49 protein-coding genes are annotated in these 45,082 nt (G+C 52.1%); 31 read left to right on the forward strand and 18 right to left on the reverse strand.

Features of this window, described 5'->3' with window-relative positions; genetic code table 11:
- Positions 1 to 148: 148 nt before the first annotated feature.
- The 4 genes from BIS10_RS02830 to flgA form a co-directional block, all read right to left on the reverse strand.
- Complete coding sequence (locus BIS10_RS02830; RefSeq protein WP_253502241.1) at positions 149 to 889, reverse strand: SDR family NAD(P)-dependent oxidoreductase; 741 nt, start codon at positions 887 to 889, stop codon at positions 149 to 151.
- A 71-nt stretch (positions 890 to 960) separates the two neighbouring features.
- Entirely contained in the window at positions 961 to 1,410 is a 450-nt protein-coding gene (locus BIS10_RS02835) for a flagella synthesis protein FlgN (RefSeq protein ID WP_044629597.1), read from the reverse strand.
- Between the two features lie 8 nt (positions 1,411 to 1,418).
- A complete protein-coding gene (gene flgM / locus BIS10_RS02840; protein WP_044629596.1) occupies positions 1,419 to 1,685 on the reverse strand; it encodes a flagellar biosynthesis anti-sigma factor FlgM in 267 nt (88 codons plus the stop codon).
- 85 nt (positions 1,686 to 1,770) lie between these two features.
- A complete protein-coding gene (gene flgA / locus BIS10_RS02845) occupies positions 1,771 to 2,484 on the reverse strand; it encodes a flagellar basal body P-ring formation chaperone FlgA (RefSeq protein ID WP_253502244.1) in 714 nt (237 codons plus the stop codon).
- Between the two features lie 195 nt (positions 2,485 to 2,679).
- Between flgA and flgB the strand changes: the two genes are divergently transcribed.
- From flgB to flgL, 11 genes are all read left to right on the forward strand, one after another.
- On the forward strand, positions 2,680 to 3,111 hold the full coding sequence (flgB, locus tag BIS10_RS02850; protein ID WP_253502247.1) for a flagellar basal body rod protein FlgB: 432 nt from the start codon (positions 2,680 to 2,682) through the stop codon (positions 3,109 to 3,111).
- A gap of 25 nt (positions 3,112 to 3,136) precedes the next feature.
- Positions 3,137 to 3,547, forward strand: a complete 411-nt coding sequence (gene flgC / locus BIS10_RS02855) for a flagellar basal body rod protein FlgC (protein ID WP_058576990.1) — start codon at positions 3,137 to 3,139, stop codon at positions 3,545 to 3,547.
- A gap of 2 nt (positions 3,548 to 3,549) precedes the next feature.
- Entirely contained in the window at positions 3,550 to 4,239 is a 690-nt protein-coding gene (locus tag BIS10_RS02860; RefSeq protein WP_253502250.1) for a flagellar hook assembly protein FlgD, read from the forward strand.
- 32 nt (positions 4,240 to 4,271) lie between these two features.
- On the forward strand, positions 4,272 to 5,699 hold the full coding sequence (gene flgE / locus BIS10_RS02865) for a flagellar hook protein FlgE (RefSeq protein WP_253502253.1): 1,428 nt from the start codon (positions 4,272 to 4,274) through the stop codon (positions 5,697 to 5,699).
- 31 nt (positions 5,700 to 5,730) lie between these two features.
- The gene (locus tag BIS10_RS02870) at positions 5,731 to 6,489 is read left to right on the forward strand and encodes a flagellar basal body rod protein FlgF (protein WP_089675593.1); all 759 of its coding nucleotides are present in this window, start codon (positions 5,731 to 5,733) and stop codon (positions 6,487 to 6,489) included.
- Between the two features lie 30 nt (positions 6,490 to 6,519).
- Positions 6,520 to 7,302, forward strand: a complete 783-nt coding sequence (gene flgG, locus BIS10_RS02875; protein WP_253502257.1) for a flagellar basal-body rod protein FlgG — start codon at positions 6,520 to 6,522, stop codon at positions 7,300 to 7,302.
- Between the two features lie 37 nt (positions 7,303 to 7,339).
- On the forward strand, positions 7,340 to 8,029 hold the full coding sequence (locus tag BIS10_RS02880) for a flagellar basal body L-ring protein FlgH (protein ID WP_083026288.1): 690 nt from the start codon (positions 7,340 to 7,342) through the stop codon (positions 8,027 to 8,029).
- Between the two features lie 90 nt (positions 8,030 to 8,119).
- Positions 8,120 to 9,199 carry a flagellar basal body P-ring protein FlgI gene (locus tag BIS10_RS02885; RefSeq protein WP_253502327.1) on the forward strand — a complete coding sequence of 360 codons (1,080 nt, stop codon included), beginning with the start codon at positions 8,120 to 8,122 and terminating at the stop codon, positions 9,197 to 9,199.
- Positions 9,199 to 10,218: a flagellar assembly peptidoglycan hydrolase FlgJ gene (gene flgJ, locus BIS10_RS02890; protein ID WP_253502260.1), complete on the forward strand. Its 1,020-nt coding sequence runs from the start codon at positions 9,199 to 9,201 to the stop codon at positions 10,216 to 10,218. The genes BIS10_RS02885 and flgJ overlap by 1 nt, the downstream gene beginning before the upstream one ends.
- A 63-nt stretch (positions 10,219 to 10,281) precedes the next feature.
- On the forward strand, positions 10,282 to 12,225 hold the full coding sequence (gene flgK / locus BIS10_RS02895; RefSeq protein ID WP_253502263.1) for a flagellar hook-associated protein FlgK: 1,944 nt from the start codon (positions 10,282 to 10,284) through the stop codon (positions 12,223 to 12,225).
- A gap of 18 nt (positions 12,226 to 12,243) precedes the next feature.
- Positions 12,244 to 13,536, forward strand: a complete 1,293-nt coding sequence (gene flgL / locus BIS10_RS02900; protein ID WP_253502266.1) for a flagellar hook-associated protein FlgL — start codon at positions 12,244 to 12,246, stop codon at positions 13,534 to 13,536.
- 52 nt (positions 13,537 to 13,588) lie between these two features.
- Here the strand turns inward: flgL and fliR are convergent, their stop codons facing one another.
- The 13 genes from fliR to fliF all read right to left on the reverse strand — a co-directional run bounded on the left by fliR (position 13,589) and on the right by fliF (position 25,058).
- Positions 13,589 to 14,380 (reverse strand): flagellar biosynthetic protein FliR, encoded by a 792-nt coding sequence (gene fliR / locus BIS10_RS02905; protein WP_253502269.1) that lies wholly within the window; start codon positions 14,378 to 14,380, stop codon positions 13,589 to 13,591.
- A 3-nt stretch (positions 14,381 to 14,383) separates the two neighbouring features.
- Positions 14,384 to 14,653 carry a flagellar biosynthesis protein FliQ gene (fliQ, locus tag BIS10_RS02910; RefSeq protein ID WP_044629584.1) on the reverse strand — a complete coding sequence of 90 codons (270 nt, stop codon included), beginning with the start codon at positions 14,651 to 14,653 and terminating at the stop codon, positions 14,384 to 14,386.
- A 27-nt stretch (positions 14,654 to 14,680) separates the two neighbouring features.
- Positions 14,681 to 15,409: a flagellar type III secretion system pore protein FliP gene (gene fliP, locus BIS10_RS02915; protein WP_137092845.1), complete on the reverse strand. Its 729-nt coding sequence runs from the start codon at positions 15,407 to 15,409 to the stop codon at positions 14,681 to 14,683.
- A 47-nt stretch (positions 15,410 to 15,456) separates the two neighbouring features.
- On the reverse strand, positions 15,457 to 15,891 hold the full coding sequence (gene fliO / locus BIS10_RS02920) for a flagellar biosynthetic protein FliO (protein WP_253502273.1): 435 nt from the start codon (positions 15,889 to 15,891) through the stop codon (positions 15,457 to 15,459).
- On the reverse strand, positions 15,888 to 16,406 hold the full coding sequence (fliN, locus tag BIS10_RS02925) for a flagellar motor switch protein FliN (protein WP_253502276.1): 519 nt from the start codon (positions 16,404 to 16,406) through the stop codon (positions 15,888 to 15,890). Before fliN ends, fliO begins: the two co-directional genes overlap by 4 nt.
- Positions 16,403 to 17,458: a flagellar motor switch protein FliM gene (fliM, locus tag BIS10_RS02930; protein ID WP_253502281.1), complete on the reverse strand. Its 1,056-nt coding sequence runs from the start codon at positions 17,456 to 17,458 to the stop codon at positions 16,403 to 16,405. Before fliM ends, fliN begins: the two co-directional genes overlap by 4 nt.
- A gap of 21 nt (positions 17,459 to 17,479) precedes the next feature.
- Positions 17,480 to 17,956 carry a flagellar basal body-associated protein FliL gene (gene fliL, locus BIS10_RS02935; protein ID WP_089675597.1) on the reverse strand — a complete coding sequence of 159 codons (477 nt, stop codon included), beginning with the start codon at positions 17,954 to 17,956 and terminating at the stop codon, positions 17,480 to 17,482.
- Between the two features lie 159 nt (positions 17,957 to 18,115).
- On the reverse strand, positions 18,116 to 19,666 hold the full coding sequence (locus BIS10_RS02940) for a flagellar hook-length control protein FliK (RefSeq protein WP_253502284.1): 1,551 nt from the start codon (positions 19,664 to 19,666) through the stop codon (positions 18,116 to 18,118).
- Between the two features lie 22 nt (positions 19,667 to 19,688).
- Positions 19,689 to 20,141 (reverse strand): flagellar export protein FliJ, encoded by a 453-nt coding sequence (fliJ, locus tag BIS10_RS02945; protein ID WP_044629578.1) that lies wholly within the window; start codon positions 20,139 to 20,141, stop codon positions 19,689 to 19,691.
- A complete protein-coding gene (gene fliI / locus BIS10_RS02950) occupies positions 20,142 to 21,530 on the reverse strand; it encodes a flagellar protein export ATPase FliI (RefSeq protein WP_253502287.1) in 1,389 nt (462 codons plus the stop codon).
- A gap of 4 nt (positions 21,531 to 21,534) precedes the next feature.
- A complete protein-coding gene (locus BIS10_RS02955; protein WP_253502290.1) occupies positions 21,535 to 22,299 on the reverse strand; it encodes a flagellar assembly protein FliH in 765 nt (254 codons plus the stop codon).
- Positions 22,292 to 23,296 (reverse strand): flagellar motor switch protein FliG, encoded by a 1,005-nt coding sequence (gene fliG / locus BIS10_RS02960; protein WP_083026272.1) that lies wholly within the window; start codon positions 23,294 to 23,296, stop codon positions 22,292 to 22,294. The genes BIS10_RS02955 and fliG overlap by 8 nt, the downstream gene beginning before the upstream one ends.
- Positions 23,289 to 25,058 (reverse strand): flagellar basal-body MS-ring/collar protein FliF, encoded by a 1,770-nt coding sequence (fliF, locus tag BIS10_RS02965; protein ID WP_253502293.1) that lies wholly within the window; start codon positions 25,056 to 25,058, stop codon positions 23,289 to 23,291. The genes fliG and fliF overlap by 8 nt, the downstream gene beginning before the upstream one ends.
- Positions 25,059 to 25,315: 257 nt before the next feature.
- Here fliF and fliE point away from each other — a divergent pair, with 257 nt between their 5' ends.
- On the forward strand, positions 25,316 to 25,642 hold the full coding sequence (gene fliE / locus BIS10_RS02970) for a flagellar hook-basal body complex protein FliE (RefSeq protein WP_253502296.1): 327 nt from the start codon (positions 25,316 to 25,318) through the stop codon (positions 25,640 to 25,642).
- A 105-nt stretch (positions 25,643 to 25,747) separates the two neighbouring features.
- On the opposite strand, the gene BIS10_RS02975 is transcribed toward fliE, so the two are convergent.
- On the reverse strand, positions 25,748 to 26,107 hold the full coding sequence (locus BIS10_RS02975; protein ID WP_052509943.1) for a flagellar protein FlaG: 360 nt from the start codon (positions 26,105 to 26,107) through the stop codon (positions 25,748 to 25,750).
- Between the two features lie 268 nt (positions 26,108 to 26,375).
- Between BIS10_RS02975 and BIS10_RS02980 the strand changes: the two genes are divergently transcribed.
- From BIS10_RS02980 to BIS10_RS03070, 19 genes are all read left to right on the forward strand, one after another.
- Complete coding sequence (locus BIS10_RS02980) at positions 26,376 to 28,067, forward strand: HD domain-containing phosphohydrolase (protein WP_253502299.1); 1,692 nt, start codon at positions 26,376 to 26,378, stop codon at positions 28,065 to 28,067.
- A 172-nt stretch (positions 28,068 to 28,239) separates the two neighbouring features.
- Positions 28,240 to 28,656: a flagellar export chaperone FliS gene (gene fliS, locus BIS10_RS02985; RefSeq protein ID WP_058577008.1), complete on the forward strand. Its 417-nt coding sequence runs from the start codon at positions 28,240 to 28,242 to the stop codon at positions 28,654 to 28,656.
- Between the two features lie 7 nt (positions 28,657 to 28,663).
- Entirely contained in the window at positions 28,664 to 29,071 is a 408-nt protein-coding gene (gene fliT / locus BIS10_RS02990; RefSeq protein WP_083026298.1) for a flagellar protein FliT, read from the forward strand.
- Positions 29,068 to 30,285 (forward strand): flagellar hook-length control protein FliK, encoded by a 1,218-nt coding sequence (locus tag BIS10_RS18980; protein ID WP_253502303.1) that lies wholly within the window; start codon positions 29,068 to 29,070, stop codon positions 30,283 to 30,285. The genes fliT and BIS10_RS18980 overlap by 4 nt, the downstream gene beginning before the upstream one ends.
- Positions 30,269 to 30,562 carry an EscU/YscU/HrcU family type III secretion system export apparatus switch protein gene (locus BIS10_RS03000; RefSeq protein ID WP_044629567.1) on the forward strand — a complete coding sequence of 98 codons (294 nt, stop codon included), beginning with the start codon at positions 30,269 to 30,271 and terminating at the stop codon, positions 30,560 to 30,562. Before BIS10_RS18980 ends, BIS10_RS03000 begins: the two co-directional genes overlap by 17 nt.
- A gap of 107 nt (positions 30,563 to 30,669) precedes the next feature.
- Positions 30,670 to 31,002: a flagellar transcriptional regulator FlhD gene (gene flhD, locus BIS10_RS03005; RefSeq protein ID WP_044629566.1), complete on the forward strand. Its 333-nt coding sequence runs from the start codon at positions 30,670 to 30,672 to the stop codon at positions 31,000 to 31,002.
- Positions 30,999 to 31,523, forward strand: a complete 525-nt coding sequence (flhC, locus tag BIS10_RS03010; RefSeq protein WP_083026267.1) for a flagellar transcriptional regulator FlhC — start codon at positions 30,999 to 31,001, stop codon at positions 31,521 to 31,523. Before flhD ends, flhC begins: the two co-directional genes overlap by 4 nt.
- A 225-nt stretch (positions 31,524 to 31,748) precedes the next feature.
- A complete protein-coding gene (gene motA, locus BIS10_RS03015) occupies positions 31,749 to 32,618 on the forward strand; it encodes a flagellar motor stator protein MotA (protein WP_062360448.1) in 870 nt (289 codons plus the stop codon).
- Positions 32,615 to 33,535, forward strand: a complete 921-nt coding sequence (gene motB / locus BIS10_RS03020) for a flagellar motor protein MotB (protein WP_253502305.1) — start codon at positions 32,615 to 32,617, stop codon at positions 33,533 to 33,535. The genes motA and motB overlap by 4 nt, the downstream gene beginning before the upstream one ends.
- A 45-nt stretch (positions 33,536 to 33,580) precedes the next feature.
- Entirely contained in the window at positions 33,581 to 35,683 is a 2,103-nt protein-coding gene (gene cheA, locus BIS10_RS03025; RefSeq protein WP_253502308.1) for a chemotaxis protein CheA, read from the forward strand.
- Complete coding sequence (gene cheW / locus BIS10_RS03030; protein WP_062360450.1) at positions 35,680 to 36,180, forward strand: chemotaxis protein CheW; 501 nt, start codon at positions 35,680 to 35,682, stop codon at positions 36,178 to 36,180. The genes cheA and cheW overlap by 4 nt, the downstream gene beginning before the upstream one ends.
- Positions 36,181 to 36,282: 102 nt before the next feature.
- On the forward strand, positions 36,283 to 37,590 hold the full coding sequence (locus BIS10_RS03035) for a methyl-accepting chemotaxis protein (protein ID WP_253502311.1): 1,308 nt from the start codon (positions 36,283 to 36,285) through the stop codon (positions 37,588 to 37,590).
- 75 nt (positions 37,591 to 37,665) lie between these two features.
- On the forward strand, positions 37,666 to 39,843 hold the full coding sequence (locus BIS10_RS03040; RefSeq protein ID WP_253502314.1) for a methyl-accepting chemotaxis protein: 2,178 nt from the start codon (positions 37,666 to 37,668) through the stop codon (positions 39,841 to 39,843).
- The gene (locus BIS10_RS03045) at positions 39,840 to 40,712 is read left to right on the forward strand and encodes a CheR family methyltransferase (RefSeq protein ID WP_253502317.1); all 873 of its coding nucleotides are present in this window, start codon (positions 39,840 to 39,842) and stop codon (positions 40,710 to 40,712) included. Before BIS10_RS03040 ends, BIS10_RS03045 begins: the two co-directional genes overlap by 4 nt.
- 84 nt (positions 40,713 to 40,796) lie before the next feature.
- Positions 40,797 to 41,858, forward strand: a complete 1,062-nt coding sequence (locus BIS10_RS03050; protein ID WP_253502320.1) for a chemotaxis response regulator protein-glutamate methylesterase — start codon at positions 40,797 to 40,799, stop codon at positions 41,856 to 41,858.
- 57 nt (positions 41,859 to 41,915) lie between these two features.
- The gene (locus tag BIS10_RS03055) at positions 41,916 to 43,619 is read left to right on the forward strand and encodes a methyl-accepting chemotaxis protein (protein WP_253502324.1); all 1,704 of its coding nucleotides are present in this window, start codon (positions 41,916 to 41,918) and stop codon (positions 43,617 to 43,619) included.
- Between the two features lie 53 nt (positions 43,620 to 43,672).
- Positions 43,673 to 44,062 (forward strand): chemotaxis response regulator CheY, encoded by a 390-nt coding sequence (cheY, locus tag BIS10_RS03060; protein WP_044629557.1) that lies wholly within the window; start codon positions 43,673 to 43,675, stop codon positions 44,060 to 44,062.
- A 42-nt stretch (positions 44,063 to 44,104) separates the two neighbouring features.
- Complete coding sequence (cheZ, locus tag BIS10_RS03065; RefSeq protein ID WP_054641155.1) at positions 44,105 to 44,800, forward strand: protein phosphatase CheZ; 696 nt, start codon at positions 44,105 to 44,107, stop codon at positions 44,798 to 44,800.
- Between the two features lie 133 nt (positions 44,801 to 44,933).
- Positions 44,934 to 45,082, forward strand: a 149-nt coding sequence (locus BIS10_RS03070) for an EscU/YscU/HrcU family type III secretion system export apparatus switch protein (RefSeq protein ID WP_253502330.1), incomplete at its 3' end; no start/stop codon positions are given.

Raw genomic sequence — 45,082 nt, forward strand, 5'->3', positions numbered from 1 at the left:
CGCCGATGGTAGTGTGGGGTCTCCCCATGCGAGAGTAGGTCATCGTCAGGCACTTATACCGCAAAGAACCCAGCCAGTAGGCTGGGTTTTTTGTTGCGCCGAAGAAAAGCCCCGAACACAGCATGTTCGGGGCTTTTTTGCTCTGCTTTTACCAGTCAATAGGTTCACCTGCCCAGTCCCAGAAGCTGCCGGTCTCTTCGGGCGAGCGCTTGGCCATGACGTCAATTAACTGTTTCGCCACGAACTCTGCGCTAAATAGCTTTTCGGTAGGGACACGGGCTTGAAAAGGCTTTGAGAGAGGAGTGTCCGTAGTGCCGGGATGGAGGCAGAGAACAATCGACTGTTTATTAAGCCTCTTAAGCTCAATAGCGGCGGTTCTCAACAGCATATTATGCGCGGCTTTACTAGCACGATAGCTATACCAGCCACCATACCCATTGTCAGTGATAGATCCTACACGAGCAGAAAGGCTGGCAATAATGGTAGCGTGCTTGCCCTGTAGAGAAGGCTTTAGAGCAGCGAGTAGCAGGGCTGGGATTGCCGCATTAATATACATCACCTGGGCAAATGATACTTCATCCAGCTGCTCCAGGCGCTTCTCTGGCTGTATGCTGTGGGAGGCATCGTGAAGCAGCCCGATCGCGTTGAAGAGTAGGTGGACAGGTCGGCCGTTTACCCTTTCACAGAGTGCTTGTCGGCCTGTGGTGGTGGTGATATCCGCAGTGATTGAGTCAAGCTTGGGATGTTCAAAAACGAGGGGGAAGCGGCTAACCGCAATCACATGCCCTGTTTGCGGAGATGAAAGCAGGCTTTGCAGTATGGCGCTTCCTATACCGCCATTTGCACCTGCCACAACGGCGGTGAAACCTTCTGGAAGATGAGGCAGCATAACAAACTCCGATGGTGAACGATATTGTTCCCATTGAAGCGCTTTGTATAGTATTTGTCTATGGTTGCTTGTTAAGCAGAGGCATTAATGCGGCCCGGCTGAGCACTATTGCGCCCGTTGGGCTTGTAGAGCGTTTTTTCTGCAATTTGGCGAATGTAGTCCAGCATCTCCTGGTTATGCTTCATACGCAATGAGAGCATTTGCCCGGTTAATGCATTCATTCGTGAAACCCGCTCGCTTTTTTCTAGCAAGCTTTCCCAGGTTGCTAGGCAGTCAGCATCTGTGGCCGCCAGCTTCGCGCCAGGAGCACCTTCTGGATAGCCAAGCTTTGCCTGTACACCGCGACGTAATACCTCCATGCGTTCTAGTTCTTCTAGAAGCGCCTGTTTCTTACCCGCGATATCAGTCAATATATCGCCATCAATACTGCCTTTGGTCAACTGCTCTTGTTCGCTGGAGAGTAAGGCAATCAAATCCTCGAGGCGTTGCAACTGACTGGAGAGTAGGCGTGAAAGGCTCATAGGTAGATTTACTGATCTTTCAAGTTGGCAATTAGACCATCCGCAATACGGTCGGCACGCACTTCGAGCCGTCCCTCACGAATAGCATCACGAATTTCCTGTACCTTAGCCATATCGATATCCTGGCTGCTATCGATGCTAGATTGGCTGAGCTGAGTCGCTTCACGGGTAGTATTACCCGTTTCAGGCTGCTTTGCTTCACTTACCTTCTGTGCGTCATCACGCTGCTGCGCTGGAGTATTGCGAAGCAGCGGATTAAGGTTATCAATTTTCACGTTGTTGGCCTCATCGTCAACGTTGGGGCGCCGCGCGCTGTATTACTATCTATCGGCCTAGATGCTAAACACTTTAGGTCTTAGGCTAAAAATCCACCATTAATGTGCCTTGGCCGATCACCCGCGCCGTCATTATTTCACGAGAACCAAAACGCACACGAATGGTTTCTCCTTGTGCCCCATCAGCAAGCGCCTCCCCCTCTCGAGAGACACGAAAGCCAGCTCCTTCTGCTATGACTGTTACGCGCTGCCCGCGTTCCACGAGGCTAGGTGCATGCAGGAAATGCGCCTGAAACGTGCTGCCACTACGGATAGGCCGCTGAGCTACTTTGCCGACAATATCGGCCTGGTCGGTCAGCGTTTGGCTAGATAAATCGCTAAGGTTGCCTTCTCGCTGGTCGAGCATAGCGGCGGTAATCAACGTGCCTCTATCAATATCTTGGCTTGCCACAACGTAGCTGCCAATGACATCTACTTCTGCCTGCAGGTAGCGTACTTGACGCCCATCAGCTCCACACCTAACGCCTACAGAAACACGCCCAATAGGAGCTTGGTTAGGGTTAGTCAGAAAGGGCGTTGGCTGTATGCAGGTGGGTAAATGGGGGGATGGCGGTGCGATATTGATGACTGCCTCTTGTCCCAGGGCCTGTGCTTCTTGATAGAGAAATTGCTGGACGCTTTCAACAAGTGACTGATCGCTTGTTTCTGCCCAGGAGGGTTGGGATAGGCCAACACATAGCAGTAACAACAATGACTTAACTGCTGAGTAGCGTGCAACAACGTGCAGCAAATAGCGCATGGGTAAAGTCGCCCAGTATAGAAAATCAGATGGTAAACATCAGCATGGGAGTGTAATGCAAAAGTATCCTACGCATCATGGGAAATGCTGGTGTAAACGGTAGCTGTTCCATGCTTTAAGGTGAAAGAGAGGAGCATATTATTCATCATCAACAATTTCCGGTTTATTTCTGCCTCTCAGCGAGCGAGGGTCGGCATGATTGATCAGCTTGAATCTGCCTTTAACTTCCACCAGCAGGCGCTGGGCCTGCGCCAAGCACGTCACCAAGTGCTAGCCGCTAACATTGCCAATGCGGATACGCCCAACTATAAGGCGCGCGACATTGACTTTGCTAGTGAACTGAAAAAAGCCGTTGAAGGCGGACAGTCTCAACAGCAGCCAAATGGCGGCTTGGCGTTAGCGCGCACCTCCGAACAGCACTTGGCAGGAGAAGGCCCCGCATGGCGTGGTGCTGGAAGCACCGAGCTGCTCTATCGTGTTCCGGATCAGCCGAGTCTGGATGGTAACACCGTTGACATGGACCGTGAGCGAACCCAGTTCGCGGATAACGCTGTGCGCTACCAGGCGGCGCTCACCATTATGAACCGTCGTATTCAGGGCCTGAAAAATGCGATGCAACCTGAATAACCTAGTAATAGGAGAAAAATAAGCGATGTCGATGTTTTCAGCGTTTGATATTGCCGGTTCTGCGATGAGCGCCCAAGCGCAGCGTATGAATGTAACGGCAAGCAACATGGCCAATGCCGATAGCGTGGCAGGGCCAGATGGTGAAACCTACCGCGCAAAGCAGGTGATGTTTGAAACCCAGGCACAGTCTAACCGCTACGGTGTTGGCGGCGTCCGGGTTACTGAGGTTGTGGAAAACGATTCACCGCTGCGTATGGAGTATATGCCGAATCACCCAGCGGCTGATGAAGATGGCTACGTTGCTAAGCCGAATGTTGAGCCGGTCCATGAAATGGTCAATATGATTTCGGCATCGCGCTCCTATCAGGCCAATGTAGAGGTTTTCAACACAACCAAGCAGATGATGGTTCAGACTCTATCGCTCGGTGAGGGCTAACGATGAGCACAATTAACCCAGCAACGTTGTCCAATATTAATGGTGGTGGCGTTCAACTACAGCAGAGCCAGTCAGAAGAGCTACGTAATAGTTTTATGACGCTGCTTATTACCCAGCTTCAGAACCAAGACCCCCTGAAGCCGATGGAAAACGCGGAGATGACGTCACAAATCGCTCAAATCAACACCGTCAGTGGCATTGAGCAGCTCAACTCGACGTTGGAAAGCATTACCAGCCAAATGAACGCCAATCAGGCATTGCAAGCGAGCGGGCTAATTGGTCAGGGTGTAATGGTACCTGGACGACAAATCATGTTGGAGCAGGATAGTGAAGGCCAGCCTTACTCGACACCCTTTGGCATTGAGCTAGCACAACCAGCAGCAAATGTGCAGGCAACGATTTTGGGTCAAGGCGGCCAGGTAATCCGTCGCTACGACTTGGGGTCTGTTGAAGAGGGCGTGCAGTCTTTCCAGTGGGATGGAAAAAATGATCAGGGTGACGTTGTCGCCAGTAATCGCTATACAGTGCAGCTAGAAGCAACGGATGCCGAAGGCGAAGTGATTGAGTCTACTGCCCTTAACTACGCCATTGTTAATAGCGTGACACCCAACGATGTCAATGGCGGTGTTCGGCTGGACCTTGGGGCCATTTACGGGCAAATCAGCCTGAATGACGTGAAACAAATTCTTTGATCTCTAACATAACCTGTTTCTAGGAGAAAAAAATGAGCTTTTCTCAAGCATTAAGTGGTCTGAATGCCCAGTCTGAAAACCTGAAAATTCTCGGTAATAATATTGCTAACTCGCAAACCGTAGGCTTTAAGAGCTCCGGCGCTATTTTTGCCGATGTGTTCGCAGGTGCGAATAGCCAAGTCGGCCTAGGTGTCAAAATCTCAGATGTGCGTCAGGACTTTACCGCCGGTGACTTGGAGACCAGTGGACGGACCTTGGATCTGGCGGTGGCGGGCGACGGTTTTTACCGCGTTGAGCAAGCCAGTGGAGAAGCCGCGTATACCCGAAATGGCCAATTCAGTCAGGATAATCAGGGGTTTATAGTCAATGCGGCAGGGCAGCGCTTAACAGGCTACGGGCTGTCTGATGAAAATGACCCGTTTTCTGAAGTAGTTGCTGGTGGGGCGCCGCAGGCGCTACGCATTCCATCTAATGATATACCGGCCGAGGCAACAGAAAATGTAGCGGCCATCTATAATTTAGACGCGAGTGTTGTGGTTGGTCAGCCAGAGGGGAATACACCTATTCAGTCGGCGACTATAGTGGGTGGTAATGGCGATGAAATGGACATCAACTACCATTATTCAAATAGTTATACAGTTTTTGATTCTTTAGGTAATAATCACAATGTGTCAACGTACTTTTTAAAAATTGATGACAACCAGTGGGTTTCGCAGGTAGCTGTGAATGGTGCAGTGGCAGGTTTTACACGTGCTGATGGCACTACTGCTGGTGATAATCAAGGCCCTGTGACTGATTACGGCACCAATTCTTTTGGTATTCGCTTTGATGCCAATGGACAACTGCCGCGTAATGCAGATAATGAAATCACAGCGATTGTGGACGTGACCGTTAACGCTACAACAGTTCCTGCAGTTCCTCCAGCTACTGTTCCTACTACTACTACTACTACTACGTTTGCCCCTCTCCCCGGTGCAGCTTTGGCAGGCGTTACGTTTACACCAGATGGTGGAGCTAACGCCGTTAATTTTAATCTAGATTTAAAAGGTACAACGCAATTTAATAATAGCTCGGTGCAAAATACGCTGACGCAAGATGGCTATTCTTCTGGCAGCCTCTCTGGCCTGGAAGTGACCCGTGAAGGTCGTGTTATTCGTATCTATACCAACGAAGAGCGCCGTGACGCAGGACAAATTGTATTGGCCAACTTTGCTAACGAAGAGGGCCTCCAGTCTATAGGCGACAACGCATGGCGTGAAACTAATGCTTCGGGTATTGGCATTATTGGAACAGCAGGTACAGGAGTATTCGGTACCATCGAGTCTGGCGTTTTAGAAAACTCGAACGTCGATTTGGCTAAGCAGCTGGTAGATACCATCGTGGCCCAGCGTGCTTATCAGGCGAACTCAACCTCTATCAGTACTCAAGACGAGCTCTTGCAGACGATTATTAATCTTTAATGATCGATAATTCAATTAAGGAGTAAGCGTCTTGGATCGCATGCTATACACCGCCATGAGTGGCGCTAAACACACGATGGACCAGCAGTCGGTAGTGAACAATAATCTATCGAATGTCTCCACCGCTGGTTTTCGTGCTCAGTTGCAGGCTGCGCGCTCGGTACCCATCGAGGGCGCAGGTATCCTGCCAACAAGGGTATCGGCGGTGACAACCACTCCGGGGACGGATTTCTCACAAGGCCCCATCGAGCGTACTGGGCGTATGTTAGATGTGGCCATGCAGGGAAACGCCTGGATGGCGGTATTAGCAGAAGATGGCACAGAGACCTATACCCGTCGCGGTGATCTGCAGCTCGATAGCGACGGTGTGCTACTTAGCGTGGGCCGCCCTGTGATGGGGGACGCTGGGCCGATTGCTGTTCCACAGGGCGCGCAAATCTCATTTGGGGCAGATGGCACGATTAGTGCCATTCCTCAAGGAGAGGGCCCTGAGGCAATGGTGGACGTTGGCCGCATCAAACTCGTTACACCGGATGAACAGGCCCTGGAGCGTGGTGAGGATGGTTTGTTCAGGGCGCCTCCTGGCGATGATGGTGCGCCAGGCGTACTTCAGGCTGATGAAGAGGCGCGTCTGGTAAGTGGCGCTCTAGAGGGCAGTAACGTCAGCGCCGTGGATGCCATGGTCTCCATGATTGACGTGGCGCGCCGCTACGATATGCAGATGAAGATGCTAAGTACGGCGGATGAAAATGCTCAGCGAGCTAACAGTATTTTATCTATTCAGGGCTAATCGCAGCCACTCAGCCAAAGGAATATACGTATGATTAAGTCTTTGTGGACTGCCAAGACCGGGCTAGAGTCTCAGCAAACCAAACTAGATGTTATTTCGAACAACTTGGCGAACGTCAGCACCAATGGCTTTAAACGTTCGCGCCCGGTATTCGAAGACCTGCTCTACCAAAATATGCGCCAGCCTGGGGCCCAGAACAATATTCAGGACCGCCTACCGTCAGGTATGCAGATTGGTACGGGTGTACGCGCCGTTGCCACCGAGCGTTTGCATACGCAGGGCAGCTTGGAAGAGACAGGTAATTCCCGTGATCTAGCGATTGATGGTGAGGGGTTTTTCCAAGTGTTGATGCCAGACGGGACACTTGGCTATACCCGCGATGGCAGTTTTCAGCTCAATGAAAATGGCCAGATGGTCACGGCGAATGGCTACCCGCTGGAGCCAGCTATCTTTGTGCCTGCCAATGCGCTCTCCGTGACTATTGGTGAAGATGGTACCGTAAGTGTGCGCCAACCCGGCATTGCCCAGGATGCTGAAATTGGCCAAATTAACGTGGCGTCCTTTATTAATCCGGCCGGTTTAGAAAGTGTGGGCGGTAACCTCTATCTTGAAACTGGTGCTTCCGGAGCCCCTAACCAAAATGCGCCTGGTAATAACGGTGCTGGGCGGCTCTTCCAAGGCTATGTAGAGACCTCAAACGTGAATGTTGTGGAAGAGATGGTAAATATGATCCAAACACAGCGCGCTTACGAAATTAATAGCAAGGCTGTATCCACCAGTGACGAAATGCTAGCGCGGCTGAGTCAGCTCTAATGTCATTGATCATCAGGGCATCTTAACGGGTCGCGTTATGTTGGAATTAAACGTTGTGTTACGCCGCTGCATACTCGCTAGCCTAGCGCTGGTCGTTTTGGTTACTGCAGGGTGCGCGCAAATCCCGCGTGCCTCTGTCGTCGGCGAACAAGAGCAAATCACTATCATCGACCGTCCGCCACCTGTTCCTAATGGCTCTATTTATCAGGCGCGTCGCGGCTATCAGCCGCTTTTTGAAGATCGTCGGCCGCGCACGATAGGAGATATTCTGACCATTGTGCTGGATGAAGAAGTCAGCGCTAGTAAGAACTCTCAGTCCAATGCGAACCGTGCTGGTAGTGCAAGTCTGGAGCTAACTCAGTTGCCCGACGTGCTAGATACCCTGGCGGAGTATGGCTTTGATATTGAGGCGGCCAATGACTTTACGGGAGGCGGTGGCTCCCAAGCGAACAATACGTTTACAGGCACGATTACGGTCTCGGTGCTGGAGGTCATGAATAATGGCAACCTCCGTGTGCGGGGTGAAAAGCAGATTGCTATTAATCAGGGAACTGAGTTTATTCGCTTTTCAGGCGTAGTAAACCCTCGCACCATCACGGCTCAAAATACCGTGCCCTCCACCCAGGTGGCTGATGCGCGGATTGAGTATGTTGGCGATGGCTATATTAATGAAGCGCAGCATATGGGTTGGCTGCAGCGCTTCTTCCTAAATGTATCGCCGTTTTAGGCGCGTTAACACGCTAAACAACAGAGACCTGGTGAAATAGCTATGCAGTGGAAAGCGTTCCAACGGATTAAAACGGCAGCACGCTTCGCAATGCTGATCGCTCTCTGTTTTGCCATACTACCTGCACACGCCGAGAGGGTTCGCGAACTGGCAAGTTTTGCCGGTGTGCGCGATAACCAACTTGTTGGGTATGGCTTAGTGGTAGGGCTGGATGGCAGCGGTGACCAAACCACCCAAGCGCCGTTCACCAGCCAAAGTTTAACCAACATGCTGTCGCAGTTAGGCGTGACCGTTCCGCCTGGAACAAACCTTCAGCTGCGCAACGTCGCTGCTGTGATGGTGACTGCAGATCTGCCGCCATTCTCCCGTCCAGGGCAGCGTCTCGACATCGTTGTTTCTTCGATTGCCAACGCCAGTAGCCTGCGTGGTGGCACACTATTGATGACGCCACTGAAAGGTGCCGATGGCGATACCTATGCGATTGCCCAGGGCAATATGTTAGTGGGCGGCGCCGGTGCGCAGGCGGGTGGTAGTAGCGTACAGATTAACCAGCAGGCCTCTGGTCGCATTCCGAACGGGGCTCTTGTTGAGCGTGAAGTGCCGCTCAATCTTGGTGGCAACGGTGGGGTGCTAGAGTTGCAGCTGAACGACGCTGATTTTGGCACCGTTCAGCGCATGGTAACGGCAATTAACAATGAGTTCGGTCAGTCTGTTGCCTATGCACGCAATGGCCGAGTCATTGCCCTCGATGGCCCAATGGACGCCAACGCTCGGGTTAATTTTATGGCTCGGGTTGAGAATGTTCAGCTAACACCAACTGAGGCACCCGCCAAAGTAGTGCTCAATGCACGTACAGGCTCTGTGGTTATGAACAGCGCGGTTACCCTGCGTAGAGCTGCAGTAGCCCACGGTAATCTGTCGATTATGATTGATACTCAATTTGGTGTTAGCCAGCCTAACCCACTCGGGGAGGGTGAAACCGTTGTAGTGCCTGATGCGGATATCAATATTGAGCAGCAGGAAGCCTACCTGCAAATTGTTGAAGGAGCCGACTTGGCAGACGTGGTGAATGCACTGAATGCATTAGGTGCGACACCTCAGGATTTAATGTCGATTCTAGAAGCGTTGAGAGCATCAGGCTCTCTGCGTGCTGAGCTGGAGATCATCTGATGAGCATGGGCGATATGACCAGCCAGTTCGCGCTGGATATGAACGGCTTCCAGCGGCTGCAGCATAATGCGCGCGTTGATCCTGAAGCGGGTGTTCAAGGCGCGGCTCAGCAGTTTGAAGCGCTCTTTATCCAAATGATGGTAAAGAGCATGCGGGATGCTACGCCTACCTCAGGGCTGTTGGAGAGCCGAGATACGACATTTTATCAATCCATGTTGGACCAGCAGTGGTCGCAAGTCATGGCTTCTCGTGGGATTGGTTTAGCCGATGCGCTAGTGGAACAGCTTCAGCGCCAGGGGGTGGTCGGGCAAGTCGCCAACCCTGACCAAGAGCTTCAGACGTTAATTGCGGGTATTCCTCGTGGGACACCACGCGTTCTGGATAGTCCGTTACAGCCTGATAGTGGACAGGTGTCTAATACCACAGGCAGTGGCCAGTTTTATAACGAGCTAGACGCTATTCGCCAACGGGAAGCGAGCAGCGCACCCGCCACGCTGGTAGAAGCCCCGCGTCCGGCGGCTTCTTCACACGACCACGTCGAGCGTTTCATGCAAACGCTGGCCACGCCTGCTCAGGCGGCTAGTGCTGCAACTGGCGTACCTGCTGAGCTCATTTTGGCTCAGGCAGCCCTAGAGACGGGCTGGGGTCAGCATGAGATAGCGACCCAGCAAGGCCACAATAGCTATAACGTGTTTGGTATTAAAGCGGGTAGCCAGTGGCAAGGTAAAACCACCGATATCGTGACCCACGAGTATGTAAATGGCCGTCGTACTCAAATCGTTGATACGTTCCGTGTGTATGACTCCTTTGAGCATGCCTTTACCGATTATGCCAGTCTGATCGGTAACAATCCGCGTTACGCCGGTGTTGTGCAGGCGTCTAACGCAGAGCAAGCAGCGCGTGAGTTACAGCGTGGCGGCTATGCCACCGACCCGCGCTATGCCGATAAGCTGGTATCGGTAATGAATACGATAGGGCCGCTGAGTTCTGCGGGTAGCCTGTTGGCGGATTCTCGCTAGGCAACTATTCAAGTTTTTCTGCGCACTGCCGATAAATAGAAAATCGGCCTAAGGAATTGAACCATGAGCATGTTTTCGATCGGCTTAAGCGGCCTCAATGCGGCGCAGAATGCCCTCAATACAACGAGCAACAACATTAGTAACGTCTATACTCCTGGCTACAATCGGGAGATTACGGTACTCAATGAAAGCCGGAACAATGCCGGTGTCCGCGTTGCAGATATTGAGCGTCAGTTCAATACGTTCGTTGCCGCGCAATTGAACAATGCCAAGTCGCAATCAACAGCCCTAGAGACCTACAATACGCAAATCTCTCAGATCGATAACTTGCTTGCAGATCGTGAAGCAGGGCTCTCTCCTTTGATGCAGAATTTCTTTTCCGCTCTTGAGGATTTAGCAAGTGCTCCTTCGGATCCTGCCGCCCGGCAGGGCGTGCTTGGCGCTGCGGATACGCTAACGGCTCAATTCCGTTCGTTTGATGGATATCTGCAGGATTTACAATCAGGCGTTAACGGCCAAATTAAAGACGAAATTACCCAAATAAATAACACCACAAGCCAGATTGCTAATATTAACCGTGAAATAGCACTTTCGCGTGCACAGCTTGGTGAGGCACCAAATAGCTTGCTGAATCAGCGCGACCAGCTGATCTCCGAGTTGAATGAAAAAATGAACTTGCGTCTTAATATTCAAGATGGCAAGACTTACAATCTTTCTCTTCCCAATGGGCAGCCGCTCGTCACGGGGGATACTGCCTATAAACTCGAAGCTGTTACATCACCGAATGATCCACAACGGATGGTCGTTGGCTACCGTGAAGGGGCTCGTGGTAATGGCAACCTTGTCAGCCTAGATGAAGGTTTAATTACAGGTGGCTCATTAGGTGGCTTAATGAGCTTTCGAGCTGAGACATTAGATAAAACTCAGAATCAGATAGGGCAGTTGGCGGCTTCTATTGCACTCGAATTTAATACGCAACACCAAAAAGGTGTTGACCTGAACGGTGAGCAGGGCCAAGAGTTTTTTAGTATTGGTCAATCTAATGCTTACTATAATACAGATAATAAGGGATCCGCAGAGGTCAGTGCTATGATCGACTCTGCGAATACTAGCGCATTACGAGCAACCGACTATACGGTGCGTGTTATTAATGCATCGACTGAAGAGTTTGAAGTGATTAGAAAAGATACCGGTGAGGCGCTAGAGGCGGATGAATGGTCATTTAGCGACAATGTTCTAAGTTTTGCCGGTGTTGATGTCAATTTCAACGATATTAATCTTGCCCAAAATGGCGATAGCTTTGAAATTCAACCACTACGACGTGCCGCTGGTGGAATGGAAGCCATTGTTTCAGACTTAGATAAAATTGCTGCAGGTAGCTTAGTTGAGCAGAGTGGAGACCTAGAGGTGAGCAATGTTCGCTATGAGAATGCGCTTGCCAATACGTCGGAATCACTGGAAATTGAACTTAATGCCAATCAACACTTATCTATCAGTGGGTATACTGGTCAGGTCTCTGTTAACGGCGAAGCGCGAATCTTAGATGCTAATGGAGTCGTTCAAGATTCGGCAGATGCAGTCGCAGCTGTATTGGCTGCGGACGATGAAATAACTATTGATGGTGTATCTTTTGTTTTAGCTGATGTGTCTACAGAAGGGGCTCTCACATTTCAGCAAGCGAGCTCTGCTGCAGGCGACAATCGCAATGCCTTAGCACTCCAAGACCTCCAGAGTAAGGATATCGTAGGTGGCTCTGCCTCTTTGAGTGGAGCTTATGGGGCGCTGGTCAGCGATGTGGGAAATCGTACCAACATTATTCAGGTCAACCTTGATGCACGCCAAGGTTTAACTGATCAGCTGCGTGCAGTGCAGCAGTCGGAGTCTGGTGTTAACCTGGATGAAGAAGCGGCAAATCTGATTCGCTTTCAGCAGTTTTATCAAGCCAATGCACGCGTCATCGATACTGCTTCTACTATTTTTGACACTATTTTAGGCTTACGTAGCTAACGGTTAGGAGTCTGCCTCATGCGTATTAGCAGCGTTACCATGTATGAACAAAGTACGGCTTCAATTAACCGTCAGCAGAATGACTTTCTAAAAATCAGTCAGCAGATTGCTAGTGGACGCCGTGTGGTTAACCCTTCGGATGACCCACAGTCAGCAGCGCGCGCCGTGCGTGTTGATCAATCTAAGGCGATTACCCAACAGTTTGAAGACTCTCGCGTATCTGCGCGTAACTCTCTAGCACAGACAGAAAGTATACTTAATAGCATCAGTGACTCTGTTATTAGTGCAAAGACAAGACTAGTTCAAGCATCAAGCGATACCTTAAGCGATGTTGACCGAGAATCGATTGCCAGCGAGTTAAAAGGTATTTACGAAACCATGATCGGCCAAGCAAACGCGACTGATGGTAACGGACGTTACTTATTTGGTGGCTATGCTGATAATGCGCCTCCCTTTGTTAAAAATAGTGAAGGCAATATTGAGTATAAAGGGGATGATAACGCTCGCCAGCAGCGTATTGATGCCTCTCGCTTAATGCCGGTTACTGAAAATGGCATTTCAATATTTCAAAGTGTGCCAAGTGGTGCGGGTTACGTAGCAGAGGCAGTAAAAAGCAGCGATGGTGGTCAGCCGATCGCCGGCGTGGAGGGGAGGAATGGCGGTAGCATAACGTTTAGTGGCCCACAGGTGAGTAATGTCAATGACCCTGGGTATGGCGACAGCTACCGTGTTGTGTTTAATGAAGATACGACGGTGGATAGCGGCGTCAGCTACCAAGTGCAGCGTTTTAGTGAAGGCGAGTGGCAGGAAGATCCTGCTGATTTGGTGGTTACAGGAGAATATGTCGGTGAAGGTCAGCAGCTTAGTTTTGGGGGTGTTAATGTCACACTCACTGGCAGCGCTGAGCCTGACGACGAGATTCTTGTTGCCCAGTCAGGTAGTGAGCAGCGCCCTGCGGATCTGTTCCGCACCATGGAAGCAGCAATACGTGTTTTAGAAAGTCCCGCCACTACCGGTGCGGAAAAAGCAGAATTGCGCAATACGCTAAACACATCTATGCGAGATCTAGATAATGCCCTTGATAATGTTCTAACAGTGCGCGCTTCGGCTGGGGCAAAACTAAACGAGCTAGACGTGGTGGATGCAGTAGGTAGTAACCGGATGCTCAATTATGAGCAGACGCTTTCTGACTTGGTGGATCTGGACTACGCTGATGCTATTTCAGAATACAGCTTGCGTCAGGTTGGTCTGCAGGCTTCTCAAAAAGCGTTTGTGGATATTAAGGGGATGTCGCTATTTGACTTTATGTAATGTCTTAGCGAGCAGTCACTCTTTTGCTATGCCCTGGCCATGTGCCGGGGCATTAATTTAAGGGCGCCATGGTCTCAATCAGGCTTTGCGTAAAGCTAATTCCCTGGCTAAACAGCTGCTGAAGAAAGCTGCCGATATCGCTCATTAGCACCATGAGCAACACTATGCCAACGGTGAGCGAGGTAGGAAAGCCAATATTAAACACGGTTAGCTGCGGTGCTGAACGGTTTAGGATGCCTAGCGACAGATTAATAATGAGCAACGAGGCTACCAGAGGCAAAGCGAGCAGCATACCGGAAGCAAAGATAGTACCTGCGTAGCGTGCCAGTAGTTCAAACGCATTAGGATTAAGGCTGCCAATTCCAATTGGAAGTGTTTCAAAGCTCATCACTAGTGTTTCTAACACCATCAGGTGGCCATTAAAGGCGAGAAACATGAGCAGGGTGACCATATAGAGAATGCGTGATAGCACCATAATGTTGGTGCCACTAGACATGTCAAAGAAGCTCGCAAAGGCGAGCCCCATCTGAAGGCCGATAAACTCACCGGCCGCTTGGACAACGGCAAACATAATGTGCATCACCAGCCCAATCGCAATACCGATCAGCATTTGCTCAATGATAATGCCCAGACCTGCCCAAGACATGAGCGGTACACTGGGCATCGGTGGGAGAACGGGAGCAATGACGACGGCGATCACTGCGGCAAGCGCTACTTTAGCTTGATTGGGAATGCTGGAGTGGCCCCATAAAGGCGTCGCTGTCATAAAGGCCGTAATACGCACAAAGGGCCAAAAAAAGGCCACCAGCCACCCCTGAAGCTGGGCAAATGTTACTTCAACCACAGGCTACATCACCATTGCGGGTATGTTGGTAAATAGCCGCGTCGTGAAGTCGGTAATTAAGCCGATGAGCCAGGGGCCCGCTAGTACCAGAACGGCAAACACCGCTAAGATTTTCGGGATAAATGTCAGCGTCATCTCGTTTATTTGGGTAGCGGCCTGGAACAGGCTAATAATCAGACCTGTAAATAGTGCTGCTAACAGCATAGGACCAGCTAGAAAAAGTGTCACGCGCATACCCTGATAAGCGACGCTCATCACCATCTCGGGTGTCATGATTACGCTCCTCGTCGCCCCGCGACGTTAAATCATATAAAAGCTCTCTGCCAACGAACCAATAATGAGCTGCCAGCCGTCAACCAATACAAAAAGCATGAGCTTAAATGGCAGCGAAATAGTGATCGGTGGAACCATCATCATCCCCAACGCCATTAGCGTACTGGCCACTACAAGGTCAATGATCAAAAAAGGGATAAAGATGGTAAAGCCAATTTGAAAGGCCGTCTTGAGCTCGCTGGTGACAAAGGCAGGTAGCAAGACGCGCATTGGTAGCTCTTCTGGCCCTTGCAAGGGGCCCACATCGGCTAAACGAACAAATAGGGCCAGGTCCGGCTCCCGCGTTTGAGCCAGCATAAACTCTCGGAAAGGTAGCTGCGCGCGAAGCAGGAACTCTTCAAAATTGATCACCTCATCCGTCAACGGCACCCAGGCGGTGTCATATACTTGGTTAAGTACTGGCGACATAATAAAAAACGTTAAAAAGAGCGCGATCCCCAACAGTACCTGGTTAGGCGGCGTAGCCTGAGTACCCATCGCTGTCCTTAGCAGGCTGAGTACAATGATGATGCGGGTAAAACTGGTCATCATCAGGAGCATTGCTGGCAAAAACGCCAAGGAACTTAAGAACAGCAGTGTTTGTAGAGAGAGAGACCACTGTTGGCCACCGCCTTCCGTTGGTTGTGAAACTAACCCAGGTAGTTGCTGGGCGTGGCTGGGAAAAGCCACGAGGCATCCGATGATGAGAATACTCATCAGCCACCAGTGACGCGAATAGGGCCAGGCAAAATGCTGAGCGTATTTCATGAGGTATGCTGAGAGTCTGAGGGAGTACTGTCGCCCTTGCCGCGACTATTGGCTATAGCGTTAGCTAAACGCTGTGAGAAGCGGGTCGGCGGACTAGGGGGCGTGGATCCACGATCAGTAGGCGCTGGACGTTCGTGTAGTTTACTAATACGGCCACCACTAACGCCCAGAACGAGCCATGTGTCTTCAATTTCGACAACCACAATTCGCTCGCGATTGCCTACTGCGGTGGTACCTACGATGCGTAAACGTGCACCATGGTCATAGCGATGATGCTGCCAGCGTTTGAGCAGTGATGTGCACAGCAAAATAATGGCAATCACCAACGCTAGTGCGGCGGCTGTTTTGCCTAATGCCGCCATGCCGATTAATGCATCACCGCCACTTAATGCCTCAAGGGGGGCTTGCGCACTAGAGGTCGCAACACTCATCGGTTTAGTTTATGAATGCGCTCGGATGGTGTAATAATCTCAGTAATACGGATACCGTATTTATCTTCGATAACTACTACTTCCCCCTGAGCAATTAGGTAGCCATTGATCAGGATATCCATTGGCTCACCCGCTAATCCCTCCAGCTCAATGACAGATCCTTGAGCGAGCTCTAATAGCTGCTTAATCGTCAGTTTGGTGCGCCCTAACTCAACGGTAAGCTTAACCGGAATATCCATGATCATCTCAAGATCACGGGAGGGAGTCGTACTTTTTTCTGCGCTCAGCGGGCGAAATACATCGTCGCTGGCTGGCTTGGCTTGAGGTGCCTCTGATTCAGGCTCATCTTCCGTATCGGCCTGCTCTGCAGCCTCCTGCTCTGCCATGGCAGCTGCCCAGGGGTCATCATCATCGCTTGCGGCATCAGCACTAGACGACGGCTCTTCTTGCTCAGACATGGCTTCCGCCCAATCGTCATCAGAGACTTTTTGATCGGGTTTATTAGGGTCAGTCATGCTTTGGGTTCCTTGGCTTTCTGTCGCGTTGAACCTTTAATAAAGTCCTTGGACGATACGTTATTCATAGCAGCATGGTCGATCATACGCACAACACGCAGGGCGCGCTGCTGGCGTTGACTGCCGTATTCACACTCCATCACAGGGACGCCGTCAACGCTGGCGGTGATCGTACTGGGAATGTCCATCGGCAAAACATCCCCCTTTTTTAGCCCCATGACGTGAGCAATTCGACTCGGAATCTGCGCAAAGTCAGCGACCAACTCAACTTCAGATTGGCGCAGCTCGCTGGCCATGCGACGTGACCAAGAGCCATCACTGTCATGATTGCTATCGTTGATCGGGTTAACCAATAAATCGCGCAGCGGCTCAATCATTGCGTAGGGCATGCAAATCTGAAAGCTACTGGATAGGTTGCCTACCTCAATATTGAACTTGGTATTGACCACAATCTCATTAGGTGAATTAGTAATATTGGCGAATTTAGACTGGACTTCGGAGCGCAGGAAGTGGACATCTATCGGGTATACTACCTTCCAAGCTTCTTGATAGGCATCAATCGCAAGATTGAGCAGGCGCTGGATAATACGTTGTTCGGTATTGGTAAATTCGCGCCCATCTGATTTCGTAACGAATCGCCCGTCTCCACCGAACAGGTTGTCTACTACCATAAACACGAGATTTGGTGGAAATACCACCAATGCAGAGCCCCGCATCGGCTTCATCGACACGATATTGAGGTTGGTCGGCACCGGAACGTTACGTGAGAAGTCGCTAAAGCTTTGATAGCGCACGGACTCGACAGTGATGTCTGAGCTGCGACGAATTAGATTGAATAATCCGTTGCGGAAATAACGAGCAAAACGCTCGTTAATAAAATCAAGCGCATGCAGACGTTCGCGTATGACCCGATGTTGAGTCGATGGGTCATACGGGCGAATTTTTGTTTCGTCCTGAGACTTGGACGACGCCGTAGAGGGCTCTTCGTCTCCACTGACACCCTTTAGTAAGGCGTCAATTTCTTCCTGGGACAGTAGATCGTCCTGTGACATGAACGGCTCCAGTTCCCGAGGTTATTGCACAATAAATTCGGTAAACAGCACTTCCCTTAGATCTAGGGGGGGCTGATTTTCGGTGAGGGGTACGTTCAAACGACTAATAATTGCCTGTGCCAGCTCCTCTTTCCCCTCTGTCGAGGTGAGTTCGTTGGCTTGTTTTCCCGATAACAGAATTAGTAAGCGGCTGCGCACTTGCGGCATATGCTCTTCGATAATTGTTTTACTCTGTTCGTTACCCACTCGCAGCGTAATACCCGTATAGAGCAGGCGTGAACCATAGCGGTCATCAGCTAAATTAACAGTGAATGGCTCAATGCGTGTAAACACAGGGGGGGTAAGCTCGACCGTTTGCTGTTGAGCTTCGCCACTGTCGCTGCTGTTGCGCTGATCCAGCACTAGATAAATAGCCGCTGCTGCCCCTGCAGAGGAAAGCAGTACGAGAATGATCATTACCCAGAGCAGTTTTTTAGATCCGCCGCTTGATTCTGCCATTGTTGTTCCCATGATGTTCGCACATGACGCTAGCCAAGCATTATGCCTAACGCGGGTGATAATGAAGAAACGAACAGGCTCTCTTGGAGAGCCTATCTTTTGGTTTAGCTATTTAACACGGTACTCACAATTAAACCATACTTATAGCGTGGCTATATTTTAAGCATAAAGGTCCACACGCCCATCGAGTGCGATGGAGGAACCCCCAGATGCAGGCGTCCCGGTTTCACCCTCAACGCTAGTGACTCCGCTTTCACCACCAGCGCTTGAGCCTGTGCTTTGCTGAGCAAACGCTTCCTGTTGATTAGAAAAGCCTTGTTCACCCACTGATGTGTCACTTAGTGAAATTCCTTGTTCCGCCAGTGCTTCACGCAGTTGAGGAATCGCTTGTTCAATCACTTGTCGAACCTGAGCGTGAGCGGATAAAAATTGAGCTTGTGCGCCGTGTTCTGTCATTTTTAACGAGATAGAAAGTGGCCCAAGCTCAGCAGGATGTAGTTTCATTTGAACATGCTGCTCCCCCCCTCGCTGGACAAGCTGAACGAGCTGTTGACCTAGCTGTGACGGCCAGGAGGGGTGAGAGACAGGGGTGCCAATAGAGGATGGCAGTGAGGCTCCCGTTGCGGCAGCAATAGGCTGTGGTGCGGCGTTAGCGTTAGGCAGGTTAAATGCTAGCTCGTTACCGCCGCTAATGCGCGCTGCTGCTTCTCCAGAGGCACCGCTAACCGCCAGAGCGCTAGCCATGGCTTCACTGCTGACGTGCACACTGGTGGCCATTGTTTGCATGGTTGATGCGGCAAGCGTATTTGAGGTTGTCTGCTGAGTGCTCGTATCTGTATTAGCAGCATTACCCAATGAAAGCGCTGCTATTTGCTGGCTGAGCGTTTCAGGGCGCTGAGCAGACCCATTAGACCCTGTGCTACCCGATAGCTGTTGGTAAGCATTGATGAGAGCTATCGCGTCTTTTTTGTCAATCGCTAACTGTTCGGCGATAGCGGCGACAGACGTTGTTTGGGTAGTAGTGGGGGACGGTAGGCCTGCGTCATCAGTAAAGGCAGCGACTAATGACAGCCGACTGGAAATTTCCTGTAGAGCAGGTGATGGCATGTCCAACGTGTTGTCGGTAGCCGCCGCTGCAGCTAATGCTATTAGCGGTTCTGGGGTGCCTTGTTCAGCCGTTTGTAGCTGAGCAAAAAGCTCTGCAATCTCCTCTTGATTGAGCTTAATATCAAGTGACTCAAGTTGCTTGACTAAGTCATTCATCGTTTGAGCAGCTATCTGTAGCTGCGCCAACGCCTCTTGATTGGAATCAATTCCAAGTGATTCTAAGTGTTTGTCTAAGCCATATGGCGTTTGGATCGTTGTCTCAGCAGGTACTTGTTGATTACTAAGTGCTCCAAGACTTTGACTGCTTAATTTTTGCTGCATAGCCTGAGTAGCCAATTGCAACTGTCCAAATAGATCGGCAAGTGCACTTTCATCTAGCTCAATACCCAGCGATTCTAGGAGCGAGGTAAAATCACGCAGCGCCTGTTCTCCATCGGTGGATGGAGCGTTAGAAAGTGCGCCCATTGGGCGTTGGGTGTCTGTAGCCTGCAGCATGGCTTGGCGGAATAGCCCAGTGGGAAAGCCTTGAGCCTCCGTCGCTTGTGAGGCTGATGCGCCACTGCCCTGGCTGGGGTTCGCAGAAAGTAACAGTTGAATATTCATGGATAGGCTTCCTGACCCGGAGCTAAAGTGGTTTATCAGACTGTTGGCGAGCTACACGACTAGTGACAAAGTCATCGGTTGCTTTTTGCTCGTAACGCGCTTGGCGGCGATGCTCTTCTAATAGCCTACGTGAGGCCAGTGTATCGTAAGAAGAGAGCTTGCGCTGCTCTTGTTGCCAATGCTGCTGGCTCTGTTGTACGCGTTTTTGCTGTGCAGTCAGCGCCTGTCTAGCACGCACAAGGGCGGCATCCAACGAGGCTAAGAACTGCTGATAATTATACATGGTAGCGGGGTCAATGCCGTCACGCATGGCGTGCTGCAAACGCTCTGCATACTCTACTCGGTAGCGGTTGAGTGACTGCAGCTGGGCTTCCGTTTGCTGTTGGGTTTGACGCTCTTGGGCCAGCAGTTTTCCTGCTTGGTCACGAGCATCACGGGCCAGGTCCGTCAGCATATCAAGCTGGTTATGACTCATTTAGCCTCCCACTACCGTGTGCAGGGCCTGGTAGGACTCCTCAAGCGTTGCACACTCGTCAATGTTCTGTTGAAGAAACCGCTCTAAGGCTGGAAAGCGATTCACCGCTTCATCCAGCCGCGGATCATGGCCTGGGCTGTAGGCCCCTACGCTGATCAGGTCGCGGTTACGCTGATAGCGTGAAAAAATCTGTTTAAAGGTACGCGCTTTTTGCTGCTGCTCCTGCGTCACGATGGCGGTCATTGCACGGCTGATAGAGGCTTCTATATCGATAGCAGGATAGTGCCCGGCTTCTGCCAGCGTCCGCGACAGGACGATATGACCATCCAAAATGGCCCTGGCGGAGTCAGCGATCGGGTCCTGCTGGTCATCGCCTTCTGTTAACACGGTGTAGAACGCGGTAATGGAGCCGCCGCCCCGCTCAGCATTGCCCGCCCGCTCTACCAAGCCGGGTAGCTTGGCAAAGACGGAGGGTGGATACCCTTTAGTGGCAGGGGGTTCGCCAATGGCTAATGCGATCTCCCGCTGTGCCATGGCATAGCGTGTAAGGGAGTCCATTATTAGCAGCACGTTGCGGCCAGAGTCCCTAAATCCTTCGGCGATACGTGTGGCGTAAGCGGCCCCTTGCAAGCGTTGCAGCGGCGAGGTATCCGCAGGCGCGGCGACAACAACAGCGCGTCGGCGCCCTTCTGGCCCCAAGATATTGTCAATAAAGTCCTGTACTTCACGGCCACGCTCACCAATCAAGCCAACGACGATCACATCGGCCTGGGTATAGCGTGCCATCATGCCTAACAGTACTGACTTACCGACGCCTGAGCCGGCAAATAGGCCCATGCGCTGGCCGCGGCCAACGCTGAGTAGGGCATTAATGGCACGAATGCCGACATCGATTTGAGCATCAATAGGCGCCCGGGACAGCGGATTCAGTGGCCTGGATTGCAAGGTGGTGCGCTGGGCATCCTCAACACCTTCACGATCATCAAGCGGGTTACCATTACCATCCAGTACGCGGCCTAAAAGCTCGTCGCCTACTGGGAAGCGCCGGGCACTGTGGCCATTGCCATCAACAAGAGGGGTAACCCGTGCACCCGGCATCAGGCCAGAGATTTCTTCTAGCGGCATTAAAAACAGCTTTTCACCGGAGAAACCGACGACTTCAGCTTCTGCATGCTTGTGGCTATCGTTAAGCCGGCCATCTGCTCCTGGCAGTTCAATGTGGCAAGCGCTACCTACCGCCACTCGTAAGCCAACCACCTCAATCACCATGCCAGTCGCGCGCACAACCCGCCCACTGGTTCGGTAGTGGGGGAGTCGGCTCACACGCTGGCTGGTGCGCTGCAGTGCTTTACGCCAGCGGTGTTGGTGAGGGCAATTGAAGTGATTCATCGCGTTACTCGGACGGTGTCGCGTTGCCGCTATGTCGTTTGCGCAGCTGTGCATTAATATTTTGCCAGCGGCTCTCAAACGTCGCGTCCAGTTCGCCTTGGGCACTGGTAACGCGGCAGCCGCCACGGGCCAACTGATCGTCGGGTTGCAGTACCCAGCCAGCAGCCTCTAGCTCGCCACCAAGATGCTCTTCAACCAAGGTGTGGTCGTTTGGGTTAAGCCATAAACGCTGTTTACCGACTAACGGTGGCTCGGTATGCAGCAGCTCGCGAACGATGGACAAAATATGCTCAGGTTGCTCAGTTAGCGCGTCTCCTGCTAGCTGTTTGCCTGTTGCCAGGGCAAGTTCAGCAAGATCATGGGCGATTGTGTCATCAAGACGCTCAAGGGCATCTGAAAACTGCTTTGCCAATGATCCTAGCGGTGCGACCGTTTGACGAATTTGCTCTTTAAGCTCTTCGGCTGCTTGGTCGCGTCCCTCGCTCAGGCCTTTAGTAAGGCCCTCTTCGTGCCCGCGTTTCAGGCCCGCCTGATAGCCTTCTTCTTCGGCTGCCTGGCGAAGTTGCTCATAAACCTCTTGCCGCTGCTTTTCCTCACGTGCCCTTGCTTCTGCGGCGGCGCGTTGGGCAGCTTCCACTTTGCGCTGGTGAGCCGTGGGGCCTGAGGCATTTTGTTGAGATTTGTCACTAGCAGGCGTTACCAGCTCATCCATTTGCCAGCGTCGCCACTCGCCGTGGCGATCAAATTCAGGCGAATGAGTATTAGACATACTCGTCGTCTCCGCCCGCCAGGACGATCTCTCCGGAATCCGCTAAGCGGCGCACAATTTGTAGAATCGCTTTCTGCTCGGTTTCCACTTGCGAGACGCGGATAGGGCCGCGAGCCTCCATGTCTTCGCGAACCAAGTCGGCGGCGCGCTGCGACATGTTGCGTAGGAATTTGTCCACTAGGGCATCTTGAGCGCCTTTGAGCGCCACCACCAGCGAGTTGGTCTCCACTTCCTGAAGTACCATCTGAATCGCGCGGTTGTCCAGGTCGAGTAGGTTCTCGAATAGGAACATCTCGTCGATGATCTTCTGGGCAAGGTCTTCGCTGTGCGAGCGGACGGTTTCGATGGCCACCTCTTCTTGAGAAGAGTTCATCAGGTTGAGGATCTCTGCCGCAGTTCTTACGCCACCCATTTTGCTGCGCTTGAGGTTTTGGCCATCCAACATGCTGGTAAGCACTTCGGTAAGCTCCTGAAGCGCGGCTGGTTGCACGCCGCTAAAGGTGGCGATCCGAAGTACCACGTCGTTACGCAGTTTCTCTTCGAAGAGCTCGAGAATATCAGCGGCCTGATGGCGATCCAGGTGAACCAGGATGGTGGCGATGATCTGCGGATGCTCGTCGCGAATCAGCTCCGACACCATGGAGGCTTCCATCAGGTTGAGTGCATCAATACCTGAATTCTCGCCCGTGGTTTCGAGAATATCCTCAATTAGGCTAGTAGCTCGTTCACTGCCCAGTGCCTTAGTCAGTACCGAACGAATATGCTCGCTAGAGTTGAGGTTAAGCGCCACGAACTCTTCAGTTTCTTGATGGAAGGCTTCTAGCACGGCTTTCATATCATCATGGGAAACTTGATGAAGCCGTGCCATTTCCATACTGATCTCTTGCACTTCGCTGGCGCTAAGGAACTTAAAAATCTCAGCGGCGCTGTCTTCGTCCAGGGCCAGCAGAAGAATGGCGCTTTTACGTGCGCCGCCCATTTCAGCAATGCTAGTCATTAGCGTTCATCCAGCTGCGAATAATCATCGCGACCATACGGGGGTCTTCTTGGGCCATTTCTCGCAGGTCGTTAAGATTGTGTTCGTAAAGCGACGTTTTGCGACGGCGCTTGGGCTTGTTGCTATAGGTGTCCTCATCATCGGACGCGCCTTCGCCCTCGCTTTCCTGGTCATCTTCGTCGCTACCAACACTGGTGCTCAACGTGCTTCCAGGCGCTGCAGCGGCCATCACGGGCGGCTGGGTGTAGCGCTTGATTAATGGGCGCAAAATCAGCAGGTAGAGTAGCAATGCGGCTAGCGCAACTAGTAAGTAGCGCCCTAAATTGGCAGCTATCGCTAGGTTGTCCGGATGTTGCCACCAGACCGGTTCGACGCGGGTATCATCATCGCCAGCGAAGGGTGTGTTAACCACTTCCACTTGATCGCCGCGCAGATCCGAAAACCCCATTGCTTGTTGTACCAAACGCTCAATTTGGGCGATCTCTTCATCGCTGAGCGCGACTTGTTCAACCTCACCTTCTTCATTAGTGACGTCGCGAAAGTTAACAACAACAGCCGCTGAGAGGCGTTGTATCTGGCCAAGGCGGTGCTGAATATGCTCAATACTACGATCTACTTCGTAATTAACGACATCTTCTTGGCGCAAGTTGCGCAAAGCGCCTGGTTCGGTACCTGCATCGTCCGCAACATCACCCTCTTCGGGGTCTGGCTGGTTAATGGGGGAGGGGGCTACCCCAGGAGGAGTATTGCTTAACGCCCCAGGAATGCCGGTGGCCAATGGATCTTCGCCATCGTAAGAGAGGCTAAGCTGACGGCTGCGGACTGCTGATTCGTTAGGCGCTTGGTTTGGGCTGTAACGCTCGGAGGTTTGCTCTCGGCGTGAAAAATCGATCTGTGCCGCTACCTGGGCGCGAACATTGTTGCTGCCAACAATGGGCGAAAGAATGTTCTCAATACGCTGCTGATAGGAGCGCTCCACTTCGCTGATGTACGCTAACTGCGTACCATCCAGGTCGTTACCCTGGGCGCTATTGGCAGTGAGTAGGCGGCCGTTCTGATCGACCACCGTCACATCTTCAGTAGCAAGCTCAGGCACACTGCTGGATACCATGTGCACAATGGCGCTAACTTGCCCCTCGCCAAGGACGCGACCTGGCAAGAGATTCAACACCACAGAGGCTTTGGCAGGTTCGCGGTCACGGATAAAGACGGACGGCTTTGCCATCGATAGATGCACGCGCACACTTTCGACGGGGCCTAGTGATTCGATAGAGCGTGAAAGCTCGCCTTCCAGGCCACGCTGAAAGTTCACCTGCTCAGCAAATTGGCTAATCCCAAAAGCTTGGGTTTCCATAAGCTCTAGGCCAAGATTGCCGCCGCGGGGCAAGCCTTGCTCAGCTAACTGGAGCCTGAGGGTATGCACCTGCTCGCCGGGCACCAGCAGTGCCTGGCCCCCCTGGCTAAACTGATAGGGTACGCCGCGGCTATCAAGCTCCGAAATAATTCGTCCACCATCCGCTTCGCTCAGGTTGCTGTAAAGCACACGGTACTCGGGGCTGCTAGCCCACATAAATAAAGCAGCCACAACGGCGATAGAGGCCGCTGCCGCAATCAATACAACCACTAATGGATTGCTGCGCAGCTGTTTCATGGTGCGCGCCAAGGCAGAGGGGCTGCTGGATTCGTTTTCCGCCGCTCCACTGCGAGAGGCGTTTGGTGTCGTGCTGTTTTGACGGCCTGCCGTAGCACCAGTTTCGCTCATGCGTCCCTCCAGAAGGGCAGGCAAAACGGGTGTCGGCCCAGGCGCATCACCAAAGAAGGCATAGGCTATATCCGTCAATCGCGGTTATCCGCTAAAAAGATGAAGCGGAATTGTGATGAACGCCATTATCCGGGGGTGTGTCGACCATAAATGAACGAAAAGCTTGGCTTTTTATACTCATTTGTACGTATGACGCTTCTCCTACCAATGGTAGGCTTTTTGTACTAATTGATTTTCCGCAAAAATGAGGCCTGCGTATGAGTTCACCTTCTATACAGTCTGCGCTGCAACAGATGCAGGGGCTAGCGGCACAAGCGGCTCAGCCTATTAAAGGGGAGCATGTGGCAACCGCTGTTGGTCAAGGTGGCTTTGGAAGTGAGCTGCAGTCCTCTATACAGCGAATTAATCGGTTGCAGCAAGCGGCTAATACCAAGGCGATGGCGTTTCAGGCAGGCGAGCCAAACATTGAGTTAAACGATGTGATGGTAGATATGCAAAAAGCCAGTGTGGCCTTTCAAATGGGCATGCAGGTGCGCAACCGCCTAGTAACTGCCTATCGTGATGTGATGAATATGCAGGTATAGGGGGCGTAAAGTAGTTATGCGGCTAGCTGGGTGGGTAGTGGGAAGGCGAACGCTTAGGCTGGTACGTTATCGCTTTTCAAGGCGCCCGCAGCGTTCGCTTGGTTTCTATGCTTTAAGAGAGATCAGTTTTCCTTGCAGTTCTTCTAGCCGCTCGGCCAGTAGCAGCACTTCTTCTGCTGGTATTTGACGTATGACGTCACCCGTTTCTCGATCAATGACCCTTGTAATGATGCGAGCCGATTGTTCGCTAATATCAAATTCCAACCCACGGGGACGCATGACATCGTTAATGCGCTGTATCGGTTCAACAAGCGCTTCTTTTGTGGCCTTATTGCCATCTGCTGCTGCTTCATCGCCGCTTGGGGTGACTGGAGGTAGGGGATCGATAGCGGGGCGCGTAGAGCGTTCCTGCGATAAAGCGGCCGTTATTGCTGGTGTGGCTGAGTCAATGGATAGTGGGCTCATGTACAACGTTCCTCTATTAAATAAGCCCGCCGGGGGGGGCTAGGCAACGTAACCGAGTAAAGGCATTGAGGCCGTTTACCGTCTGGTGATGAGCCTCTTTTTCAATCTATCGGCGCGTTTGTCACAAACTTTATCCTTTTACTATAGATGAAAAGAAAAGTGTTATGAGTCCTATGGCGGACATGCGGCTCGATAAAGGCTTCTGTTATGCTCTGCTGCTTTGTGATGAGCGTTAACGTATAACGCGTCTGGGGAAAGCGAGGCACGCATGGCAGTCCAACAAGATGAGTACGAGAGCGTCACTAGCCCATCGGTAATCAGCTCTCTTCTGAATACTATGATAGAGAGCGGTGGGGTGACTCTCTGCTTGGCCACTCCTGATGCGCGTCCAGAGCCAGTGGTCTTGATGGAGCAGCACGCGGGCGAAACGCTGGTAATGGATCTGTCATCGGTTGACTACCTGCTAAGTCGTTTACAGCAGGGAGAGCAATTTTTTTTGCGGGGTCAGTCACAGGGAAAAGTGGTGCGGACACCGCTGTTATCTTTGACGGAGACCCGTCGTTCTGGTGGTCGTTTTCTTTGTTGTAGTAATTACCCAAGTTCGGTCGAAGTGCTGCAACGACGCGAGTCATATCGTGCTGAATTGCGCATGGGAATGGTGGTGTCTGCACTGGTTGTTGGTGAGAGTGGTGAGAGTGCCCAGGGGGAGCTCCGTGACCTCTCCCAGGATGGGTGCCAGCTTGAGTTGCCATTAACAGCAAGCGGTGTTTTGGCTGAAACGCAATACTCGCTCAAACTTGCGTTTACCTTTCCAAACGGCACTTACTTTGAAGTGAATGGCGTTGCCCGCCATCAGAAAACTGATCCCGAGCGGCACATGCTACGCGTTGGCTTTCGCTTTGCAGGGTGCACTTCCGAGCAGGAACGGCAGATTTGGTACTTTGTCTGCGAGATTGAGCGTGAAGCTGCGCGTTATAAAAAGGAGGCGCAGGAGGAGCGGCAGCCATCGCCTCTGTTTGAGCAGCCAGGCAAACGCACTCCAGATACTGAGCACATAGGACGGCGCGATATACGCCGCTATGCCACACCGATGGCAAGGCGTTTGGTTAAGGTAGCTGCTTATCTTGATGCACAGTTGCTCATGCTTCAGCAAGGCAGTGATATTGATTCAAGGCAGCTCTCTCGTAATGCGGACCGCTTACTGATGCTGCATGAAGAAGATCGAGAGGGACTGCTGTTTGCCTCCCGCTGTTTGTCTTTAGAGCCGCTGCTGGTAAGGCACGGGATTGCTGTTGCAGTCCATTTGCTGGATTTAGTAGGAGCCAATATGCCGCGGGATGTGCGCAAGGCGATCGTTGCCAGCGGGCTGGTGCATGATTTGGGTAAGGCGCTTATTCCTCAGGTCGTGTTCAAAGCGCCAAATTTTGAAGCGACACATCGGCAGGCATTAAGTGAGCATGTTTCCCTCTTGATGGCTCGGCTACATACCTGCCAATGGCTGTCTGCTACGGTGGCGCAAGCGGTCATTGGGGGGATCAACGAGCGGCTTGATGGTAGTGGCTATCCGGCAGGAATCACCGGGGATGATATTAACGAGTTGGCGAAAGCCAGTGCAGTGGTTGACGTTGTTGAGGCGATGCGGCGAGATCGCCCAGATCGCCCGGCCCGCACGGCGCAGCAAATTTACCGCCACTTGCTGGCTCATCCGCATCAGTTTGATCGCCGTTGGATGAGGCGTTATGTCGAACATTTCAAGGTCCTGCCGGTGGGGTCGTTAGCGCTTTTCTCTAGTGATCAGCTTGCCTGGATTTTGCGCCTTGATGATAGTGGGGCGCCAGCAGAGGTGGTGCTGGCCCAAGCAGCTGAGCCGCCAATGCGCGATAATTTAGGGAGTGTGTTGCGTGGCGATGTTTTTGAGCGACTAGGCAAGCCTGTCAGAGAAGTGGCGGTTTCTACATAGGACGCCGAATTCAGGCAAGCAGCTAAATTAAAAAGTAATCAGGCATTAAAGTCTGCTGTGGCTTCGCCGATATATTTAATAGCTGAGCATATATGCTCAACCTTGAATGATGAACAGCACGACTGGCTTTTTGCCCTAGCTGTTGTTACACCCTATAAAGGAGTGCCCACTAATGACCTACACTCGCGGTGGCGCCGCTAACGGACGAGGCGCTAATGCTTATGCCCGTGTCGGTGTTGAAAGTGGTGTCATGTCAGCTGATCCTCACCAGCTGATCGTGATGCTATTTGATGGCGCTCAGGCGGCAATCCGCGCAGCGCGAATTCACATGCAAGCTGGCAACCGAGCTGAAAAAGGCAAGTCAATTTCCAAAGCGTTGGATATTGTTAATAACGGTTTAGCGGCCGCCCTTGATCAAGAGCAAGGGGGTGTCATTGCAGAGAGGCTCGCCTCACTTTACGATTATATCGCCCGCTTGCTGTTAACAGCTAACTTGCGAAACGACGAAGAGAGCCTCAACCAAGCTGAGCGGTTGCTTGAGGATATCGCCTCAGCATGGCGTGAAATCGGTCAACAGCAGAGTGCGTGAGGCAGGCATGGCAGCTCCCGAAGCAGTTCGTGATATTTCTCAGCAAACGCTGCTCGATGCATACGAAAAGCTGTTGGTGCGTGTGAATGACATGCATGAGCTTGCAGATGCTGAACAGTGGGCCGAGTTGATCGAGCAACGCAGTAATTATGTGATGCTCGTAGAAGAGCTCCGTGAGCTGGATGCACACGTTACGCTTGACGCTGCAGGTAAGCAGCGTAAAACAGAGTTAATAGAACATATCTTAGAGCATGATGTGGAGATTCGTCGTCGCCTGGTGGCACGACGCGATGAGCTTGGCAGGCTGATTGGCGTCACCCAGCGCCAGCGGGACCTGCACCGAGCTTATGCTCCCCAGCAGGGAGCTTATAGCGCCTTTGATGTCGATGCTTCTCAGAATAAGGGGGCATCGTGAGTGGCATTACGCCGCTTATTGATACCCTCTTACATCAAGTGCTTGGGCGCCAGGGAGAGGTGTCCTCTCAGCGTGTATTAAATGCGCCAGTACAGCCAGTCTTACCGGGGGAGGGGCCACGTGCCTTGCAAGGCGATGCAGGGTTGGATGGCCGTCCGCTTGCTCCCCTGCTTGGTGACCTAAAGCGGTTGCCAGGTGCGTCTGAGGGGGCGCGTCAGTCTCAGCCTGGAAGTCCTCCCACTGGTAATGGCGCACCCACCTCAACACAGACACACTTCAGCCCTGCTGCTCGCACGATTGCGGATGTATTACTGCGTTTCCCGGCACCTCCAGCGGTAATGAAGCCCCAGGCCCCGCTGATGTCGGCTCAAGACGCACCATCGGCGCAAGTGCTGGCAAGTCGTTTAGAAGCAAGCATCCGCGATAGTGGATTATTTTATGAGTCCCACCTGAAGCGTTGGTTTCAAGGTGAAACTCCACGCCAGCAACTACTGCGTGAACCACAAATGCAACCTGGGCCTCGCCCGACAGCTCCTTTTTTACCAAATTTTGCTTCTGCGGTATTAGCCACAACCCCCTCAATAGCCGCTTTACGCTCAAGCGCCACCCCCGGTATTTTGCCCAATACGTCCCTAGTGCCTATGAATGGCGATAATAAACTGCTCTTAGAGCGCCCTGTTGTCATGCTCCCAGCCTCGACTTCGCCGACGCCAGCTGCTGCGGAGCGTCGAGAGATTAATCCAGCCTCGTTGACATTGCCGGCTGCCAGCGAGCCGGAAGCGCTTAGCCGTGGCTCACGAGAGGTCGTTCATGAGAGCTTACAGGGGTTGGTGCGTCAGCAGTTGGAGATGTTGGTGATGCCAACGCTCCGCTGGGAAGGTGATGTGTGGGCTGGGATTTTTATGGCGTTAGTGATCAACCTGCCTGGGCGTGAAGGGGGGCAAGGAGGTTCATCGGAAGAGGAGGGTGCGGAGGAGAGCTGGCGCTCCGAAATGCAGCTTGATGTGCCTAACTTAGGTAGCTTCAGCATTGCACTATGGCTTCATCAAAAGACGCTGAGTATTGATTTGACCACTGATAATGCTGGCACGCATCAGCGTCTTGAGGAGGGGGTTAGCTCATTGGGGCAGCGTTTAAACGCCCTTGATTTTCATAAAGTTCAGATCAAGGCTAGGTATGTAACATTGGAGCGCCATCATGATGACATCGGGTGATCGGCGACGGCAAGCGGTTGCACTTGCGTATCAAGAAGGGGAGCAGGCTCCACGTGTAGTAGCCAAAGGGTATGGTGAGCTGGCTGAGCGAATTATGGCCGAAGCCCAGCGCCAGGGTATTTATGTTCACGATGCACCAGAGCTTGTGGCGCTGCTCATGCAGTTAGATTTGGATGCCGAGATCCCGGCGAGCCTATATCAAGTGGTCGCTGAGCTGCTTGTTTGGGTGTTTGAGCTATCTGAGAATGGGATAAGTCATCGTGAAACGCTCAAGTAGCCAATACAAGCGTTGTATGCAACCATGGTGCTGGGTAAAGAAAAAAGTCATCAATGGCGCCAGTATAACGGTCACAATGTCGCGCCTGTGTCGTTCGATGGGACACTATGAGTCAAACAAGCTTTCTCGATGAAATTCAAGAAATTAACTTAGCGTACTTGCTTCTTGCGCAGCGTTTGCTGAGCGAGGATCGCGAAGCAGCTATGTTTCGCCTGAAAATAGACAGTGAACTTGCCGATTTATTGGTATCACTGAATGCCTGGCAACTCACTAAGCTGGCGCGCAGCAACCAGTTAGTCTGCCGATTTAGCCATTCGAGTGGGCGACGTTTGCGCGAAATTTTAGAAAACCCCAGAGATCAAGGGTTATCTGGGTTACATGCATCACTGCTTTCGGCTTGTGAGCCCTTGGAGTCTTTGTCGTCGGGAGAGTCGGAGTGAGCCAGAAGAGCTTGGTTGATGAAATGCACCAAGTGCAGCTGGCCATTGAGCTGATTGAGTTGGGTGCACGGCTACAGGTGCTGGAGACAGAAACAGAGCTTAGCCGTACCCGGTTGATTAAGCTCTACAAGGAAGTGCGTGGCATGTCTCCACCGAAAGGGATGTTGCCATTTTCAGCAGACTGGTTTGTTACGTGGTTGCCCAATGTGCACTCCTCGTTTTTTTACAATATTTATACAGGTTTATTGAAGGGGGCTGACTGCGAGCGTATAGACGCGTTTGTTAAAGCTTATCGTTTGTACGAGGAGCAGATTTCACTGGAAGGCGTGGAGCCGGTGCTGGGGCTTACTCGTGCTTGGACGTTGGTGCGCTTTTTTGAAAGTGATTTGTTGCAGCTAACGACTTGTACAAGATGTGAAGGTCGCTTTGTTGCCCATGCTCATAGTCCGACACATGATTATGTGTGTGGTATTTGTCAGCCGCCTTCGCGTGCAGGGAAAACCCGTAAAGCACAGCGTTGAACGTATAAAATTGTCACGCTACTAGCAGCAGGGTATAGAACGAATACACTACCTCTTTAACGTTTAGATAGCGGTAAAAGACGCTGGTAATTTCTCATTAAACATTGCATGCGCCTTAGTATGATATTGCTAAGTTGCACTTGGGGTGGAGCTGCTCATGCCTTCTTGGTGAAGAAATGGGTGTGGCTTCGTCGATAAAAAACTGATATCGCAAGGACACTGCTTGTGCTGATTCCCTTAGGTTATGTCGTCGTACTGCTATCTGTATTTGGCGGGTATGTGTTAGCAGGTGGTAGCTTGGGGCCGCTGTATCAGCCCACGGAGTTGCTCATGATTGGCGGCGCAGGGGTCGGTGCTTTTATTGCTGCCAATAATGGTAAAGCCATTAAAGCTACTTTTAAGATACTGCCCAAGCTCAAGCGAACCAAAAAATATAATAAAGCGCTGTACATGGAGCTAATGGCATTGCAGTACAAGATTCTTTCCAAGGTGCGCCGTGAGGGTATGCTAGGGATTGAGCGCGATATCGATAACCCTCAAGAGAGTCCTTTATTTCAAGAGCACCCAACCGTGCTGGCGGACCCACACATCATGGATTTCTTAACTGACTATTTGCGCCTCATGGTCAGTGGCGGCATGGAGCCAATGGAAATTGATGAGCTTATGCTGCATGAAATCGAGGCATTCGAACAGGAAGCTCATATTCCAGTTGATGCGATCTCTAAAGTGGGGGATGCGATGCCTGCATTCGGTATCGTTGCTGCTGTTATGGGGGTAATTAAGGCTTTGACCTACGCTGATGCCACACCCGCTCAGATGGGTGAAATGATTGCGCTAGCGCTAGTAGGTACCTTTTTAGGCATTTTGTTGGGGTACGGGTTTATAAGTCCAGTGGCCAGCTACGCCGAGCGACAAGCAAAAGAAGCAGAAAAAATGTTGCAGTGTATCCGCGTCACCTTACTAGCAAGCTTGCACGGTTATGCGCCTCAATTAGCTGTTGAGTTTGGTCGCAAGGCACTGCATACCGCAGAGCGTCCCAGTTTCACTGAGCTTGAAGAGTACGTTCGTGACGCCAAAAAAGGCGGTAGTGCATGAGTAAGGGTGGGGATAAGCGTCCGATCATTATTCGGCGTAAAAAAGTCGTCCATGCTCACCACGGGGGAGCTTGGAAGATTGCCCTAGCGGATTTTATGACCGCGTTGATGGCGCTATTCCTAGTGATGTGGATTTTGAGTGTCTCCAGCGAAGAGACCCGCCGAGGTGTGGCGGAGTATTTCAGTACGCCCCTGGTTACTGCAATTACAGGCGGCGACATGTCAGGTAGTACCAGCGTGATTCCTGGTGGTGGCCCTGATCCTACTCATAGTGATGGTGAACGCGCTCGTATTGATGTAATGCAGCATACACGCCCTAGTGCTCAAGAACGGCGCTTCTTTAATGATTTGCAGGAGCGCATTGAACGTGCGATTGAGCGCGACCCCGAGTTGCGTGAACTACGTAACCAAATGCGTTTTGATCTAACCCGTGAAGGGTTACGGATCCAACTCTTGGATACCGAGCAGCGACCCATGTTTGAGCTTGGTAGTGATCAGGTCGCTCCCTATATGCGTAGTTTGCTACGCACCATAGCTCCTCTTCTCAATGAGTTGCCTAACGATTTAAGTATTAGTGGGCATACTGATAGTGTGCCGTATGCTGGAGGATATCGTGGCTACAGCAACTGGGAGCTCTCAAATGATCGAGCGAACGCCTCGCGCCGAGAGCTTGTTGCCGGCGGGCTTGATCCAGATCAATTGTTGCGCGTATCGGGCTTTGCTGATCGTGTGTTGTTGGCTGACACTGCGCCAACTGATCCGATCAATCGACGTATTGAGTTGGTTGTGTTGTTACCTGAAATTGCCGAAGCCATTCGTAACCCTGGTATTCTAGCGCCTGATGCTCAGTTTTCTGAGGAAGAGGTGCCGGAAGAGCTAGTGCCACAAAACACCCCACAAGCCAACGACGACCAGTAAGCGCGGCTTGTCACAAAAAAATATGACGTTCACGTGGAGCGGTGCATGGATATAGCGGATTTTTTTGACACCTTTTTTGAAGAGGCTGAAGAGCTGCTCGCTGATATGGAGCAGCACTTATTGGAACTGGATGTCGATGATCCGGATAGCGAGCAGTTGAACGCTATCTTCCGCGCAGCCCACTCTATCAAAGGTGGCGCAGGAACCTTCGGTTTTAGCGTGCTACAAAAAACCACGCATATTTTCGAAAACCTGCTGGATCACGCGCGCAAAGGGGAACTCACCCTGCGTGCTGACCTCGTGGATACCTTTTTAGAGGCCAAAGACATCATGCACGAGCAACTCGATGCCTATCGCAACGAGGAAGAACCCAATCAAGAAGCGTATGAGCGTATCTGCCAAACGCTGCAGCAAATTGCCCTCGAAGAGATTGGCAAAACACTTGATGCCCCTGCGGCGGCACCGGCCCCTCAAAAATCAGCGCCTGCAGAGGACGACAAAGAAGCATCGGCAGCCGCTAGCTCCAGCGAGCATACCCTCAAAGTGGCGCTTCTCAATGTGGGCGATAAAGATCGTGGGCTGCTGGTAGAAGAGTTAGAGCAGCTAGGCGATATTCAATCCCAGTCGGGGGATGAAAAGCGTTATGAGGTCACCCTAAAAGGGGGCGTCAGCGCCGATGATATTGAAGCCGTAATGTGCTTCATTATTGAGCCAGAACAAATTGAAATCACCACGGTAGCTGCGGAGGAGGCTGCTTCGGCAGCAGAGCCCGCAACACCTGTACCCAGCGCACCGGCTGAGCCCTCTGCGGCAGAAGAGAAGCCAGCCGCGCCAGTGGCCGAAAAAGCACACGCCAGTAAGACGCCTGCTAGCAGTAAACCAGGTAAAGCGGCTCCGAAAAAGGCAGCAGCAGAGTCCTCCTCTATTCGGGTGTCCGTGGATAAGGTCGACCAGATTATTAACTTGGTGGGCGAGCTGATCATCACTCAGTCGATGCTGGACCAAACAGTGAGTGATCTTGGCGACCAGTCGGTCGGCAACAGTTCGCTACAGAATGGCATGAGCCTATTGCAGCGTAATGCCCGCGATCTTCAGGAAGCGGTCATGTCGATTCGCATGATCCCCATGGAGTTCGTATTTAGCCGTTTTCCGCGTGTAGTTCGTGATACCGCTGGCAAACTAGGCAAAGAGATTGAACTGATCACCGAAGGTAAATCCACAGAGCTTGATAAAAGCTTAGTCGAGCGTATCACCGACCCACTAACGCACTTGGTGCGTAATAGTCTGGACCACGGTGTTGAAATGCCCGACGAGCGTGAAGCCCTGGGCAAGCCGCGTACGGGTAAGTTAGTTCTGTCTGCCCGGCATCAAGGTGGCAATATTTTGATTGAAGTGCGTGATGACGGCGCCGGAATGGATCGTGATCGCCTGCTAGCGAAAGCCCGCGAGAATGGTCTTAACGTCTCCGATACCATGTCGGATGAAGATGTTTTTCAACTGATTTTTGCCCCCGGTTTCTCGACTGCCAAAGAGGTTACCGATGTCTCTGGACGTGGCGTGGGCATGGATGTTGTCAAACGGAATATTCAAGGCATGGGCGGCCGGGTTGAGATCCAGTCGAAAAAAGGTGAAGGCACTAATACACGTATCGTGCTGCCGCTAACTCTGGCAATTCTCGACGGTATGTCGATTAAAGTCGGAAAGGAAACCTTTATTCTGCCGCTCTCTACCGTACTTGAGTCACTGCAGCCCGCCAAAGGCGATATGTATGCCATGGCAGGGGACGACGTGGTACTAAAAGTACGCGATGAGTACCTGCCCGTAATAGCCATTCATGAAGTGCTCGATGTGGAGAACGCCATTACGGACCCCACTAAGAGCATCGCTGTAATTGTGCAGGGCGAAGGGCGTCGCTATGCCATGCTGGTCGATGAATTGATTGGCCAGCAACAGGTCGTGGTTAAAAACCTCGAAGATAATTACCGCAAAGTGCCCGGGGTATCGGCCGCTACCATCTTGGGAGATGGCAGTGTTGCGTTAATTCTGGATATCACAGGCTTGCATCGCTTAAGCCGTGCCAAAAAAGAAGCAGGAAAAGCCGCTAACCAACCATATCTCTCTTATTACAAGGAGGCTGAGCCGTCATGAGTCAAGCAACTAATGAGGCGGTGCTAGCCGCAGCAGAAGCGGAAAATCGCGAGTTCCTGGTGTTCTCTTTAGGTGATGAAGAGTACGCCATTGATATCTTAAAGGTGCAGGAAATTCGTGGTTACGAAAACGTCACACGTATTGCGAATGCACCCGACTTCATTAAGGGAGTAACGAACCTGCGTGGCGTGATCGTGCCGATTGTGGATCTGCGCATTAAGTTTCACCTGGATAACGTTGAGTACGGTGGCCAAACTGTGGTGATCGTCGTCAACGTGGCAGATCGTATCGTAGGTATCGTGGTAGATGGCGTTTCTGACGTAATGACCTTGACGCCGGATCAAATCAAGCCTGCGCCAGAGTTTGGCGTAACGCTCTCCTCTGATTTCCTAAGTGGCCTCGGTAGCCTGGATGACCGAATGCTGGTGCTGGTCGATATCGATAAGCTGCTGACGAGCGAAGAGATGGCGCTGGTAGATAGCACCAGTAACCGCTAACGACCTGCCACGGGGCACAGGGAGGCGTGCCCATCTTGAGCCAAAAAACAACCCACTCTGGCGCGATGGATAGCGCTGGCTAGTACGGTTGTGTTTGGAGAAATGCGTGTGACACAGCTAGTACGTCAACTGATGAGTAATATGACCGTCCGTCTGAGTTGGGGGCTAGTATTGGCCACCTTCTCGCTGCTGGTGCTCATTGCCTGTGGTATCGGTCTTTATGCGCTGCATCACGGGGCGACCATTGTACAAAGTGCCAGCGACCCACAAGCCCAGCAGTTGGCCTTTACTTCCTTTGCCACCCGCATCCGCTGGGTATTGATCGGCGTTGTGGCCATGACCGTTTTAACGGTAGTGGTAGTGGTGTGGGGCGTCAGTGCCAACGTACTGCGCCCGCTGGATCGGCTGGTCGGCTATTTTGAGCGCATGGCGCAGGGTGACCTCAATCAGCAGATCCAGTCACCTGGCAACAATGAGATCGGCAAGCTCTATAGCGCGATGGCCCATATGCAAGGTTCCTTGTCGGAAACTGTTGGCGTGGTCAGGCGTAGCGGCACCACGATTTTTGAGCGCTCCCAACACATTGCCAGCGGCAACAACGACCTCTCCTCTCGCACAGAACAGCAGGCTTCATCGCTAGAAGAGACGGCGTCCAGCATGGAGCAGCTAGCTTCTACTGTAAGTCACAATGCCGATAATGCCCTCCAAGCGAGCCAGCTTGCAGGTGATGCCACGCTCACGGCGCGTCGCAGTGGGGAAGAAGTCAGTAACATTGTTGAGATCATGCAGGAGATTAGCGCCAGTTCTCATCAAGTCGCTGACATTATCACCCTGATCGACAATATCGCTTTCCAAACCAATATCTTAGCGCTTAACGCTTCTGTAGAGGCGGCGCGTGCGGGCGAGCATGGCAAGGGCTTTGCCGTGGTAGCACAAGAAGTTCGCAGCCTTGCCAGCCGCAGTGCCAATGCTGCCAAAGAGATTCGTACGCTGATTGATGCGTCGCTCGGTAAAGTAGACGCTGGTACACATCGCGTGAACCAGGCGGGCCAAACCATGCAGGATCTCGTCGCGGCGGTACAGCGCGTTAGCGACATCATGGATGAGATTGCCTCCGCTTCGGAAGAGCAGAGCAACGGTATTGGCCAAGTTAACCAAGCGGTTGCGCAAATGGATCAAGTCGTTCAGCAGAATGCTCAGCTGGTGCAGCAAGCCGCGCGTAGCGCCAATGAGCTAGAGAGCGAGGCAGCACGCCTGCGTGAAGCCGTGGAACGGTTCCGTGTAGCAGGTGGTGGGCAGCCCGACACACAAAAACGTGTAATCAGCGCCCCTTCGCACTCGCCAACGACAACGCAGCGACTACCGGCCACTAAAACACAAGCGCTGACCGAAGAGTGGGAAGAATTCTAACTCAGCGCTCTCTGCTCTGGCCATGGAATGAACCAAACTATTACCGCGTTAAAACATAAACAATAAGGCAGCATGATGCGTAATAACCAGCCAGTGACTCAACGGGAAGTTGAGCTGAAACAAGACGATTTTCTCGTTTCGCGTACTGATCTAAAAGGGCGTATAACCTACGCAAATCCAGCATTTATCGAGATTAGCGGCTATCAGCATGAAGAGCTGATAGGAGCGCCTCATAACCTAATACGTCATCCAGATATGCCGTCGCCTGCGTTTGAGAACCTCTGGAAAACCGTTCAGACGGGGGAGACATGGCGAGGGCTGGTGAAAAATCGCTGTAAGAATGGAGACCACTACTGGGTAGACGCCAGCGTCACACCGATTGTAGAGAACGACCAAGTAATTGGTTACACCTCTGTGCGGGTGCAAGCGACCCGCAAGGCGATTGCTCAGGCTGAACAGCGTTATGCAGAGATACGAGAAGGGCGCAATAAGCGCCTCTACTTGGATAAAGGGCGCGTGCGCCAAAAGGGCTTGTTACAGCGCATTAAGCGTATTCGTCTCGACACAATACGTGCCAAATTAGTTGGCATGGTGGTCGTGGCAGGGGCCCTGCTAGTAGCGAGCGGTGGCGTGGGGCTTTATGGCCTTAATGTGGCAGGCGAACGATTGGGTGAGCTAAATAACGATGGCTTAAGGGATGTTATTCGCCTTCAGCAAATTGATCAAACGATTGCGCAAACACGTCAGGCACTGATTGAGCCTGAGCGCATGGAGCTGATTAACCAGCGTTTCGAGATGGGGGAAGCGATAGAGGGAAGTGCTACACAAATCGTTGATATCTGGCAGGCGTACTTCAGTCGCGATGTGAATACGACGCCGTTGGCCACTTCGTTCAACGAGCAGCTACAAGCTTTTTTGTCTGAAGGCATGAACCAAGCGGCTAGCGTGCTACAGGCTGAAGAGACTTACCAAGCGTTCACCGGCCTGGATGCTGTTATCAGTGTGATGAACGAGGAGGGTCGGGAGCTATCCGCTATGGTCAATCAACTGATCGCTCAAAAGCAGGAAGCAGCGGAGGCAATGGCAGCAGAGGCCGAGCGTGGTCAAACCGCCATGCTTAGCGTACAAGCTGGTGTATTAGGCGCAGGATTATTGTTACTGGTACTGATTAGTGTACTAACGCTGCGCTCTATTATTACGCCACTGAAGCGCGCGTCACGTTTTACGTTGCAAATCGCAGGCGGCAATTTAGCGGCACATGTACCGCCCAAACGCCGGGATGAAATTGGACAGTTGATGGACTCTCTCAACACCATGCGTAAAAGCCTGAGCAACATCATTAGTGATGTAAAAAGTGGCATTGACGTAGTCACCCCAGCAGCTAAAGACATTGCCAGTGGCAACGAAGCACTCTCCACGCGAACTGAACAGCAGGCAGCTTCGCTGCAGCAAACTGCCTCCAGTATGGAAGAGATGACAACCACGGTTAAGCAAAATAGCGATAACGCTCAAGAAGCGCGCCGACTGGCCGATAACAATGCAACCATGGTTACACAAACCGGCGAATTGATGACACAGCTGGTCGCTAATATGCAGCGAATTACACAAAGCTCGCAAAAAATGACTGACATTATCAATGTCATCGATTCGATTGCATTTCAGACCAACATCTTGGCTCTGAATGCCTCAGTGGAGGCAGCCAGGGCGGGAGAGCATGGTCGTGGCTTCGCTGTGGTAGCCGAAGAGGTGCGTAAGCTTGCTGGGCGTAGTGCTGGAGCAGCGCAGGAAATTCGCACACTTATTGACGATTCGAGCCAGGAAGTGAGCGTAGGCGCTGGCTTAGTCGAAAAAGCTGAGGCAGCGATTAGTGAGGTTGCCGAAGCCGCACGCAGCGTTACTCATATTATGCACGACATCTCGGCGGCTTCTGCGGAACAAAGCAGCGGTATTACGGAAGTCAACCAAGCCGTTGCGGAAATGGATCAAGCAACACAGCAAAATGCTCTGCGCGTTCAAGAAACTGCACGGGCAGCTGTTGCCCTAGAGCAACAAGCAGGACTGTTGTCGCTTTCCGTTGAAGCGTTTCGACTTAACCAAAGCCCGCTAGCGGCCACTGGCTTGCAGCCGCCTGCGACCGCAACTCCAAAGGCAAATGTGTTGCCAGCGGGGTCTGCACATAACAGCAGTGCCACATCGCCTGTGCCGACTAAGAAACGGCAAATGGCCTCTGTAGAGGAGTGGGAAGAGTTTTGACAGACCAACGCGAACGGGGAGTTGACGCTGGCCAGTGGACGTCTAGTGGGCAGATCGAACGAGATCTGGTGCTGACCGATGCTGATTTTGCGCGCATTCGAGAGCTGATTTACCAGCGCGCTGGTATTGTATTAGCTGAGCATAAGCGCGAAATGGTTTATAGCCGCTTAGCTAAGCGGCTGCGCCATCATGGCATGACGCGCTTTACTGACTACCTGTCGCGGCTGGAGCGTCAACCCGACGCGAAAGAGTGGGAGGCGTTTACCAACGCCTTGACTACCAATCTAACTGCTTTCTTTCGTGAATCGCATCACTTCCCATTATTGGCGGAACATATTAGGCATAAGCAAGATCCGGTAACGATCTGGTGTTCAGCCGCTTCGACAGGGGAAGAGCCCTACTCGATTGCTATGACGCTGCTAGAGACACTTGGCGCGAAAGCCTCCCAAGCCAAAGTGATTGCTACCGACATTGATACCGATGCACTGGCGAAAGCACGTCAGGGGATTTACCCCCAGGAACAAGTGCGCAAACTGGACGAAGCTCGAGTGAAGCGGTTCTTTCAAAAAGGTACCGGCAATCACATCGGGCTTGCCCGCGTGCGCCCAGAAGTCTCGGCACTTGTTGAGTTTATGCCACTGAACTTGCTGGCCCCTCAGTGGCCTATCAAAGGCCCTTTTGATGCGATATTTTGTCGTAATATCATGATTTATTTCGACAAAGAGACGCAAGCTAAGATTTTGAAGCGGTTTGCGCCGCTGATGAAACAGGATGGTCTGCTATTTGCGGGACACTCCGAAAACTTCTCGTATATCAGCGATGCGTTTAAGTTGCGCGGGCAAACGGTTTATACCCTCGCGAATAAGTGAACAATAAACGTGAGCTAAGCTCCGACGAGGGCGTTTGCCAGCAGGGAGTGATGCCGCGGTGGATACCGTAAGAGGAGGCGTGCTTTGAGCGCTGCCAAGATCAAAGTGTTGTGCGTCGATGACTCGGCGCTGATTCGTGATTTGCTGACCGAAATCATTAACTCACAGCCAGACATGGAAGTTGTCGCCGTTGCGCCTGACCCCATCGCTGCCCGAGATCTGATCAAGCAGCATAACCCAGATGTACTGACGCTTGATGTCGAGATGCCGAGGATGGACGGCCTCGATTTTCTTGAGCGGCTGATGCGATTGCGCCCTATGCCGGTGCTGATGGTGTCGTCGCTAACCCAAAGCGGCTCTGAAATTACCCTGCGCGCCCTGGAGCTCGGTGCGCTGGATTTTGTAGCGAAGCCAAGCCTGGGTATTCGCAGCGGTATGATGGAGTACGCCAACGAAATTGCTGAAAAATTGCGTGCTGCAGCTCGTTCGCGTCCGCGTCAGGCACGCCATAAAAACACGCCGCCGCCCACTCAGCTTAAAGCACCCATGATATCCAGCGAGAAGCTCATTATTATTGGTGCTTCTACTGGCGGCACTGAAGCAATCCGTGCCGTATTAGAACCTTTACCTGCCAATGCGCCTGCCATTTTAATTACCCAGCATATGCCCGGTGGCTTCACGCGCTCTTTTGCAGAACGCCTGGATCGACTGTGTCGTATTACCGTCAAGGAAGCCACGGACGGTGAGCGGGTTCTGCCAGGCCATGCCTATATTGCCCCTGGCGACCAGCACTTAGAGCTTGCCCGCAGTGGCGCCAACTACGTAGCCCGCCTAAACGATGGACCGCCGGTTAACCGCCATCGCCCCTCGGTAGATGTGTTGTTTCACTCCGCTTCTAAGCATGCTGGCAAAAACGCCATCGGCGTCATTCTGACCGGTATGGGAAAAGATGGCGCGGCAGGCCTATTAGAAATGCGTCAAGCAGGTGCGCCGACGATCGCACAAAATGAAGAGACCTGTGTGGTTTTTGGTATGCCGCGAGAGGCGATTGCCGTTGGGGGAGCAGTCGAGGTCGTTGCACTCGACGATATACCGTCGCGTCTTATGGCGCTGGTTGCTGCTTCAGGGCGCGCGCAGCGCGTTTAAGTACCAAGAAGTGTCAAACCCTTCTTGGTTCATGCATTAATAAGGGAAGCCATAACAATGACGCGTTTACTGCGCAATTTAAGTATTCATTCGACCGTGGTAACGGCGCTAACCTGCCTCGTCACGCTGATGTTGGTTGTGGCTGGGCTTGGCGTCGTGGCTGACCGTAATGCTCAGAGTAACTTAGCGACGCTGAATCTTATTGGAAATGAACAGCTTAACGAGCTGAACCGCGCCGATTCTCTGCTCAACCAAGCCATGCTAGCCATGGAGACTGCCTCTAATTTACTGATGGTGGGGCAGACTCGCCAATCTAATGAGCAGGTAGAGATGGCGGCAAATCGTATCGAACGGGCCGAGCGTCGCTTTGAGAAGTATCTGGCCGCGCCGCGTACAGCACAGGGTGAAGTTTTGGGAAGCGCTGTCGATGAAAACTTCCGCGCTGTGCTTGATCTGGTAAAGCAGCAACACGCTAGCTTTGAGTTCATGGATATCAATACGTTTAACCAGCTACGAGGCGAACTGGCCGAGCCACTAAGCGCACTCTCCGAAAGTGTTAATACCTTCGTCGATTATGGTTTTGGTCGTGTTGATACAATCCGTGTGGATGCTGAGTCTCAGGGAGAGCTGTTTACCTTAATCAACGCGCTAGCGGTAGGCCTTGCGCTGATAGTGACGCTGGCCATTTATATCGGTTTACGCCGCACAGTCATTGCGCCACTTAACAATGCCGTTCAGCGGCTTGATCGCATTGCCGAGGCAGACTTAACGCAGCCGCTGCCAGAGGCCGGTAAAAACGAAATTGGCCGTTTATTTTCGGCTATGGCCACCATGCAGCAAAACCTTAGCGCAACGGTGGCACGCGTGCGCGAGGGGAGTCGAGAGATTCACCACGGCACCCGAGAAATCGCCAGCGGCAATGCTGATCTTTCATCGCGTACTGAGCAGCAGGCAGCGTCCATTGAGCAAACGGCGGCCAGTATGGAGCAGATGACAGCCACCGTGAAACAGAATGCTGACAACGCTCGACAGGCCAGTACGCTAGCCGCTGATGCTTCCACCACAGCAGAGCAGGGTGGTCAAGTCGTTGAACAAGTGGTGCAAACCATGCACGGTATCTCCACCAGCTCTCAAAAAGTGGCAGATATCACTAATGTGATCGATTCCATCGCGTTTCAGACCAATATTCTGGCACTGAATGCTTCGGTTGAGGCAGCGCGGGCTGGCGAGCAAGGGCGCGGGTTTGCGGTGGTGGCCGGGGAAGTGCGTAACCTCGCTAGCCGCAGTGCGGATGCGGCAAAAGAGATTAAAACGCTGATTGAGGCGTCTGTTAGTCAGATCAACCAGGGTTCATCTCTGGTAGAAAAGGCGGGCCAGACAATGACGGAAGTCGTCACCGCGGTGCGCCGGGTTACAGATATCATGGATGAGATTTCAGCGGCGTCCCAAGAGCAGAGCGACGGTATTGAGCAGGTGAGTCAGGCAGTGGGGCAAATGGACCAGGTGACTCAGCAAAATGCCGCGTTAGTCCAGCAGGCAACCGCAGCGGCCGCTTCACTAGAAGAGCAAGCAAATCGCTTAGAAGAGGCGGTCGCGGTCTTTCAGGTGCTAAGTGCTCAGCAGGCATCACATGCGTTACCTACGCGTGTATCAGCATCGCACACGTCGGTTCCTAAGGCGTCTGCTGCTCAGTCAACGGCTTTACCGCCGAATCGTCGAGCAACTGCCCAGCAGCACCACGAAGAGTGGGAAGAATTTTAACCCTGACTGAATTCCCAGTCACCCTATAGATGTCGTTATTGAGAGGATGACCAATGGCTGATAAGAACATGAGTTTCTTGGTAGTAGACGATTTTCCCACTATGCGCCGGATCGTACGTAGCCTGCTGAAAGAGCTGGGCTTCACTAATGTTGAAGAAGCCGAAGATGGTCAAGATGCGCTTAATAAATTGCGCGCGGGCAATTTTGAGTTTGTGGTTTCCGACTGGAACATGCCCAACCTAGATGGCCTGGAAATGCTGAAAGAGATTCGCCAGGACAATGCGCTAAAAGACTTGCCAGTACTGATGGTAACGGCCGAAGCAAAGAAAGAGAATATTATTGCTGCCGCACAAGCGGGTGCCAATGGTTATGTCGTCAAACCGTTCACTGCCGCGACCCTAGAAGAGAAGCTGAATAAAATCTTCGAGAAAATGGGTAAATGACGCGGCTGAGCCAAGGCGCTCGGTTAACGAGGAGACAACACAATGAGTCAGAATGAGCAGGGTGGTTCTGCCCAACTGTCTGAAGAAGCCGCAGAAGACCTTATCTTTCGTATTGGTAAGCTTACCCGCATGCTGCGTGACAATATGCGCGAGTTGGGCTTAGACAAAGAGATTGAAAAGGCCGCTGAAGCGATCCCCGACGCCCGTGACCGGCTGCACTACGTGGCGACGATGACCGAGCAGGCTGCAGACAGGGCGTTGAACGCCATTGATCGTGCGCAGCCGCTGCAAGATCAGCTCTCTGAGCGTGCGGAAGCACTCGACAAGCGTTGGGCCGAGTGGTTCGAAGCACCAAAAGAGCTAGACGACGCAAAGGTGTTGGTAAAAGAGACGCGCACCTACCTGAGCGACGTGCCAGAAATTACCTCAGCGACCAACAAGGAGCTGATGGACATTATGATGGCACAGGATTTCCAGGATCTTACCGGTCAAGTCATCAAGAAAATGATGGATGTGATCCGTGAGATCGAGCATCAGCTGGTACAGGTACTCATCGACAATGTTCCCGGTGTTGAAGCTCGTGAAACGATGCAGCGCAAGGCCGAAGATCAGTGGAAAAATGAGAAAGCTCGCCGCAATGAAGATCTTCTTAATGGGCCGCAGGTGAAAGAGAACGCCCCTGATATCGTTACCGGCCAGGATCAGGTAGACGACTTATTGGACGAATTAGGCTTTTAATGCTGGGTTATTAGCTCATTGTAAGCCGCTGCATCTGGCAAAATAGGTAGACTGTTCAGCCGTCCTTTAGGGCGGCTGAGTTTATGGTATGCCTTATTTTGGTCAACTGGCCACTCGTCAGCCGGATAACAGCATGGCAGATAACGACAGCGATCAGGAAAAAACCGAAGAGGCCACGCCCAGGCGATTAGATAAAGCCCGCGAAGAGGGTCAGGTGCCTCGATCCCGCGAACTAACTACCTTCATGATGCTGCTGGGTGGGGTGATGGGGTTGTGGGGTAT

Origin of the sequence: Halomonas sp. 707B3, from assembly GCF_024158645.1 — a bacterium.
Taxonomy (GTDB): Bacteria; Pseudomonadota; Gammaproteobacteria; order Pseudomonadales; family Halomonadaceae; genus Vreelandella; species Vreelandella lionensis.

Bases quoted from the DNA above. Each gene is read 5' to 3' on its own strand.
- BIS10_RS02830 (WP_253502241.1), bottom strand. From the start codon at position 889: ATGCTGCCTCATCTTCCAGAAGGTTTCACCGCCGTTGTGGCAGGTGCA.
- BIS10_RS02835 (WP_044629597.1), bottom strand. From the start codon at position 1,410: ATGAGCCTTTCACGCCTACTCTCCAGTCAGTTGCAACGCCTCGAGGAT.
- flgA (WP_253502244.1), bottom strand. From the start codon at position 2,484: ATGCGCTATTTGCTGCACGTTGTTGCACGCTACTCAGCAGTTAAGTCA.
- flgB (WP_253502247.1), top strand. From the start codon at position 2,680: ATGATTGATCAGCTTGAATCTGCCTTTAACTTCCACCAGCAGGCGCTG.
- flgC (WP_058576990.1), top strand. From the start codon at position 3,137: ATGTCGATGTTTTCAGCGTTTGATATTGCCGGTTCTGCGATGAGCGCC.
- BIS10_RS02860 (WP_253502250.1), top strand. From the start codon at position 3,550: ATGAGCACAATTAACCCAGCAACGTTGTCCAATATTAATGGTGGTGGC.
- flgE (WP_253502253.1), top strand. From the start codon at position 4,272: ATGAGCTTTTCTCAAGCATTAAGTGGTCTGAATGCCCAGTCTGAAAAC.
- flgG (WP_253502257.1), top strand. From the start codon at position 6,520: ATGATTAAGTCTTTGTGGACTGCCAAGACCGGGCTAGAGTCTCAGCAA.
- BIS10_RS02880 (WP_083026288.1), top strand. From the start codon at position 7,340: ATGTTGGAATTAAACGTTGTGTTACGCCGCTGCATACTCGCTAGCCTA.
- BIS10_RS02885 (WP_253502327.1), top strand. From the start codon at position 8,120: ATGCTGATCGCTCTCTGTTTTGCCATACTACCTGCACACGCCGAGAGG.
- flgJ (WP_253502260.1), top strand. From the start codon at position 9,199: ATGAGCATGGGCGATATGACCAGCCAGTTCGCGCTGGATATGAACGGC.
- flgK (WP_253502263.1), top strand. From the start codon at position 10,282: ATGAGCATGTTTTCGATCGGCTTAAGCGGCCTCAATGCGGCGCAGAAT.
- flgL (WP_253502266.1), top strand. From the start codon at position 12,244: ATGCGTATTAGCAGCGTTACCATGTATGAACAAAGTACGGCTTCAATT.
- fliQ (WP_044629584.1), bottom strand. From the start codon at position 14,653: ATGACACCCGAGATGGTGATGAGCGTCGCTTATCAGGGTATGCGCGTG.
- fliP (WP_137092845.1), bottom strand. From the start codon at position 15,409: ATGAGTATTCTCATCATCGGATGCCTCGTGGCTTTTCCCAGCCACGCC.
- fliO (WP_253502273.1), bottom strand. From the start codon at position 15,891: ATGAGTGTTGCGACCTCTAGTGCGCAAGCCCCCCTTGAGGCATTAAGT.
- fliN (WP_253502276.1), bottom strand. From the start codon at position 16,406: ATGACTGACCCTAATAAACCCGATCAAAAAGTCTCTGATGACGATTGG.
- fliM (WP_253502281.1), bottom strand. From the start codon at position 17,458: ATGTCACAGGACGATCTACTGTCCCAGGAAGAAATTGACGCCTTACTA.
- fliL (WP_089675597.1), bottom strand. From the start codon at position 17,956: ATGGCAGAATCAAGCGGCGGATCTAAAAAACTGCTCTGGGTAATGATC.
- BIS10_RS02940 (WP_253502284.1), bottom strand. From the start codon at position 19,666: ATGAATATTCAACTGTTACTTTCTGCGAACCCCAGCCAGGGCAGTGGC.
- fliJ (WP_044629578.1), bottom strand. From the start codon at position 20,141: ATGAGTCATAACCAGCTTGATATGCTGACGGACCTGGCCCGTGATGCT.
- fliI (WP_253502287.1), bottom strand. From the start codon at position 21,530: ATGAATCACTTCAATTGCCCTCACCAACACCGCTGGCGTAAAGCACTG.
- BIS10_RS02955 (WP_253502290.1), bottom strand. From the start codon at position 22,299: ATGTCTAATACTCATTCGCCTGAATTTGATCGCCACGGCGAGTGGCGA.
- fliG (WP_083026272.1), bottom strand. From the start codon at position 23,296: ATGACTAGCATTGCTGAAATGGGCGGCGCACGTAAAAGCGCCATTCTT.
- fliF (WP_253502293.1), bottom strand. From the start codon at position 25,058: ATGAGCGAAACTGGTGCTACGGCAGGCCGTCAAAACAGCACGACACCA.
- fliE (WP_253502296.1), top strand. From the start codon at position 25,316: ATGAGTTCACCTTCTATACAGTCTGCGCTGCAACAGATGCAGGGGCTA.
- BIS10_RS02975 (WP_052509943.1), bottom strand. From the start codon at position 26,107: ATGAGCCCACTATCCATTGACTCAGCCACACCAGCAATAACGGCCGCT.
- BIS10_RS02980 (WP_253502299.1), top strand. From the start codon at position 26,376: ATGGCAGTCCAACAAGATGAGTACGAGAGCGTCACTAGCCCATCGGTA.
- fliS (WP_058577008.1), top strand. From the start codon at position 28,240: ATGACCTACACTCGCGGTGGCGCCGCTAACGGACGAGGCGCTAATGCT.
- fliT (WP_083026298.1), top strand. From the start codon at position 28,664: ATGGCAGCTCCCGAAGCAGTTCGTGATATTTCTCAGCAAACGCTGCTC.
- BIS10_RS03000 (WP_044629567.1), top strand. From the start codon at position 30,269: ATGATGACATCGGGTGATCGGCGACGGCAAGCGGTTGCACTTGCGTAT.
- flhD (WP_044629566.1), top strand. From the start codon at position 30,670: ATGAGTCAAACAAGCTTTCTCGATGAAATTCAAGAAATTAACTTAGCG.
- motB (WP_253502305.1), top strand. From the start codon at position 32,615: ATGAGTAAGGGTGGGGATAAGCGTCCGATCATTATTCGGCGTAAAAAA.
- cheA (WP_253502308.1), top strand. From the start codon at position 33,581: ATGGATATAGCGGATTTTTTTGACACCTTTTTTGAAGAGGCTGAAGAG.
- cheW (WP_062360450.1), top strand. From the start codon at position 35,680: ATGAGTCAAGCAACTAATGAGGCGGTGCTAGCCGCAGCAGAAGCGGAA.
- BIS10_RS03035 (WP_253502311.1), top strand. From the start codon at position 36,283: ATGCGTGTGACACAGCTAGTACGTCAACTGATGAGTAATATGACCGTC.
- BIS10_RS03040 (WP_253502314.1), top strand. From the start codon at position 37,666: ATGCGTAATAACCAGCCAGTGACTCAACGGGAAGTTGAGCTGAAACAA.
- BIS10_RS03055 (WP_253502324.1), top strand. From the start codon at position 41,916: ATGACGCGTTTACTGCGCAATTTAAGTATTCATTCGACCGTGGTAACG.
- cheY (WP_044629557.1), top strand. From the start codon at position 43,673: ATGGCTGATAAGAACATGAGTTTCTTGGTAGTAGACGATTTTCCCACT.
- cheZ (WP_054641155.1), top strand. From the start codon at position 44,105: ATGAGTCAGAATGAGCAGGGTGGTTCTGCCCAACTGTCTGAAGAAGCC.